Origin of the sequence: Mumia sp. zg.B17, assembly GCF_019550915.1 — a bacterium.
Taxonomy (GTDB): Bacteria; Actinomycetota; Actinomycetes; order Propionibacteriales; family Nocardioidaceae; genus Mumia.
The window spans coordinates 55,661-110,049 of the sequence record NZ_JAHWCI010000003.1 but is presented as its reverse complement, the minus strand read 5'-3'; the positions used below and the strand labels follow the sequence as shown (position 1 = coordinate 110,049).

Below are 54,389 nucleotides of genomic sequence, written 5' to 3'. Positions count from 1 at the left end.
CGACGTGATCCGCCGTACGGGGGTGCCCGAGATCCAGGAGCGCCTCCTGCAGACGGTCGAGACCGAGCTCGCCAAGCACGTCGGTGTCGCCGACGTGGTCGCCGGGGCGTGAGCCGATGAGCGGCTTCACGCACGCGGCGGAGCTCGCCGACGTCCCTGACGGGGGAGTGCTGGCGGTCGAGGTCGAGGGCCTCGACCTCGCTCTCGTCCGTTGCGGTGACGAGGTGTTCGCCGTCCGTGACGAGTGCTCGCACGCCGCGGTGCCGCTGTCGGAGGGGGAGGTGGAGGACTGCACGCTCGAGTGCTGGCTCCACGGCTCGCGCTTCGACGCACGCACCGGCGAGGTGCTCAACCTGCCCGCGACCGAACCCGTGCCGGTCTATCCCTGCAAGGTCACCGAGGACTCGACCGTCCTCGTCGACGTGACCAGCCCCAGCATCTGATCCTCACAAGAAACGACGGAGTCACCACACATGTCCACTCTCGAGATCCGCGACCTCCACGTCTCGGTGGCCACCGAGGACGGCGCCAAGGAGATCCTCAAGGGCGTCAACCTGACCGTGAAGTCGGGCGAGACGCACGCCATCATGGGCCCCAACGGCTCGGGCAAGTCGACCCTCGCGTACTCGATCGCCGGCCACCCCAAGTACGAGATCACCTCCGGCTCGGTGACCCTCGACGGCGTCGACGTCCTCGACATGACCGTCGACGAGCGCGCGCGTGCGGGCCTCTTCCTCGCGATGCAGTACCCCGTCGAGATCCCGGGCGTCTCGGTCGCGAACTTCCTCCGCGCCGCCAAGACCGCCATCGACGGTGAGGCTCCGCCGCTGCGCACGTGGATCAAGGACGTCAACGGCGCTCTCGAGCGGATGACGCTCGACAAGACCTTCTCCCAGCGCTCGGTCAACGAGGGCTTCTCCGGCGGCGAGAAGAAGCGCCACGAGATCGCCCAGCTCGAGCTGCTCAACCCGAAGTTCGCGATCCTCGACGAGACCGACTCCGGCCTCGACATCGACGCTCTGCGCATCGTCTCCGACGGCGTCAACCGCTTCTCGGAGCAGGGTGACCGCGGCGTCCTGCTGATCACGCACTACACACGCATCCTGCGTTACATCAAGCCGGACTACGTGCACGTGTTCGTCAACGGCAAGGTTGCCGAGGTCGGCGGCGCCGACCTCGCCGAGGAGCTCGAGGCCAACGGCTACGACAAGTACACCAAGGCCGCCGTCTGATGAGCGTCCCCGGCGGATACGACGTCGAGAAGGTTCGGGAAGACTTCCCGATCCTCGGTCGGACCATGGCCGGGGACCGCCCGCTCGTCTACCTCGACAGCGCGAACACGTCGCAGAAGCCGACGCAGGTCGTCGACGCGATCACGGAGCACTACCTCCGCCATAACGCCAACGTCGCGCGTGCGATGCACCAGCTGGGCGCGGAGGCGAGCGAGGCGTTCGAGGACGCGCGGACGACGATCGCGAGCTTCGTCAACGCCCCCTCTCGCGAGGAGGTCGTCTTCACCAAGAACGCGTCCGAGGCGCTGAACCTCGTGGCCAACGCGTACCGCAACGCCGAGGGTGACCTCGCGCTGCGGCCCGGTGACGAGATCGTGATCACCGAGCTCGAGCACCACTCCAACATCGTCCCGTGGCAGCTGCTGGCGCAGCGGACGGGCGCGACGCTGCGGTGGTTCGGGCTGACCGACGAGGGGCGCCTCGACCTGTCGACGCTCGATGAGCTGATCAACGAGCGGACGCGGATCGTGTCCGTGTCGTGGGTGTCCAACATGCTGGGCACCGTCAGCCCGCTCGACGTCATCATCGCCCGGGCGCACGCCGTCGGTGCCGTCGTCGTGGTCGACGCGTCGCAGGCCGTCCCGCAGATGCCCGTCGACCTGACCGCGCTCGGTGCCGACTTCGTCGCCTTCACCGGCCACAAGATGGTCGGTCCGACCGGCATCGGCGTGCTCTGGGGCCGCATGCCGCTTCTCGAGGAGCTCCCGCCGTTCCTCGGTGGTGGCGAGATGATCGAGACGGTGACGATGGAGCGTTCGACGTACGCGCGGCCGCCCGCGAAGTTCGAGGCCGGCACGCCGCCGATCGTCCAGGCGGTCGGGCTCGGCGCCGCGGCCGACTACCTGAGCGCGCTCGGCATGGAGAACGTCGCCGCGCACGAGCGCGAGATCACCGCGTATGCGTTGAAGCGGCTCGGCGAGATCGACGGCCTCACCATCGTGGGGCCGACCGAGGCCGTGGAGCGCGGGGGAGCGGTGAGCTTCGTGGTCGACGGGGTGCACCCGCACGACGTGTCGCAGCTGCTCGACTCGTACGGCATCGCCGTACGCGCGGGTCACCACTGCGCCAAGCCGGCCCACCGGCGCTTCGGTGTGCAGTCGACGACCCGCGCGTCGTTCTACCTCTACACGACCCAGGCCGAGATCGATGCCCTGGTCGAGGGAATCGAACGCACCCAGAAGTACTTCAAGGTGGTGTGACGACGATGAACGTGGACGCCCTGTACCAGGAGATCATTCTCGACCACTACAAGAAGCCGCACGGCAGCGGACTGCGCGACCCGTACGAGGCTGAGGTCCACCACGTCAACCCGACCTGCGGCGACGAGATCACGCTGCGCGTGCACCTCGACGGTGACCGGGTCGCCGACGTCTCGTACGACGCCGAGGGCTGCTCGATCAGCCAGGCGTCGGCGTCGGTGCTCAACGACCTCGTCGTCGGCAAGACGGTTGCTGAAGGGCTGGCGGTGCTCGACGAGTTCCAGACCCTGATGCAGGGCCGCGGACAGGTCGAGCCCAACGAGGACGTGCTCGAGGACGGCATCGCCTTCGCGGGGGTGGCGCAGTTCCCCGCCCGGGTGAAGTGTGCGCTGCTGTCGTGGATGGCATGGAAGGACGCGACGGCCCAGGCCGCCGCGCAGGAGAGCCAGGAGATCCGATGAGCGACACCGCACCGAGCCAGACCACCGACGACCTTCCCGAGGTCGATCTCACCCCGGTGGGCAAGAGCGTGACCACGCCCGAGGACGTCAACGAGGCGATGAAGGACGTGGTCGACCCCGAGCTCGGCATCAACGTCGTCGATCTCGGCCTCGTCTACGACGTCGAGGTCGACCCGGCCAACAATGCCGTGATCGACATGACGCTGACCTCGGCGGCGTGCCCGCTGACCGACGTCATCGAGGACCAGACCCGGCAGGCGCTGGAGGGCATCGTCAACGACTTCCGCATCAACTGGGTGTGGATGCCGCCGTGGGGCCCGGACAAGATCACCGACGACGGCCGCGAGATGCTTCGCGCCCTCGGCTTCAACGTCTGAGGGTGACCAGGACCGTCCTCGTCCCGCACGACCGGCTCGCTGGCTGGGTGGAGCGTTTCTCCGCCCGGCACGGCGAGCCGGTCGTCGTGCGTGACGGCACGGGCGTCACGCTGCAGTCGCCCGACGGCGCGGAGGCCGCGTACGACGGGGCGGAGCCTCCCGGCGACTTCGGGATCGTGCTCGTGCGGCGCGGCGGCTATGCCGTCGGCTCTGTCGAGGGCGGGGCGCTCGCGGCTCACAAGACCGGGACGCGCTACGTCCAGGGTCAGACCAAGGCGGGTGGCTGGAGCCAGCAGCGCTACGCGCGGCGGCGCGCCAACCAGGCCGACGCGCTGGTGGAGGCGTGCGCCGAGGTCGTACGCCGGATCGTCCCGGAGGGCAGCCTCGTCTTCGGTGGGGGAGACCGGCCGCTGTTCGCGGCGGTGCTCGAGCAGTGCGACGGCCGTACGCCGCTGGTGCCCGCGCAGCGTTGGCTCGAGGTCGGTGACCCCAAGTTCGTCACGCTCCAGAAGGCCGTCGTCGACGCGCGGGCGTACGAGGTGCGGCTCAACGCGCTCGCCTGAAGGCCTGTGGACGACGTCCGCGGGCCGGGAACGGATCTGGCTAGCGTGGCTCCCGTCGAACGAGCACGGCCGCACGGCCAGGACGGAGTGAGCATGAGCAACCAGATCGTGAACCTCGAGGAGGTCGGGCTGCTGTCCCGGTCGGGGCGGGGCTATCAGGCGACAGCCGAGGACAACGTCGGCACCGCGCGGCAGCACCTCTCTCGGATGGCGGGCGCCCAGGCCGGCTTCAAGGGCGCGGCTGGATCGGCCTTCCAGGATGTCGCGCAGGTCTCTGTGGGCAACCACACGCTGCTGGCGCGTCAGATTGCCGAGCAGGCGCGACGCGCAGTGACCGCCGAGCGCCACGCGGTCGCGGGGGGACGAGCAGGCTTCGGCCCGACAGTCGGTGACCCGGTCCTCGACGGAAGCGTTGGCGTCGGCCTTCGCCCGACCGGTCAACGTGTGAGCGCCGCGATGACCTATCAGCTGCGCGTCGATCACGCGGCCATCGAGCAGGCGGGCGCTGACCTCGGGAGCTACGCCGGGACGATCGAGGACTATCGAGACTCGCTTCGCGCAGAGGCGGCGCGTGCTCTGGGCGTCTTCGGAGGCGGCGTCGGGAGCGAGGAGCACGAGGCGGCGATGCGCGTCGTCGACCGGCTCGTGGAGGAGCACGTTGCCTCGGTACGCGAGCAGCGCACAGGGGTGGGCGAGGCCGGTGACACGTTCGTGTCCGCGGGGGCCCGGATGCGGGCGGTTCTCGGGGCGGGCGGTCCGCGATGACGACGGCTGCATGGGGGATGCGGCCCGACGACCTTCACGGCGCAGGCGCTCGTGTCGCGGCGACCGACGTCGATGCGGCAGCGGCCGCGTCGGCGCTCGTGACCGCCATGGCTGCGGCGCCCCCGGCTGCCCATCACCCCGTACTCCGGGCGGCGCTGGAGCGTTATCAGTCTGTGGTCGCCGGTCCGACGGGGATGCTCCCGAGCGCGGTCACCGCTGCTGGGTCACGCCTCTCGACGGCGGCCGTAGACGCTGCGCAGGCGGACGCCGAGGCGGCGCGTGGCCTTCGGGCGGCGGACCGATAGCACTGCGAGTTGCCGGGACGCCGTGACGGCGCGGTCAACCCCTGTCGGCAGCGGGCGTGCAGACCGTCAAAAAGTCCTGGCCGTTCTGGTCGGCCACGTCAGCGGCGTCCTTCCAGCCCACGTCGTCGAAGAGGTAGGCGTCGGCTGGATGCTCCGGTGAGCCGTCGACGACGTCGGACAGGTCGACCACGGATCCCCAGGCGGGCTCGGCGGCGTCGATGACGAGCGAGGCCTTCTCGGCGTCGCGCCAGTCGAAGTCTGCGGTCGGCTGCTCGTCCACCGTGAACGCGGGATCGGGCCGCGCGACGTCGAGGTGCTCCGCGGTCACACCCGGTGGGGGAGCCGTGAGCACGAGCCGTTGACGCTCACCGTCGGCCGTCGTGAACGTCAGGGCGACGCGAGTCACACCCACGCACGGTGTGCCGGTCCAGATCCTGAGCGTGTCTCCATCGGCGCGGTAGCCGGCCGCACTCGGCAGTGACGGTGCGAACGGAGCGTCCCCGTCGCAGGCGGTCAGGACGGTGGCACCGAGCACGGCGGTGGTGGCCGCGGCGACCCGCCGGCCGGTCGAACCGAGGTGCATCAGTGGTATCCGCCGTCGCGCAGCCCGGCGTCCTGCTCGGTCTCGTTGCCGCCTGTGAGCTGCTCCCGCGCGTACGACCGGATGAAGCCGCCGTATCCCTCCCGCGCCCACTGCTGGGAGTGGCGTTCCTCGTGGTGCAGCAGCCGGTCCAGGTCGAGCTGACCCTGGTAGACGGTTCCGTCGTCGTCGACGTACGACGCGCGCCCCGACTGCGCGACGTCCTTGACGACCTGATCCGGGTCGTCCACGTCATCGATGTTGAGCATGAAGATGTCCCCCCATGCCGTTCCGCCCTTGAGGCTGAACATGCCCTGCAGCCAGTTGCCCCCGAGTCCCATGAGCATCCCGTTGGGCGTGGTGACCATGCGTCCGCCGTTGCCGTGGACGAAGCCGACGTCTTGGTCATAGCTCCAGCCGTTGGCGGACTGCCGGTCGATGATCCGCTGGATCTCGGCGGCGGAGTAAGGGGTCTCGGGGAAGTCGTTGTCCGGACTCGCCGCCCCGTAGTCCGTGCCTGCGTTGAGGATGTAGGTCATCAGGACGGCATGGCGTGCGTCGTCGCCGCTGATCCCCGGCGGGAGGAGGAAGAACGACTTGCCGTCGGGGTCGGTCACGCGCTCCATGCCGTCGAACACCTCGAAGTCCTCCGGGCGGACGTCGTGGGTGCGCGCGATGTCGACGATCGTGTCCACGCTGATCCCTTGGCGTGCGGCGTTGGCGAGCCACTCGCGGTAGTAGCCGTCGGGGGCGGGACCGGTCAGGAGGCCCTCGTTGCGGAGGGTGAGCTCCATGACGGCGACCGCGACGACGGGGTGGTTCTCGAGGAACGTCGCACGCTCGGCTGCCGTCATCGCGGCGAGGTCGAACGGCATCGTACGCAGCGAGACCTTGGTGAGATCCACGAGGTCGGAGTAGATCGCCGCGGCGAACGACGGCAGCGCGCCGGCGGCGTAGAGCGCCCTCACGTGGTCCGGGTCCAACGGGTCCGACAGCTGTTGCTTCGCGGTACGGGCTGCGTGCTCCAGCGCCTGGAGGATGTAGGGGTACTGGAAGCCGAGCTCTGCCTTCTTGGCCTGCTGCTTCTCCTTGGTCGGCTCCGCTCGGATCTGGCTGTTGAGCCGGTCGATCGCCTGGTTGAAGGTCTCGACCGCCTCCGCGAAGTGCCGGATCGCGCCCGCAGCCACCAGGATTCCCTGGATGAGCGACCGAGCCTTGGTCTTGGTGGCGGTGTCGGCGCCTGTCATGGCATCGGCCACGACTCCGGCGACCCCGTCCTTGGCCGTATTGTGCTCACGCTTGAGATCAGCGTTGAAGTTCTCGACGTCACCGGCCGGCTTGGCCACGGCCTCTGCCTGGGAGGTGAGGGTGGCAGGTGACACGTCGTGCCTCTCGAAGCCTTCGATCAGGAGCGTCGCACCGTGGTCTGGACGCATCCGAGCGGGCCTTCCTGGGAGGACTCATCGAGGATCAGCACTGTATCGACGGCCGGTGTCGGGCGCCAAGGCGCACTGTGGGAGCTCGACCGCGGTGACGCCGCACCGAGATCAGCGCGCGGCGTCGTAGGCGGTGATGTTGGCGTCGACGTTGCGGGCGATCGCGAGCACATCCTCCGTCTTGGGGGTTATCGTCCTATCGGGTGTGCGGGCGTGGACCGCGACCTGTCGGTCGTCGAACACGACGATCACGCCAGTCTTGTCACCGAGTTGCTGGTCCGTGAATCGGCAGCTGTATCCCACGGCGTCCGTGAGGTCGGTGCACCCGAGCGAATCTCTGCTCTCGGTGGCCTTCGCGATCGCCGCGGTGCGGTCGGCCTCGTCTTCGAAGTCGCGCAGGGAGATGTCCAGCAAGAGTCGTCCGTTGCGTCCGACCTCGCATTCGCTGCCCTTCTTCCGCTGAGTCGCCGGTACCATCTCGCCATCCGCGGCGACCACGAGATCACCGGTGATGGTCTCCATCGCCGAGCGGTCCAAGATGCCGCAGACAAGGTCGTCCGCGGTGGCTGGCTCGTCATCGGAGCAACCGCTCAGCACAGTGGTCGCGGCGAGGAGCGCTCCGCCGACGAAAGCAACGCCGCTGTGGCGCCTCCCAGCCATCATTTGCCTCCTCGCAGGGTGGGATCGACAAAGCTCTCCAGGAAGGTGGACTGGTAGATGAACTCCTTGATCCGGTGCCGAGGCTGGTTCTGCGGGTCGGACCAGTCGTGCCACGCCTGCTCGACGGCCGCACGGTTCGGCATGTCCTCGGGCAGCACTGCCCCATCCGCACGATCGTAGAGCTCGGGATGCAGCTGCGGATTGTCTCCACCGGTGAAGAGATCGGGTGAGATGCCGTCGAAGTGGACTTTGTGTGCAGAACCCTCGACGCCGACGGTGATGTCCTGGTCATGGAGGAAGCCGTACTTGTAGAGGTCGGCGAGTGCGGCGTTCTCCAGCTTGTCGGGGATCGAGGCAGTCTCGCGGTCGAGGTACCCGTCGGTGTCTGGCGAGTACTTGACGGCATCCTTCAGCTGGGAGAGCGCCTCGCCTTGGATCGCAGAATAGGAGTTCTTGGCAAGCTCGCTCGCCGTCTCGCCAAGTACGGAGCCCGCTCCGGGGAGGAAGCCGGTCCCGATATCGAGCGCCTTCGACATCAGCTCGCGACGGGCAGTCTCGACGTCGTCCCTCTCGGCACTCATCTCGAGGCCCTGGTTGAACAGGTTGCCCATGACCTCGCCGTGCTGCTGCTGGAGTCCGTGGTAGCCGGAGTTGGCGAGGCCGTCGAGCGTCCTGCTGCCTGCGGGGAACTCGTTGAGGAACGCACCGTTCTGGAGGCGCGTCTCCAGCAGCATCGCGGTGGTAAGGGTCTGCAGACCTGTCTTGTCGTCGCCGCGGCCGATCTCTCCGAGAACAGTCTCGAGCTCGGGACCGGTGAGCACTAGCCGCCCGTCCGCGTCGGCGACGGTGCCGCCGGCGAGCAGCCGGTAGACGTCGTCGGTGTGACCGGAGGCGATCGTGCCCAAGCTGTCGGTCATGTCGGGCCACACGTGCCAGGCATTCTCGTACCACGAGTCCGGGCCGCCGTGACCAGACAGGTCGGCGATCCTCTTGAAGACGTCGGTGGCAAGCTCGGCGCCGAACACCGCATCGCCTCCGGCTCCGATCGTGGCAGCCTCGAGCGCCAGACCGAGGCCGTCGCCTTCGTCGCTGCCGTACCTGGCCGAGAACGTGCGAGCATCGACCTCGTCGCCGTCCTTCTTGCCGATGAGGTAGTCGAGCTTGTCCTTGTCGACGTCCCCGGCCTCGGCCGCGAAGAAGTCCTGAGCGGCCTCCGGCGTCTTCGCCATCCCGGCCAGGAGGTTGGCAAGGCCGTCGTACGGGGTCTGGTAGTGAGCCCTGTCGTCGTACGGGTCGCCGGGCTTGCCCAGGTCGTAGTAGGGCTCCTTGACTCTGTAGCCCTGTCCGAGCCGCTCGTTGAGCGGACCCCACACCGGTCTGCCGTCGTGGCTGCGCTCCCAGTCGTAGACCTGGTTGGTCAGGTCGGCGAGGAACGTCGGGTCGTACGACGCGGTCTTGCCACCGTGCTTGATGAGCATGGTCAGGGCGGCGGCGTTCTCAGGATTCGTCTCGTCGGTGATCGCGCGGAACCACTGGTCGCTGAGGTCCTGCGGCGGCGCATGAGTGCCCACGCCCTTCGTGTACGTCGCGAACGCGTGGCCGGCGCCAGCGAGGAACTCGGCGTAGGCCTTCGCCTTCTCGGCGTGGTCGAGCGGAGGAACCGACGAGCTTGGTGAGAATACGTCGTTGCTGAGGTCGAGGATGGCGTCAGCCATCTGGTTGGGTGTGACGGTGGAGTAGAGACGGTGCGCGAATGCAGCGTCGTCCTTCATCAGCGAGAGGGTCGCGACGGTGTCCTCGTCGATCTCCCTTGCGCGGATGGCCTTCGCAACGGCCTCGGCGACAAGACCCCTCACCGCAGGACTGAGGAGGGCGATGAACTGCGCGTCGAGATCCTTTGCGTGGTCGATGACGTACTTCGCCTGGTCCTCGGCCGACAGGTTCGCCACGTCGTAGGGGAGGGTCTTGAGCTTGACCTTGGACAGGTCGACGACGTTGGAGAACATCGCAGACGCGAACGAGGGGAGTGCGCCCGCCGCGTGGAGCGCGCGGACGTGCTTGGGGTCGAGCGGGTCGGTCAGCTGGCCCTTGGCGGTGCGGGCGGCGGACTGGAGCGTCTCGACGGCGCCAGCGTGCTGACCCGAGAGCGCCGCCTTCTTCTTCAGTTGCTCCTCGCGCGTCTTCTCGGAGCGGATCTGGCTGTTGAGTCCGTCGATCGTGTTGTTGAACGTCTCGACGGCAGTGCCGAAGAGGCGGATCGCGTCGGCCCCGATGGTGATGCCCTGGATCAGGTTCCGGCCCATGTTCTTCGTCGGCGTGTCCGCGCCCTCCATCGCCGTGGCGATCACACCGGCCCGCCTTCGCGGGCGGTGTTGTGCTTCTTGGTGAGGTCGGCGTTGAAGTTCTCGACGTCACCGGCCGGTGCCGCGACGGCATCGGCCTGCAAGGTGATCGTGCCTGGGGAGACGTCGTGCCGTTCGAAACCCGCGATGAGCAGAGAGGAGCCTCCGCCGTCGTTGTCCTCGAGGTGCATCCCGAGTCGTCCTTCCTGAGAGGTCACGGACCGTACGGACAGCAGCGAAGTCACAGGTCGCGGTAGACGGGGTCCGGGCCCGTGCACCTGAGCGAGCCGGAGCCGCCGATGGTCGACGGCCGAACTGGGATCGTCGAGCGATTGAGGCGCGTCGCGCGCTTCGCGGAGGGGGTCACCGGGGCGTCGAGGTTTCCCTCGCCGCCAGGTTTCCTCGCGCGTTCTCGATGAGGTCCACGGCAGCCGCTACCACGGCATCGTCGGTGCCGTTCTCCCCGAAGAGCGTCAGATAGACGAAGCGGTCGGGGAGGACGACCCTGGTCTGCGTGCGTCCGTCGGTGCGGCACACGTAACCCGACCCGAGAGCGTCGAGGGTCGGGGAGGTGAAGCAGTGCCCGCCCTGTTCGCCGATCTTCTGCCGGCTGCTGGCCAAGGCGGCAGCCTCGCGTGCCTCCACCCGCGTCTGCTCGGCCTTGTCGGCGATCGGCGACGCAGAGAACCGGACGCGGTGGTCGAAGTCGTCCTCACCCACACCGATGGAGCACTCGATGCGGCCGGAGTCGGGCGCCGAACCGATCTCGGGAACGCCGGTGCCGGAGGCGGTGTAGTCGTCCGACTCGACGACAGCCTCCACGATGTCGACGTCGAACACGCCGCAGACCAAGCCGTCGACCATCTGCACCGCCTCGTCGCCGTCGGCGCGATCGGAGCCGCTGTCGCACCCGGCGAGCGCCAGGGACAGCACCGCGAGGGCAACCACGGCACGGAACCTGCGGCGCATCTCACCCACCGCGCGACTCTTGGTTGCCGTCATCTTCGCGATTCTTGGCGTCCTCAACAGCTTCCTCCTCGGCATTGTTGAACGCCTGGTCCATCGACTCTCTCAAGGTGCCGTAGTTGTTGCCGGCGTCGCTGTCCCACCAGTCGTGCCACGAGGTCGGCGCCGTCCCACCTTCCGCCACGAACTCACGCTTGACGTGGCCGTTGCTGTCGAGGGCATCTCGGGGAAGGTCCTGCCCGTCGTTGCCTGCGGTGTAGCCGTACTGGACGAGCACGTTGGCCAACCCGCCCTGCAGGTTCTCGCGCCACGCGTTGTCCGTGGTGGCGCGGTAGGCGTCCGAGGTCGGTGCCGGAGCGCTCGTGACACCACTCTTGATCGCGTCGAGACCCTGTGACTTCGCGGTGTCGAAGGCCGTCTTGGCGAGCTCGGACGCTCCCTGTCCGAGTACTTCGTTGCCGGGCAGGAAACCGGTCGCGACATCGAACGCCTTCGCCGCCAGCGCCGCCCGGGCCGCCGCTGCCTCTTCGTCATCCATGTCGACGGTGACGGACTGGCCGAGCAGCCGACCGAGCACACGTCCGTTGTCCTCCACCACGTCGGTGAGCTCGCGGTCCGCGCTGTCCTCGGCGAGCACGGACGCGTTCTTGATGTTCTTCATCACCTCGGCAGGGAGCGGCTCGCCCGCGGGATGGTTCGGGTGGGCTGCCCGCCACTCGGCGATCGCCTCGCGCTCGTACTCGGCGATCTCCTCACCCATGCGGTCGTTGCCCTCGATGACGAGCGCCGTGGCAAGCACCTCGATGCCCGACTTGTCGTCGCCCCGACCGATCTCGCCGAGGACCGCGTTGAGGTTGTCGTAGCTGACGGTGAGCTTTCCGTCACCATCGACGCCCTGGCCGTTCGCGAGGGTGCGATAGACGTCCTCGGCGTAACCGGCGCCGATGTTGCCGATGCTGTCGCGCATCTCGCTCCACATGTGCCACTCGTCGCCGATGCCACCGCCCCCGGTGCCCTGCTTCTTGGGATCGAGGAGGTGGTCGGTGTTGCCCGTCCCGCGATTCTCTCCGATCAGGGTGAACACCTTCGACGCCAGTGCGGCAGCACGCTCGTCGGTGTAGTCGCCCAGCGAAGGGGGACCGCTGTTCTCGCCTGAGCGCAGGTGCCCCGTGGTGGCCGCCTCCAGCGCCTCACCCAGGCCGTCTCCCTCGTCGCTCCGCGTCACTCCCTCGGAGGAGAAGGTGCGTTTGAACATGAGGTACTCGAGGCGATCGTCGTCGACGCCGTCTCCGTCGCTGAAGAATCGCTGGGCGCCCTCGGGGGAGCTGCCCATCGCCCCGAGCAGGTTGGCGAGACCGTCCGTCGCGTGGCCACCCTCGAAGGTGTAGTTGGTCTCGTCTTCGTAGCCGTTGTTGAAGGTGTACTCGTTGAGCGTGACACGGTCGGGATCGCGGATCCACTGCCCGCTCGCCTCGGCCAGAGGACCCCAGACAGCATCGTCTTGGTCGCGCTCCCAGTCCAGGACCCTGCTGCTGAGGTCCGAGATGAAGGCCGCGTCGTACTCGCCGCCGGCTTCGCCGCCCTCACGCAGCAGCAGCGTCAGCGCGGCGGCGTTGGTCGGGTTGTCCCGGTCGGTGATCGCGTCGAACCACGTGTCGGTGAGCTTGTCGGCGTCGACCGTGCGACTGTACGTCGCGAGGGTCACGCCGGCGGCGTCGATGAAGTCGTCGTACAGCGCGAGCTTGTCCTTGGCCGTGCCAGGGAAGGTCGCGCCGTTGCGGTCGGGGCCCACGCCGAAGAGGTCCAGGTTGATGTGGGCGATCGCCTTGGAGAACTCGTCGGGGGTAACCGTGCTGTAGAGCGCCTTGGCGAACGCCGGGTCGTTCTTGAGAGAGCTGAGGACATCGACGGTGGCGCGGTCGATCGCCTTGTTCTTGATCGCGGCGCCGACGTCCTGGGCCACCATCTGCTTGGCCGCGGGACCGAACAGCGCGATCAGCGCGGGATCGAGAGTCGCGGCGTTCTGCTTGATGTAGTCGGCCTGCTCGCGATCGGTCATGTTGGCGAGGTCGACCGGAAGCGCCGTGAGCTTGACCTTGGTCAAGTCGGCGACGTTGCTGAACATCGCGGGCGCGAAGGAGGGGAGGGCGCCGGCGGCATACAGAGCACTGACGTGCTTGGGATCGAGCGGGTCGGTCAGCTGGCCCTTGGCGGTGCGGGCGGCGGACTGGAGCGTCTCGACCGCGCCGGCGTGCTGACCGGAGAGCGCCGCCTTCTTCTTCAGCTGATCCTCGCGCGTCTTCTCGGAGCGGATCTGGTTGTTGAGTCCGTCGACCGCACCGTTGAAGGTCTCGACGGCGGTGCCGAAGTGCCGGATCGCGCCGGCCCCGATGGTGATGCCTTGGATCAGAGTGCGTGCCTGGTTCTTGGTCGGCGCGTCCGCACCCTCCATCGCCGTGGCGATCACACCGGCCACGCCTTCGCGGGCGGTGTTGTGCTTCTTGGTGAGGTCGGCGTTGAAGTTCTCGACGTCACCGGCCGGTGTCGCGACGGCATCGGCCTGCGAGGTGATCGTGCCTGGGGAGACGTCGTGCCGTTCGAAACCCGCGATGAGCAGAGATGAGCTGCCGCCGCCGTCCTCAACGCGCATCCCGAGTCGTCCTTCCTAAGAGGTCACGGACCGTACGGACTGTAGCGAAGTCACAGGTCGCGGTAAACGTCTCCGAGGCGCGCCTGCTCGGCCGGTCGGCGATCGGCGATCGGCGAGGCAGAAACCGGACGCGGTGGTCGAAGTCGTCCTCGCCCCTCAGCCGGGTCGTCACTGGTCGGCGTCGTACGCCTCGAGGTTCGCGTCGATGTTCTCGGCAATCGCGAGCACGTCCTGGGTATCGGGCGGCGGCGCATCGCCGTTGCGTGTGCGCGCGATGATGCGAATCCAGCGGTCCGGGAAGAGTGCGGCGAGGTTCGTCTCGTCCGTGCCGTCGATGCCCCCGCAGACGTAGCCCGCAGGATCGCCGGTGAGGGCGGTGCACTCCGGAGCGCCTTCTGTCTCCTCGGCCAGCTGGGCCTTCATCGCGTCCCAGTCGGCCGGGCCGGTGGTGTCACGCAGCGTGATCGTCAGCAGAGTGTCGCTGCCGGTCGCGGTGCTCACCTGGCAGTCGAGCCCATGGCCTTGGCGTCGCGTCGGGTCGAGGTCCTCGCTACCGAACGTCTTGACGTCGAGGTCACCGACGACAGGCTCGGCCACCTCTGGGTCGAGGATGTCGCAGTAGCGGGACGGCCCCTCGGCCTCGGGGGCGGAGCTGTCGTCACACGCGGCCACCATCGCGAGAAGGGCGAGCGCGCAGGCCGCCACGCGCGCGTTCACGGAGTCGTCCGACGGCGAGTCACCCGACATGGTGCTGGGCGTCCGCGCAGGCGTGAGCGCTCACTGGCGCCTCTCGTCGTACGCCTGGACGTTTGCCTCGACGTCACGGGCCAACGCGATCGCTTCCTCGATCTGCGTGGTCCGCTCTTGCGGCTTGACCCCGCCGAACGGCCGAGGTGACCGATGATCCGACGACGCAGCCGTCGGAGGGACCGTCCCCCAACTGCGAGAGACCAGATGCCCTCGCAGGCTGGCGCGGTGCTGTCTGTTGGACTCAGGACCGGATCACCTCGAGGCGTACGGGGGTTTCGTCCCGGCGTTCATCGAGGACGGCACACTCCTGAGCGCGCAGCGCCCGCTCGTCGGCCGGACCGATCCCGTCGCCGAGGGTGTCGAGGTCACCGTGCCCGACGACGGGCTCGATCACGTCACGAGTGAAGAACCCGCAGGCCGTGCCGTCGACGAGGTCGCGGGCCGCCTGCGCGTCGGGATCATCGTCGGTGCTGCAGGCCGCGACGGCCATGGTGCCGGCGAGGACCAGCGCGAGGCCGCCGACCAGGCGCCCGAGCGCACCGCCGATGCGAAGCATAGGCATCATCCGTCCTTGTTCATCCCGGCGTCGGCCGGCCTCGTCGAACGGTTCACTGGTCCGCGTCGGGCGAGAGCGTTTCCCCGACGTCGCGTCGCGTCGAGGTTCCCGCCGCCGAAACCGGTCAGGTCGGCGTCCCCGGTGATCGCCTCTGCGGCCGTGGGGTCAACCGACTCGCACAGGCGGGACGTCGCGTCGGCCTCCCGTTCGTCCTCACATCCGGCCAGGGTGTCGGCGAGCGCGACCGCCACGCCGCCGGCGAAGACCCGTACACCGATCCGCGTCGCACGCGGGTGCTGGGACGACTCGGGCATCTCAGCGGTCGGGGTCATCGCGGCGCGAACGAGGACGCGTTGACGTTCCCCATGAGCTCCCGAACGGCGGTGCGCAGGTCGTCGGCTGCCTCAGCGACCGACGGCGACTTGCCATGCGGCGTCAGACCGAGAGAGGCGTAGTACACGGGGTCGGTGCCCCAGACGGCGCGGGCATAAGGGGCCGTCGTGCCGTCGACGTCAGGGTCGCCGCACAGATAGCCGGTCGCGCCTTCGACCGCCAACGGCTCGCGCTCCTCGCACTGTCTCGCTGCCGCGCCGACAAGGGCCGCGTCGTCGGTCTCGCCGTGCTTGACCAGGAGAGCCAGGGCCGGACGGGACGTGTCGTCCGGAAGGTAGCGGCACTGAGCCCAGTTGCTCTCGAGTCCTCCGTTGTCGACCGACGTCTCCTCCGTGTCGCGCAGAGCGCCGACGAGCTCCTCGACCGTGACCTCCTCGAGGAGACGGCATGCGTCGAGGCTGAACACCTCTTCCTGCGGCGGATCGTCCGTGCAACCTGTGAGCGCCATCGCGGAGAGGAGTCCCGTCGCTACAGCGAGCCTGAGCCTGCGGTTCATCGGAAGCTGGGGAGGTTCGAGGCGTACGAGTTGATGGCCTCCTGCGCCAGACCTGAAGGCGCAGTCGCGAGCCAGCGGTTGAAGTCGTCCTTGAGGTCGGGATCGACGTCTGCCTTCGGGTCGTAGAGATCGGGGTTGATGATGCGGTTGCCCTGAGTGTCGGTCTGAACCACCCCGGGAGGGATACCGCCCTCGCCCACCGGCAGATATCCGGCGTTGAGAAGCGTGTTGTACATCTGGTGCCTGAGGGAGTCCTTGACGCCCTTGTCGGCGTCCTACGCCCAGGACTGCGCAGCGCTGTCGGGTTGGGCGGCCAGTTGATCGCCGACCAGCCCGAGCGCCTGGCCTGTGAGCACGCTGCCGACGGGGTTCGCGACCGGCGGCAGGAACTCGGTCGCCACGCCGAAGGCCTTGGCGAGTGCCTCGCGCTGCTCCTGAGTCGCGGCCTCGCCGTCCTTGCCGCCGAGGAAGCCCTCGTTCATGACCAGGGCCAGGGTGCGGCCCGACTTGGAGGATGCGTCGCCGAGCAGTTCCTCGAAGTTGGACGCACTCAGCTCCTTGAGCGTCGTCGGGTGGGAGCCGTCAGGAAGCACCGCGGTGTCCAGGGCGTTCGCGACCGTCGCGTTGTGATGGGTGAGTGCTGCCGTGGTGACGTACTGCAAGCCGGTCTTGTCGTCGTAACGGCCGACATCTTGGAGCACCTTCGTGAGGTCGTCGACGTTCGCTCGCATGCCGAGGGCGACACCGCCCTTTCCGTCGGAGGCGTCGTACGTCCAACCTCCGTCGAGGGAGTCGCCATTGCCCTCCTGTGCCGCACGGTGCACGTCAGGGATGTACGAGGCGAGCATCTTCCCCACGGAGTCGGTCATGCCCTCCGGGACGTGCCAGCCGTCGTCGCCCGGCCACGGGCCGTCGCCGGTGCCCGACTCCTGACCGATGATGAACACCGTCTGGCTGGCGAGCGTCGCGGCACGGGACTGGGCCGTCTCGCCGCCGAGGTCGCCCTTCGAGACGACGTCGCGCGAGTGCGTCGTGGCGCCCTCGAGCGCCACGCCGAAGCCGTCGCCGTCGTCGGTGGGCCACTTCCGCTCGGTGAACAGGTAGTGGAGCTTCTCGTTGACGTCGCGATCGTGGTAGCGCGTGGTGTCCGGGTCGTCGAAGAACTGCTCGGCGGCCTCGGGAGTCTTTGCCATCCCGGACAGCAGATTGGCGAGGCCGTCGTACGGAACCTGGTAGTGAGCCGTGTCGTCGTACGGGTCGCCGGGCTTGCCCAGGTCGTAGTAGGGCTCCTTGACGCCGTAGCCCGTTCCGAAGCTGTCGTTGATCGGGCCCCACACCGGCATCCCGTCGTGGCTGCGCTCCCAGTCGTACACCTGGTCGGTCAGGTCGGCAAGGAACGTCGGGTCGTACGACGCCGTCTTGCCGCCATGCTTGATGAGCATGGTCAGGGCGGCGGCGTTCTCAGGATTCGTCTCGTCGGTGATGGCCCTGAACCACTGGTCGCTGAGGTCCTGCGGCGGCGCGTGGGCCCCAGTGGCCTTGGTGTAGGTCGCGAACGCATGGCCGGCGCCAGCGAGGAACTCGGCGTAGACCTTGGCTCTCTCGACCTGGTCAGGCGGGCCGAACGTGCCCGGCGGGAACACCTCGTTGCTGAGGTCGAAGATGGCATCGGCCATCTGGTCGGGGGTCACGGTCGAGTAGAGACGGTGCGCGAATGCAGCGTCGTCCTTCATCAGCGCGAGGGTCGCCGCGGTGTCCTCGTCGATCGCCTTGGTGCGGATGTCCTTCGCAACGGCCTCGGCGACGAGACCCCTCACCGCCGGGCTGAGGAGGGCGATGAACTGCGCGTCGAGATCCTTTGCGTGGTCGATGACGTACTTCGCCTGGTCCTCGGCGGACATGTTCGCCACGTCGAACGGAAGGGCGGTCAGCTTCACCGCCTTCAGATCGGCGACGTTTCTGAACATCTCCGGTGCGAAGGACGGGAGCGCGCCCGCGGCGTAGAGCGCCTCGACGTGCGCGGGTTTCAGCGGGTCGCTCAGCTGGCCCTTGGCGGTGCGTGCTGCCGACTGGAGCGTCTGGACCGCCCCGGCGTGCTGGCCGGAGAGCGTCGACTTCCTCTCGATCTGCTCCTCGCGGGTCGCCTCGGACCGGATCTGGCTGTTGAGGCCGTCGATCGTGTTGTTGAACGTCTCGACGGCAGTGCCGAAGAGGCGGATCGCGCCGGCGCCGATGGTGATGCCCTGGATCAGGTTCCGGCCTATGTTCTTCGTCGGCGTGTCGGCACCCTCCATCGCGGTGGCGATCACACCGGCCACGCCTTCGCGGGCGGTGTTGTGCTTCGTGCCTGGTCGGCGTTGAAGTTCTCGACGTCACCGGCTGGTCCAGCGACGGCATCGGCCTGCGCGGTGATCGTGCCTGGGGAGACGTCATGCCGCTCGAAACCCGCGATGAGCAGAGATGAGGCGCCGCCGCCGTCCTCAACACGCATCCCGAGTCGTCCTTCCTCAGAGGTCACGGACCGTACGGACTGTAGCGAAGTCACAGGCCGCGGTAAACGGGGTCCGGGCCCGTGCAACCTGAGCGAGCCGGAGCCGCCGATGGTCGACGGCCGAACAGGGATCTCGAGATTGAGGCGCGTCGCGCGCTTCGCTGATGTACATCCAGTTCATGTGCGAGGAGGGGGGCCACCCGGGCGTCGGGGTTTCCCTCGCCGTCAGGTTTCCTCGCGCGTTCTCGATGAGGTCCACGGCAGTGGCTACCACAGCATCGTCGGTCCCGTCCTTCCCGAAGAGCGTCAAGAAGACGAAGCGGTCGGGGAGGACGACCCTGGTCTGCGTGCGTCCGTCGGTGCGGCGCACGTAGCCCGGCCCCAGAGCGTCGAGGGTAGGGGAGGTGAAGCAGTGCCCGCAGTCCGGTACGAACGAGGACTCATCCACGTTCCTCATCAGGTCCCGGACGCATCACTGCTTCTCGTCGTACGCCTCGAGGTTGGCGTGGACGTTGGCCGCGACCGTGAGCACGGCCTTGGGTTCGGGAGGCTCCGCGTTGGCGCGGGCCGTGGCGTCCACGCGTACCCAGCGACGAGGAAAGAGCACAGCGATCTCGGTGGCGTCTGTGCTCCGACAGACGTACCCGAGCGGCTCGTCCGTGCGCATCGCGCAGGTGTCGCTTCCGGCGATCTCGTCAGTGAGCTGCTTCTGCATCGCCGCCCACTCGGCCTGGTCCGACAGATCCATCGTGGTGACCTGAAGGAGGTCCTCGCCACCAGGACCGTCGACGATGCAGGTGAGAGCGTTCCCCTGACGTCGTGTCGCGTCGAGGTTCCCGCCACCGAAGCCGGTCAGCTCGACGTCCCCGGTAATCCGCTCTGCGGCCTCGGGGTCGAGCATCCCGCACAGGCGCGACGTCGCGTCGGCCTCCGGCTCGTCGTCGCATCCGGCGAGTGAGGCGACCAACGCAGCCGCTGCCACGCCGGCGAGGGCCCGTGCACTGATCCGCGTCCCGGATCTGTGGCGGGTCGCCGATGCGGACCTCCTCCGTGACACCTTCGAGGAGCTCGTGAAGGTCGTCGGTCGAACGGTCACCGGAGGTTGTTCTGGACGTCCTGGGGGGGCGTGAGCGCTCACTGGTGCCTCTCGTCGTACGACTTGATGTTTGCCTCGACGTCACGGGCCAGCGAGACCGTGACATGGACGAGCTCGTCGCGGGTGTCGACCTTGTCGGCGCCCCCTCCCTCGGGAAAGTACGAGACCTCGAGGAGCCGGGCCCCGTTGTCGGGCCACACGGTCGCGCGCATGCTCGAGTCGCTCCAACAGACGCTGCCGGTCCAGTCGGCCAGGTCGTCGAGTCGCACGCAGTTGTCGAGGGGTGCAGCGTCGTGACCGGGTCGTGTCGAGGGGGCATCGTGAACCTGGGCCAAGACAACGGTGCGGTTGCCGTCGACGACGGCGCACTCCTGCTCGCGGTCGGCCCGCTCGTCGGCCGGCACGATCTCGTCACCTGCCGCCGCCGCATCGTCGTGACCGACGATCGACTCGATCAAGGCGGGGCTGAGGTATCCGCAGATCTTGCCATCGACGGACTTCGCGTCGGTGGCGGGCTCGGGATCGTCACACCCCGAGAGGGCGCAGGAGACCAGGGTGGCGAGGCCGAGGCCAACATGACCGAAGTGCATCCCGAGTCGTCCTTCCGGAGAGCCCACGAACCGTCCGGACTGTAGCGAGGCCCGCCTCGCGGCGAAAGGGTTACCGCCGCGCCGACCGCGACGACGACGTTCGCGACGCAACCCGGAGGCGTCAGCCGGGACCAGCGCGCCCAGCGATCTCACGGCGCGATCGGATGGTCAACGCGCAGGGCGGGCAGCTCGCTCCTGGGCGATGGCATCGGCGACAGCGTGCGCGCGGCCCCACGAGATCTCGTAGAGGTAGCTCTCGTCGGCTGTCGCGACGACGAGCCTCCGGCACCACGAACGGTAGAGAACGCCTGTGCGCACCCTCCCGTCGGCGCCTGCGCGAGCGGGAACAACCCTCACATCCATGATCTCCGACCACCGCACACCGGCGGAGGCGCGGCCGGACCAGGTTGTCGGCCCACCGGTCGACTCGAACCAGAGCCCGCCTTCGCCAAGGCGTACGATGCCCGCCACCGTGCCCCGACGCGACGCCGCATCCGGCCGCTCCCGAGTGTCCGGATCCAGGACACGGCCCCCGCGCCAGGATGCGATCGCCCGGCCGAACCATCGCGGCTCAGGAGCGGCGGCCGTCGATCCTGAGCCGAGACGGCCGGCGAGCGAGGAGAACGGGTCGGAAAGAGCGTCCCACCGGCCCTTCGCGGACTGGCTGGTGTACCAGCGCGGGCCCCACAGGCGCTGCGCTGGCCACCAGAGGAGGCCGACGCCGGTGACCAGGAGCCCGAGCACGAGCGACAGCGCCCCGAGGATCGCAAGAACGGAAGAGAGACCGGAGAGCGAGCCGATCTCGGCCAGCCCGGCACCGAGGAGGACGAGCCCGAGCGAGGGGAGGAACGCCAGCACGAGGAGTTCGCCGCCCGTGCGTCGGGTCCACCACCGTGCTGCCCGGGTCCGACCGCGCCAGGACCATCCGGAGAGGACGACCAACGTCAGGCCCACTGCACCGATCACCAAGGAGAACATCGATACCAATCCTGAAACTCAGCGCATCGCCGACGTCGGTGAAGCCCTCGATCAGCGGCGATGAGCTGCCGCCGCCCTCCTGACCGCGCATGCCGAGCCGTCTTCCTGAGAGGTCACGGACTCTAGCCAAATCACAGGTCACGGAAAAAAATGAGGTGCCCCGGCGGCGGCGAGATACGCGGCGCCACATTCCGGGACAGCGGCCGTTTCTCCCTTGCCCCGGTGGCCCCCGTACGTCGTATGGTCTGTACTGACTCGTCGTCTGAGGAGAGGTTTGCCCACCATGGGTGCTAACTACTGGGGTAACGAAGAGCTCGGCTCGTTGTCCAAGGCCGCCAAGAGCGGTCACGGCACCGCGAGCGAGGACGCGTCGTCGTCCGCGACGCGCCACCTTGGCCGTACGCAGGCCACCGAGGGCCTCAACGTCGGCCCGGCCGGCAACGCACAGCGTTCCGCCCACACCGCCCTCGCGTCGGCGAAGCAGGCCAACGCCAACAACGTGGCCACGGTCGGCACCAACATCAACCGTGGCGAGCAGTCGCAGGCGCAGACGACCGAGGAGTCGAGCTCCCTGCAGAAGGTGTCCGCCACCGACGGCGAGTCGACGGCGACGTCGCTGCGCCGAGACATCCAGGCCTGACGGTCCGAGAGCTCGTAGGAAGAGGGAGCACGACGTGAAGATTCGTTACGACAAGTCCGCCAGCGAGGACATCAACGCCTCCGGCAAGGAGTTCGCCGGCGGCGCGCAGACCGACCAGGACTCGGTCGAGACCGCCGCTCGCCAGATCGCGGCCAACCTGTCGGGTGCCGGCAGCGAGGAGGCCCACGCGGTTCACCGCACGGCCTACGAGCGCGCCGACGAGCTGCACCAGGCCTCGCTCAAGTCCAACCAGACCGACCAGAAGACCCAGGACATCAACGACTCCGCGATCCCGCGGATGCAGTCCTTCTTCGGCAACCGCGCCTGACGCAGCCCAGGAGACCCGATGGCCCCGTTCTACGAGGTCGGCGACACGACCGCGACCCACGCTGCAGGTCAGCGTCTCGCGGGCCTGTCCGGCGACGTCCATCAGGCCAAGAGCACGCTGGTGACGGCACTCGAGGCCGTCACGCCCGGATCCCGGCACGGCGTCGGCGATGTGACCGTCGGCGTCGATGCGTTCCAGACCTGGGCCGTGGAGACCGCCAACGCGGTTGCCAACGGCGTCAGCAACCTCGGCAACAACACGTCGAACGGTGCCAAGACGGTCGCCCAGACGAGCAACGAGACCACCGCCCTCCACAATCAGCAGTCGGCTCTGAACCGTGACGTCAACTCGGGATCCCGACAACCGGTCACAGCCGGCTAGCACGAGCCGCACCAGACGACGAGGCCCTCTCCGCCGTGACGGAGGGGGCCTCGTCGTCTCACGAACCCGTCAGGCGTGCTGCTCCGGCACGAGACCGGTCTGGACCTGACCGATGAGGCCGTTGCGGTTGACGTAGAGCGCACGGCCCGTCGGCAGGCGCGTCGGCGCGACGCCCCCGACGAGTCGCCCCTCGAGCCGGTCGCCGGAGAACATGAGGCCTGCGGTCGACACGTCGGTGAGGCGCTGGAGCATCGGCTCGAACTGTGCGCGTGCGAGCCCGTTGACCCGTCGTGACGCGACGAGGTGGAAGCCCAGGTCGTTGCCCTGCGGGATGTACTCCACCAGCGGGTCGAGCGGGTTGCCCGACGACGTGGCGACCAGGTCGTAGTCGTCGACGACCACCAGCAGCTCCAGGCCCTTCCACCAAGAGCGCTCGCGCAGCTGGTCGGAGGTCACGTCGGGCCCTGGGAGCCGCTGGTGCAACGACCCCGCGAGCTCTGTGGCGACCTGCCCGGTCTGCTCGCGGTTGGTGCAGTAGGCGACGAGGTACTCCTCGGGCACGACGTCGAGCAGCGAGCGACGGAAGTCGACGAGGACGATGCCGAGCTGCTCGGGCGGCATCAGCTGGGTGTAGCCCTTCAGCAGCATCTTGAGGAAGTTCGTCTTGCCCGTCTCCGGGTCGCCGTAGACGAGCAGGTGCGGGTTCGAGCCGATCAGGTTGACCGAGACCGCGCGTAGGTTGCGGTCCAGCACGCCGACGGGGACCCCCGGGTACGCCGGGTCGACCGGAGGCAGCTCCTCGAGGTGGACCACCGGCGCAAGGGTCTGAACCCGCTCCACCGCGATGCCCTCCCAGCGCTTCGTGATCGCCGTGAACAGCTCCTTCTGCGCCTCGAAGACGTCCTCGGTCTCGCGGACGCCGTCGATGCGGGGGACTGCTGCCTGGAAGATCCGCTCGCCCTCCATCGCGCCGCGTCCCGAGATCTCCTTCGGGATCTGCTCCATCACCTTGCGGCCGAACTGCGAGTCGTACAGGTCGTTCAGGCGCAGCTCCAGCCGCCCGCCGAACGACGGCTGCATCCGCATCCGGATCTGCATGCTCTGGGTGACGGTCAGGACGACGTGCACCCCGTACGCACCACCTCTCGCCGCGATCTCGTCCACCGCGTAGTCGAGCGCGTCGTACTCCTCGCGGAACGTCGCCCACCCGTCGATCACGAGGAAGACGTCGCCCGGCGTGTCGCGCGGGATGCGTCCCTCCTCGCGGGCCCGCCGGTAGTCCTGCATGCTCTCCAGGTCGTAGCGGCGGAAGAGCTCCTCGCGCTCGTCGAGCACCGCCATGACCTCCTGGACGGTGCGGTTGATGCGCTCGGGGTCGTTGCGGGTCGCGACGGCGGCGACGTGGGGGAGGCTGCGAAGGGCCTGCAGCGTGCCGCCGCCGTAGTCGATGCAGTAGAACGCGACCGTGCCCGGCGCGTAGCGGAGCGCGAGCGAGGCCACCATCGTGCGGAGCAGCGTGCTCTTGCCGGTCTGCGGGGCACCCGCAAGCACGAGGTTGCTCCCGGCACCGGTGAAGTCCCACTCGAGCGCGTACTGCGCCTGCTTGGCCGGCTCGTCGACCAGACCGAGCGTCGCGCGCACCGTCGCAGGAGCGCCCGGCTCGTCGACGGTCTGCACACGGTCGAGGGTGAGGACCGGTGGCAGCGGGTCGAGCCACACCGGGCGCACCCGCGGCGCGCCGGCGGCGGTCATCTGCTCGCAGAGCACGTCGAGGACGGTGGGGCCGCCCTTGCGTGCGGCTGCCTCCGCGGCGGCCTCGCCGAGCGAGGCCTCGCGCTCGGCGGCGGCCCGGTCGGCGATCCAGGCGCCGATGCCGTTCACCGCGACGTACGGCACGACGGGGACCGACGTTTTCGGGCCCTCGGCCGGCGGGACGTACGGGCTCGAGACCAGCGCCGCCTTGAAGCGCTCGAACACCGTCGTGTCGACCTTGAGGTAACCCGAGCCGGGCTCCGGCGGCAGGTGGTAGGCGTCGGGGACGCCGATGGCGTCGCGGCTCTCCGACTCCGAGAACGTGCGGAGGCTGATCCGGTAGGAGAGGTGCGACTCCAGACCGCGGATCTTGCCCATCTCCAGCTTCTGCGTCGCGAGCAGCAGGTGGACGCCGATGGATCGCCCGATGCGCCCGATCGCGACGAACAGCTCGGCGAAGTCGGGCTTGGCCGTCAGCAGCTCGGAGAACTCGTCGACGATCACGAGCAGGTGGGGGAGCGGCTCGAGCGGCTCACCGGCGTCGATCTTCTCCTGGTACGCCGTGACGTTGGGGAGGTTGCCGGCGGACTTCAGGACCTCCTGACGGCGCTGCATCTCGCCGTACAGCGCGTCACGCATGCGGTCGATCAGCGTCAGGTCGTCCTGGAGGTTGGTGATCATGCCGGCGAGGTGCGGGATGTGCTCCATCGCCGCGAACGTCGCGCCACCCTTGAAGTCGACCAGCATCAGCGCGAGCCGGTCGGGGCCGTGACCGACCAGCAGGGAGCTGACGAGCGTACGGAGCATCTCGGACTTGCCGGAGCCGGTGGCGCCCACGACCAGACCGTGAGGTCCCATGCCGCCGTGCGCGGACTCCTTGAGGTCGAGCAGCACGGGCGAGCCCTGCTCGGAGATGCCGATCGGCACCCGGAGCAGGTCACGCAGCGCGCGAGGACGCCAGGTGCGACGGGTGTCGAGGTGTGCGGGGTCGCGGACGCCCAGGATCTCGGCCAGGCCGACCGAGCCCTCGAGCCCGTTCTCCCCGGCCTCGTCGGCGCTGAGCCGCAGGCCGGAGAGCGTGCGAGCGACGGTGCTCTCGGTGCCCTCGTCGAGAAGGTCGGCGCGGAACGGTGACGGGTGGACCGCGGTGACCAGCGAGCCGTCAGGCCCGATCTCGACACGGACGTCGAGCGGTCGCGGCTCGTGGCGAGGCGACGGCAGCAGCGAGACGACGTGGATGCCGAGGGCCTGGAGCGGGATCGCCGGGTCGGGAGACTCCAGGTGACCTCCGCTGCCACCGTCGTGGTCGACGATCACGACGAGGTGCGACCCGACGACACCGGCGCCCCGGCTGCGCTGGTAGCGGTCGAGCCGCTCCTCGAGCTCCGCGCCGAGCAGCTCGGTGAGGGCCGCGACCGACGTCGCCACGCGGCGCGCCGGCACCTCTCCGTCGAACGTCCGGCTGCTCTGCGCGTGCGGGAGCCACTTCACCCAGTCCCACGCGGCAGCGGCGTCCTCGGGACGGACCACCGCCACATCGAGGTCACCGGGGGCGTGCAGCGTGACCAGCTGGGCGAGCATCGTCCGTGCGACCGCCCGGGCGGCCGCCGGGTGACCGATCATCGCGATCTGACCGTACTGGCGCAGCGGGAGGGTGATCGGCTGCTCCGACAAGGTGGCGTAGCGCTGCTGGAGCTCTTCGGCGGCGTTCAGGCACAGCGGGTCGAACTCGTTCAGCGGGCCGGTGTCGACATCGAGAGCGAGCCCGCTCGACAGGGGGACCTCGCCCGTCCCCAGGCGGACCGAGAGGAAGTCACCGTGCGACGGGCGTCGTTCCCACCGGCGTGCACCGTCACCCGCGAGACCGATCAGCTCGTCGGGTCGCGGGAACCGCCAGGCCTGCTCCGTGCGCTGGGTCGCGACCCGCTCGCGGACGGCCAGCCGCATCTCCTCGAGATAGTCGAGGTAGCGCTCCCGGGACTCCCGCATCTGCCGCCGTGCGCCGCCGCGCTGACTGACGATCATCACGACGCCGATGGCGATCGAGCCGATGAGGACGAGGAAGCCGGCCACGACCAGGATCGGCCGGTCCTTCTGGGTGAGCGCCATCGTCAACGACCCGGTGCCGCTCATGATCGGCATCATGAGCATCGTCATCCCGGCGGCCGGTGTCGGCGCCTGCGTGCGGTGCGGCGGCTCGTGGATGCTGAGGGGGGCGTCGTCGACGCGCGGAGGGGCCGTGCGTGGGGGCCGTCTGACCAGCGTCGTACTCATCGCCGTCCTCGTGGTCGGAGCAGAGGCGTTGTCCTCGCAAACGATATGCTCCACGGCGTCCACGCCGAGCGGTGGCCGCGCACGCCGCGACCGCCGCGGACCGAGCCACTCGCACAGGGGAGAGGAGTGCGCCGGTGCTCACCGCTTACAGCAGGGTCACGGTCGTCACCGAGGAGAGACGGGTCGACCTCGCGCTGCCGAGCGCCCTGCCGCTCGCCGACGTCGTCGCGCAGGTGATCCGCTACTGCGGCGGCGGTGAGGCGCCGCAGGCCGGCCTCGCACTCGCGCGCGTCGGAGGCTCTCCGCTCGGGCTGGGCCAGACCCTCGAGGAGGCCGGGGTCCTCGACGGGGACGTGCTCGAGCTGCGTCCCCGTTCGAGCGGCGTCGAGCCCGCGTCGGTCGAAGATGTCCGCGATGCCGTGGAGGACGCCACCGAGTCGGCGGGCGGCGCCTGGACGCCGACGACGACGCTGACCTTCTCCGTCGTCACCACCGCCGTCGCTCTCGGCGTCCTCGCCCTGTGGTGCCTCGGCCTGCTGGAGCGGCTGGTGCCCGGCTGGCAGGTGCCCCCCGCCGGTGCGGTCGCCGCGGGAGGCATCGCCAGCGCGGTCGCCCTGGCCGCTCTCTCCGGGTGGGCCGCACGGGCGGCCGCACCGTGGTCGGTACGGCCCGTCCTGGTCGCCGCGCTCGTGTGGGCGTACGTCGGGAGCACCGCCCTCGGCTCGTGGGCGGACTGGAGCGGGTCGCTGACGGTGGTCGTGGCCTTCGCGATGGCCGCCGCGGTCGCGGGTCTCGGGCGCGCGATGACCCCGCTCGCGACGCCGTACCTCGCCTTCGCCGGAGTCCTCCTCGTCGTCGCCGGTGCGTTCGCGCTGACAGACGCCTTCGCGGTGGAGCCGCTCCAGACGCTCCGCGTGGTGGTCGTCGTGGTGCTCCTGGCCGTCGGTGTCGCGCCGAGGGTCTCGCTGTCGGTCGGTGGCCTGGCCAGCGCCGACTACCGGGTTCGGAACGTCGGCACGATGTCGCGGGAGGCCATCCAGGCGCGATACCGCGAGAGCAACGGGCTGCTCGTCGGGTCGCTCGCGGCGATCGCGGTGGTGGCCGGTGTCGGTGGTGCGGTCCTCACGTTCTCCGACGACCGGTGGGACCGCTGGCTCGCCCTCGCCGTCGGGCTGCTCGCCCTGTCGCGCTCGCGCATCTTCTCGCGCGTCGCGCACATGCTGCCCCTGCGGATCGCCGGTCTCGTCGTGCTCGGGGCCCAGCTGGTCCGCGAGGTCGCCGACGTCGACGCGACCCGCTGGCTCGTCGTCATCGTGCTCGCCCTGGGAGTGGTGGCGGTGGCGGTGGCGTCCGTGCAGATCTCGGGCATCAGCCGCGCCCGCGTCAAGCGGTTGCTCAACCTGGTCGAGCTGCTCCTGGTGATCCAGGCGATCGTGCTGGCCTGCGGGGCGACCGGGCTGTTCGACCGTCTCTCGAGCATGGTCTGAGGAAGGACGCGCGATGACCGACGACCGTCAGCCGCCGGAGGGCGCCGAGCCCCGTCCCGATCGAGGGCGTCGTTCGGAGGCGCAGGGTGCTGCCGCCGACCTGGCTCGCATGGGCATCGACCCGCGAAGCCTCGGGCTCGACACACCGCAGTCGCAGGCGCCCGAGCGTCGCTGGACCCAGGAGTCGGACCACGCCGTGCCCCAGCGTCCGGCCGACGACGCCAACGTGGTGGCCCTGCGCCCCGAGTGGGCGTCGCAGGCGCGCGGGCACGCGCAGCCCGCACCGCCTGCCGTGCCCCCGTCGGCGACCGTGCCTGGCTCGGTCGAGCACCCCCCGACCGTGGCCCACGAGGTCGTCTCGCGCACCGTCTCACCGGCCCCGGAGCGGGTCGGAGGCCCGTCGTGGGTGCGCGCCGCCGCACGCGGCATCGTCACGTTGGACGGAGCCGCGGCCGCCGATGCCGAGCGCGCCTTGGTCGCGGGGGTCCGGCGCCGGCAGTCGGGCCGACGTCTGGTGGCGTTCCTGTCCGCGCAGGGCGGCGTGGGTACGACGACGGTCGCGAGCGGTGTCGGCGCCGTGCTCGCCGCGCTCCGGGACGACCGTACGGTGCTCGTCGACGTCCAGGCGGGCACTCCGCCGCTGAGCACCCTCCAGGGCGTTCACGACCCGCACACCGTCCGGCGCATCCTTGCTGCCTCCGACGCCGCCACACCGCCGACCGCCCCCGGCGGCCTCGCCGTCGTCGACGGCCCCTCGTGGGACCAGCCGCTCGAACGCGGCGAGCTCGGCGGCCTCGTCGACCGCCTCGTCGCGCAGCACGCCTTCCTGCTCGTCGACGCCGGGGACGACCCCACCGACGGGGCGTACGCCGCGGTCGCCCGCTGCGACCGTGCCGTCGTCGTCACCGGGCCGGGGGAGATCGGGCTGCGGGCCCTCGAGGTCGCACTCTCCCGCCTCGACCGGGTCAACCCGGCGGCGGCGCGGTCGGCGGTCGTGGTCGTCGTCTGCCGCGAGGACGGAGACCCCGTCGACGAGGCTCGGCGTGCGGCCGCGGCCGTCGGTGCCGTCGACGGACAGGTGGTCGTCGTCGGGCGCGACGACGCGCTCCGTCACGGCCGCCCCTTCCGGGCCGACCAGGTCACCTCCCAGACCCGGTTCGCCTTGCTGCAGGTGGCCGCGCGGCTCGCAGAGGGACGATGAGCGGCGCCGACCAGGGCGGTACGCCGCCGACGCGCCCGGTCCCGCCGACACCGGGAGCGACGCTCGCCCGGACGCCGAACGCAGAGAAGTACGTCCTCGAGGCCGACGCGCTGCGCCGCAGGCAGCTCCGGTCCGCGCTCCTGCACGGCACACGGCGGACGTGGCGCGAGCACCGCTCCACGTGGCCGGCCGTGCTCGCCGGGGTGATCGTGGTCGCGGTCATCGTCGCCGGGATGGCGGTCACCAGCGCCTACCAGCGCCAGCAGGACATCCAGGAACGTCAGGAGCGCCAGCGCAGCAGTGCTGAGACGCCGTCCGCGTCGGCGCCGACGCCGTCACCGACCGGCAGAGAGCGACCCAGACGGTCGTTAGCGACCCCGAAGACTCCCGAGACCCCCGCCACTGTGGACGGCGAGGGATGACGAACCTCACCGCGTGTAGGTTCATGCCTTGACTTGACGCTCGGACATCCAGCTGGAGGCCCTCCATGTCCAAGTTGCCGACCGCGAGTGAGACGCGCACCGCTGCGCGCCTCCCTTCCACGCGGGAGCGCCGTCCGGCGCTCGCTGCGCTTGCGGTCATCCTGATCGTCGGCGGAGCCCTCCTCTCGGGCTGGATCGCCATGAGCTCCGGTGACCGTGCCGACTTCCTCAAGGTCCAGGGCGAGGTGGCCCAGGGCCAGCGGCTGACCCTCGACGACCTCGGCACCGTCTCGCTGCCCGAGGGTTTCGACGGCGGAGTGCGTGCCGGAGAACGCGACTCGGTCGTCGGACAGTACGCGACCGCCCGGCTCCTCGACGGCACGGTGCTGTCGCCGGCGATGGTCGCGGAGTCGACCGGCGTCGGCAAGGGCAAGGCACAGTTCCCCATCCAGACGCCGGCCACCCGCTCGCTCACCGAGCTCCGCGGAGGCGCACCGATCGGCCTGTACCTCTCCGGTGCCGACGGAGACCCGCGCGGGATCGCCGCCGAGGTCGTCCAGGTCGGTGAGGTCGACGACGGTGCCCTGTCGTCGAGCCAGGACATCACCGTGCTGGTCAGCGTGGACGCGAGCTGTGGCCCGCGCCTGGCCGGCGCACTGGCCGACGACTCCGTCTATCTCGCGACGGTCGGCGAGGGCGCCGACCTCGACGACACGTGCGGAGGCTGACGTGGCGCTGATCGCCCTCGCCTCCGCCAAGGGTGCGCCCGGTGTGACCACGACGTCGTTGCTGCTGGGAGCGCTGTGGCCACGGCCCGTGGTCGTGGCTGAGTGCGACCCGGCGGGTGGCGACGTCGCCACCCGGATGCCCGCCGCCGACGGCAGCGCACTGGACCCCCAGACCGGGCTGACCAGCCTCGCCGCCGCGGGTCGCCGCTCGCTCTACCCCGAGCTCGTCGACGAGCACACCCAGCAGCTGATCGGCGGGCTCGAGGTGCTGCTCGGCCCACCGTTCCCCGAGCAGGCTGGCGGCCTCCAGGCGACCTGGCCCCAGCTCGGCCCCCTCCTGGCGCGCCTTCCGCGCCACGACGTCGTGGCCGACCTCGGCCGCATCGGGGTGCTGACCCCTCAGAACGCTCTCCTGGCCAGTGCCGATGCCGCGGTCCTCGTCGTCGACACGTCGCCGAGCAGCGTCGTGCACCTGCGCCACCGGCTGCGTCCGGTCTCCGACACGGTTGGCGGCGCGTACGGTGTCCCGGTCCACGTCGCCGTCGTCGCACCGCCGAAGCGGACGCAGACCGTCCGCGAGATCCGTGACGCGCTGACCGCGACCGGCGTGGAGCTCGCCGGCGTGCACCACCTCGCGTACGACGAGCGGGGCGCCCACCTCTTCCAGGGGCAGACGACCTCCCGGCCCGACAAGCTCGCGCTCGTGCGGTCAGCCGGCCCGCTCGTCGCCGAGCTGGCCGCGGCCGTGGCTCACGGCTCACCGGTGGCGGCCGGACCCGTCGACGACCAGGAGCCTGCGCCCCCGGACTCGCACGAGCACGAGCACGGACAGCGGACGGGAGCACACCGGTGATCGACCACACACTCGTCCGCACGTTGCGAGGACAGGTCGCCGACCGCCTCAACGAGCAACGCCGACGCGACCAGGCCGCCGGGCTCGCCACGATGTCGCCCGACGACGAGCGCGAGTACGCACGCTCCCTGATCGTCCAGGTGCTGGAGGATCACGCCCGGTACGAGATCGCCGAGGGGCGCACGCCGATCCCGCCCGACGTCGAGGCCGAGGTCGCGGGAGCCATCCACTCGGCGCTGTTCGGCGTGGGCCGCCTGCAGCCGCTCCTCGACGACCCCCAGGTCGAGAACATCGACATCAACGGGTGCGACACCGTCTTCGTCCAGTACGGCGACGGGCGCGAGGAGCGTTATCCGTCGGTGGCCGAGACCGACGAGGAGCTCGTCGAGCTCGTCCAGGTGCTCGGCGCCCACTCCGGCCTGTCCAGCCGGCCGTTCGACTCCGCGAACCCGCAGCTGGACCTCCGGCTGCCCGACGGTTCCCGACTGTCGGCGGTGATGAACGTCTGCTCGCGGCCGGCGGTGTCGATCCGCAAGGCCCGCATGTCGAAGGTCTTCCTCGACGACCTCGTCGCCAACGGGACGATGTCCGCCGACATCGCCGACTTCCTCAAGGCGGCGGTCGCCGCCCGCAAGAACATCATGATCGCCGGCGCCACGAACGCCGGGAAGACGACCATGCTGCGGGCGTTGGCCAACGAGATCCCGCCGCACGAGCGCATCATCACGGTCGAGAGGGCGCTGGAGGTGGGACTGGGTGAGACGCCCGACCTGCATCCCAACGTGGTCGCGTTCGAGGAGCGTCTGCCCAACTCCGAAGGCCTCGGCAGCGTCTCGATGGCGGAGCTCGTCCGACGCTCGCTGCGCATGAACCCCTCACGCGTCATCGTCGGAGAGGTGCTCGGCGACGAGATCGTCACGATGCTCAACGCCATGAGCCAGGGCAACGACGGCTCCCTCTCGACGATCCACGCCAACTCGTCGGTCGAGGTGTTCAACCGCATCGCCACCTACGCGCTCCAGGCCCGTGAACGTCTCCCGATCGAGGCGACCCACCTGCTGGTCGCGGGTGCGCTCGACTTCGTCGTCTTCATGCGCAAGCACAACGACGCCCACCTCGGCGGGGGACAGGCGCGCGTGGTCGAGAGCATCCGCGAGGTCGTGGGCTTCGACAACCAGGTGCTGTCCTCGGAGGTCTTCGCTCCCGACACCGACGGACGGGGTGTCCCGCACGCGCCGATCTCGTGCGCCGAGGAGCTCGCCTCGTACGGATACCAGCCGTTGGTGCACGGAGGCTGGTGATGGAGGAGCTGCGCGTCCCGCTGGCATTGACGGCCGGTGCTCTGGTGGGCGTCGGCGGGCTGATGCTGGCGTACGCGCTGCGCCGTCGTGCCCCGCGACCCACGATGATCCGGCGCAAGTCCTCCGCACACCGTTCCGAGCGCCAGGTGCGGCTCGCCGTGGGCGGGATCATCGCGTTCGCCCTCACGCTGCTCGTGACCCGCTGGGTGGTGCTCGCGGTCGTGATCGGCGGCGTGGTCGCGCTGTGGGACAGGCTGCTGGGTGGCGGGCGCGCCGAGCGTCAGGCGATCGTGCGAGCCGAAGGGCTCGCCGCGTGGATCGAGGCCCTGCGCGACACGATCGCGGGCGCCATCGGTCTGGAGCAGGCGATCCCCGCGACCGCCAAGAACGCCGCGCCCTCCATCCGTCCCGCACTGAACCTCCTGGTCGACCGGCTGCGCGTCCGCGAGCCGCTCCCGGACGCGTTGATGCGCTTCGCCGACGACCTCGACGACCCCTCGGCCGACGTCGCCGTGGCTGCGCTCGTCCTCAACGCACGGTTGCGCGGACCGGGTCTGCGTGAGGTCCTGTCGGCGCTGGCCGAGTCGGCCCGCGCCGAGCTCGACGTACGCCGCCGGGTCGAGTCCAGCCGTCGCAGCACGCGCCGGAGCGTCCAGATCGTGGTCGGCGTGATCGTGGTCGTCGCCGGTTCGCTGGTGATCTTCAACGGCGCCTACGTCGAGCCGTACGGCACCTTCGTGGGCCAGATCGTCCTCGCCGTCGTGCTGGCGATGTTCGGTGCGGCCGTGCTCTGGATGCGGCGCTTGTCCGGGGTCGATCAGCCCGAGCGCTTCCTCATCGCGGCCGAGCCGGCCCGCAGACGCGACGGGCAGGTGGTCGCACGATGATGCTCGCGATGCTCGCCGGGGCCGCGGTCGGCGCCGGCATCCTGATCTTCGTCCGCATGGCCGTACGCCCGGTGCCGGGTGTGGCGGCGACGCTGGCGCGGGTCGACGGCGCCAGACGCCGGAGTCGTCCGCGCCGCACGGTCGAGGACGGCAAGAAGCCCGACCTGATCGACCGCTGGCGCGTATCGGTGGGGGAGAGGTTCGAGGACGAGGCCTCGGCCCGCGGCTGGTCGTTCACGCGGACGCGAGCCGATCTCGCCGTCGTCGACCGGCCGTTCGCGCAGCACCTCGGCACCAAGGTCCTGCTCGCGCTGGCGGCGCTGGTGTGGTTCCCGATGATCTTCACGCTGCTGGGCTACGACCCGCTCGGGGTTCCCGCCGTCGTGTCGCTCGCCCTGGCGGCGGGAGCGTTCTTCCTGCCCGACCTGGAGCTGCGGAGGGACGCCGAGAAGCGACGCCGCGACTTCCGTCACGTCACCGGCTCGTTCCTCGACCTCGTCGCCATGAACCTGGCCGGCGGCCGCGGTCTCCCCGAGGCGCTCCTGGCGGCCTCGACGGTCGGTGACCACTGGGCGATGGTCAGGATCCGCGAGGCGATCACCACCGCACGCCTGTCCGGGCGCACCCCCTGGGAAGGCATCGCCCACCTCGGTCAGGAGCTCGGCGTCGAGGAGCTCCGCGACCTCGCGTCCACGTTGGGGTTGGCCGGTGACGAGGGTGCCAGGATCCGTGAGAGTCTTCTCGCGCGGGCGAACAGCATGCGGCGCCGCGAGCTGGCCGACATCGAAGGCGCTGCCGGCGAGAGCTCGCAGTCCATGCTGGTGGCGCAGCTCCTGATGTGCGTCGCCTTCTTGGTCTTCCTGGCTTATCCCGCGGTGTCGAAGCTCGGGTGACGTCGTGCAGCAAGGAAAGGAAACACATGTACTCACAGGTGCTGGCCGCTCAGGTGATGATCTCGCGAGTCCGTGCGCGTGCCGCGCAGATGCGGCGCGAGGGTCGGTCGGAGATCGGAGCCTCCGCGATCGAGTGGGCGATCATCTCGGCGATCGTCGTCGCCGCTGCGCTGCTGATCGGCGTGGCGATCAACAACGTGGTCGACAGCAACATCGACAAGATCAACGAGGGCGGCTGAGCCGTCCCGTCGGGCACGGGCGCCTGAGGCGTGGTGGCCGTGGGGAGCGGGGCGCGAGCGCGGTCGAGTTCGCGATCGTGGCGCCGGTGCTGCTGCTCCTCGTCTTCGCCACCATCCAGATGGGCCTCTACATGTACGCCCGCAACGTCGCCCAGACCGCGGCGCGCGAGGGAGTCTCGTACCTTCGTCTCGCCGGTGACAACCCCAATGCCGCCTCGTACCTCACGGGTGCCGAAGAGCTGAGCGTCGGCTACGCGGGCAAGCTCGGGCGGCTCGACGCGGTGCAGGCCGACGGCTCGATCGACGAGACGACCGGCCGGGTGACGATGGTCGTCCAGGGGGAGGCGGTCCTGCCGCTGGGGGGCCGGGTCACCGTGGTGCAGTCGGCCGACGCCACCCTCGAGCAGTTCCGTGTCGATCCGCGGAGCGTGGCGCCGTGACGATCCGACGGGGGAGCGGTGGTCGTGGCCGCCTGCGTCGCAGTCGTGACGATGGGGGCGCCTCGAGCCTCGAGCTCGTGATCCTCGCGCCGTTCATGATGATGCTGCTGATGCTCATCGTCGCGTTCGCGCGCTATGCGCAGGCCGAGAACCTCGTCGACCAGGCGGCTCGGGACGCGGCCCGCGCGGCCACGGCTCAGAACGATCGCGGGGCGGTCGCGAGCATCGCCGCCACGACGGTCACCTCGACGATGGACGACGCGCCGCAGAGCTGCCGCGACAGCGCGAGTGCGGGCGCGCCGGTGCTCAACGGCAAGGCGTTCACCGTCCCCGACCCCGACGCCGCCGACGAGGTCGCGTCGGTGACCGTGACGGTCACGTGCACGTTGAGCACGGCCGATCTCAGCTTCTTCCCGTTCTGGGAGATCGAGGTTCAGCGCTCGTTCACCAGCCCGCTCGACCGATACCGGGGATACCGATGACGGGCGTCAAGACCTGGGTACGCCGGGTGGCTGCGCGGCGCGACGAGGCGGGGTCGGTGGCCCCGTTCGTCGTCATCGTGAGCGTGGGGCTGCTGCTCCTGGCCGGGATGGTCATCGACGGCGGACGCCAGCTCAACGCCAAGGGCATCGCGATCGCGTACGCCCAGGAGGCCGCCCGCGCCGGTGCCCAGGCCGTCAACGTGGCCGACCCGTCGCTCAACCTGATCAGCTCGGCCGCTCTCTCGGCCGCCCGCAACTACTGCGAGCAGGCACAGGCCGGGGACTCGACACTCGTACGGTGCAGCGCCGCGATCCGCGACGTCACCATCAACGGCAGCCGGACGAGCGCGGTGGAGGTCGAGACCGAGGTGTCCCGCTCGGCGATCATCATCGGGATGATCGGGCGCGAGACGCTCACCGCGAGCGGTGTCGCGCAGGCGCGTCCGGTCTCCGGGATCGACGCACCCGACGACGCGAAGGTCAGCACGCTCGAACCGCCGAGCGTGGCGCCGCCCGGCGGCCCCGGGGATGATGACGAGGACGAGGACGAGCTGCCGATCTCGTCGTGGTCTCCGCCGTCGCCGTCGCCGATCGACGAGTGCCGCACCCCGGACCCGGACGAGGACGAGGACGAGAACCCGGAGGCCTCGGAGTCGCCGCCGACCTCGACGCCGGAGGATCCGCCCGACGGCACCGACCCCACGGAGACGCCGACACCGACCCGCACGACGCCGACCTCGACGATCCCCACCTGTCCACCGGCCGAGGGCTGACGCCTGGGGGCGAAGGGTTCACGGGTGAGCCTCCAACCCGATACTGTGCGGTCTTGGTGTCGGATCTCCAGAACAGACGCGGAAGGGTCTCGGGCGTGCATCTGCGATGGATCATGACCGCCGCGGCGGCGGTGCTCCTACTGTCCGCGTGCAGCTCCGAAGACGACTCGGCCACGGCCGACCCGACCCCGACACCGAGCGAGACCGCCACGTCTTCGACGCCGTCTCCGACGCCGACAGCAGCCGCGACGACCGCCCCGCCGAACCCGTTCCCGGGGATCGAGATGACCTTCACCGGTGGCCGCGCGGGCGACGCGCGCGTGGAGGTGCTGAAGACGTTCGTCGCCGGGAGCGCGTACTCCCAGCGTGAGCATGTGGTTCCCGCGCAGTTGCGCGCGGTGCTCTCCCGCGATCTGAGTCGCTTCTTCGCCGGTGCTGTGAACGATGCAAAGAAGAACGGCTGGACTGTCCCTTCCAAGCCCGTCGCGCATGTCGGCCGACTCAAGGGTGATGCGAAGGCGTCCACCGTTCGACTGTGCCGATGGTCTCCCTCAATCTCCTGGGTCGATGCCAAGACTCGGAGGTTCATCGACCGCCGCAAGAACGAGTGGGAGGCTCTCGCCATCTCGATGAGGTCGACAGGCGACCGGTGGGTGCTGACGGCGGTGGAGCCGTCTGGACCATGCAAGCTTGGGGCACCGCGATGACCCGCCGCCGGACGCTCGCGTCCATCATCATCCTGATCGGCGCGCTGATCGCACCTCCTTCGAGTGTGTGGGCCGTCGACGGATGGGGCAAGCCGCCCGCAGTGGGGGGTGGTGGTGGCGGAGGGACGCCGACTCACTCTTCGCCGCCGCAGCAGGCGCAGATCGCGGACTGCACCGTGTACGCGAGCGGCACGGGCATGGGGTCCTCCTGTGCGCGCGGCGGCGGCAACGACGAGACGCTGCGCGAACGCTTCGGAGGCGAAGAGTTCGTCCCGTGCCGCTACTCCGATCCACCGCCGTGGATCGAGGTTCCCCCCAACCCCGATCCCGGCGAGGGGAGCTTCCTGCTCAAGCGCTGCATCGAGGACATCAACTGGGACACCTACGCGGGCGGCAGGGACATGCACCTGACGATCTCGCTGGAGTGGGTGCCGAACGGTGCAGACATCACGCCCCCCAACAACGGGCTGATGAGGTTCCTGTGGCAGCGCGTGACCGGCGACGAGACCGCACTCCCCGTGCCGATGATGCGTCCCGAGCCCTCGACGGTGCCCCTCGTCGGATACCCGACCTTCTTCACCTTCGCGTGGGTCGACCCGGAGACCAGCGACCCGGTCGCCGAAGGCGCCTTCGCGGGAAACCCGCTGGGGGCCCCGTACCGGGAGGTCCGCCTCGAGCGCCCCGGTGACGATCTGCACATGGTCGCCGAGGCGACCGAGATCGTTATCGACCCGCACCAGACCGACATGGAGCCGATCACCTGCACCCCTGACGAGCTCGTCTACGAAGAGGGCGCGTCGGTCGCCGACCAGCCGTCCGACTGCAGGATCACGTTCACCCGCTCGTCGGCCACCGCCAGGGCCTACGCGGACGCTGACGCGCCCGAGCTCCCGCAGGTCTATGTCTCCGCCTACCCCGTCACCGTGACGGTGAGGTGGAGGATCACCTTCGGGATCGGGAGCCCGACAGAGGAGCTGGGCAACGGATTCGAGATGACGGCGACGCAGGCTCTGCCCGTCCAGGAGGTCCAGGCGCCCAACGAGCCTCCGATCGTCCTGTACTGACCGCCCCGCAACTGAAGGACTGAAGGCGATGACCGTGACCCAGAGGAGCAACAACCGTCTCCCCGTGGCTCCCCAGCAGGGTGGGCGCGGTGGCGAGGTCGTTCGCGGGCTGGTCGCGCTGATCGCGATCCTCGCCCTCGTCGTGGGCGTGCCCTGGGCCCTCTGGACCGCGTTCGGAGCGCCGTGGCCCGACGCGCTCCCCGACACCGCCTGGATCAAGCAGCCACTGACGACCGACGTCCTGATGAGCGTCCTCGCTGCCATCGTCTGGCTCGCGTGGCTGCACTTCCTCGTCTGCCTCGTCGTCGAGACCGCCGCAGAGGTCCGGCACCGAGGCCTCGCGCCACGCGTCCCCGGCGGCGGGATCGGGACGCAGGCCTTGGCGCGCAAGCTCGTGACGACCCTCGTGCTCCTGGTCGGCACCGCCACCCTCGCTGCACCGGGCGCCAACGCCACCCAGGCCGGCCCCGAGCACCGCCCGGCCGGCGTCGAGCGCGTCGCGTCGCAGGCCCAGACGGTCGAGCGCACCGCCGACGCGGATCGTCCCGCCGCCTCCGACCTCGCGCGAGCGACCAAGGCGGAGCAGCGCGGCGGCGAGGTGACGACGTACTACGACGTCAAGCCGCCCAACAACCGCAATTACGACACCTTGTGGGACATCGCGGAGCGCTACCTGGGAGACGGGTTCCGCTACAAGGAGATCTACGCGATGAACCGCGACGCCGTCCAGCCCGACGGTCGTACGCTCACCAATCCCGACCTCATCCACCCCGGATGGGTCATGAAGATGCCCAACGACGCCCGCGGACCGGGTCTGAAGGTCGTCGAGGCCACCCGGGACGACGTGACGCCGCCCGTGTCGGCGCCCGACGGCACCTCGCAGGCCGAAGGTTCGGGTGCGGACTCCGACGCGGCCCAGGCGGGCGGCGCGGAGGGTGCGGGGGGTGGCGCCGGCAGCGTGGTCGACGACGCCGCGCCGCGGTCGGGCGTGGGGGAGTGGGCCCCGGTCTTCGGGGTCGCCGGCGGTCTCGCGCTGGCGGGTGCGCTGCTGGCCCTGCGGCGCCGCCGCGCCTCGACCCCAGGAGGTGGAGGCGATCGGCCACGCGGGTCGAAACCCGCCGCGGCGACCCCTCAGGTGGACATCGCGTCGCGTGTGGAGGCCGGTCTGAGGCAGGAGGCTGCCCCGAAGGACGGCCAGTGGCTGGCCGGCGCGGTCCGCGGACTGCACGCGACGGCGCTGCCCCCCGTGGCGAAGGCCGCGCTGTCGTCGGACGGGCTCGTCATCGCCTTCCGAACCGAGCCGGAGCGTGCGCTCCCCGCCGGATGGACCACCACCGGCGACGCGCGCACCTGGATGCTCCCTCGCGACGCGGACGTGTCGTCCACGTCGCCCTCGGCCCTGCCCGGCCTCGTGTGTGCCGGTGTCCGCGACGACGGCGCGGTGCTGCTCCTCGACCTCGAGTCGTACGACGGCGTCGTCTCTCTCGGTGGCGACCCCGACGTCGCCCGCGGCGTGGCGATGAGTCTCGCGGTGGAGACAGCCACCCACCCGTGGGCCGACGCCCCGGTGGTGACGCTGGTCGGGTTCGCCGACGACGTCGCGGGGATCGGCAACGTGCGCGCCGTCGGCGACATCGATCGAGCGCTCGACGCACTCGACAATGTCGCCCACGACCAGCGCGCGACCTGCCGTGCGTACGGCGTGGAGTCGGTGCAGGAGGCGCGGCGTGTCGCCGAGCGCCCCGAGGAGGTCCGACTCCAGCTCGTGGTCTGCTCCGGCGTCCCTGACGCCGCGTCCCTCGCGCGCCTGCGTGCGTGGGCGGCCGACCCGATGGTCGCGCTCGCGGCCGTCGTCGTCGGCGACTGCCCCGACGGTGCCGCACGGCTGACCGCGACCGAGGAGGGCCGGCTCGTCAGCGGCCCGCTGGCCGTCGACGTCGCTGCACAGGAGCTCGCGCCAGAGGCCTACCGCGGTCTCGCCACGTTGTTCGAGCTCCCGGCGGAGCCCGCGGCGGTGCGGATCGAGGAGCTCGCCGAGGCGCTCGTGGTGGAGGAGGCCGTGCTCGCCACCGGCGACGACGATCCCGTCGTCGTCTCCGTCGACGTGCTCGGGCCGGTCCACGTCCGCGCCACGGGGCCACTCGAGGAAGAGCGGCGTGAGCTGTTCTCGGAGATCGTCACCTACCTGGCCCTGCACCCCGAGGGCGTCCACGTCAACGTCCTCACCGGTGCGCTCTGGCCCCGCGGCGTCGACCCGACGACCCGTGACGCGACACTCGCGTGCGTCGCGGAGTGGCTCGGGTCGACCGCGGCCGGCGAGCCGGTGCTCGCCGACGACGCCGGCGTGTGGTCGATCCGTCGATCGTCGCTCGCCTGCGACTGGGACCGGTTCCGGGCGGCGCTCAACCGCGCCGTCGCCAGCCGGTCGCGCGTCCCAGCACTGCGCACCGCCATGTCGCTGGTCCGCGGGCCCGCCTTCGAGGACGCCCCTCAAGGCCGCTACGCCTGGCTGGCCCACCTGAGCATCGAGGACGACGTCGCCCTCGCCGTCGAGATGACGTCCGCAGCGCTGGCCACCGAGTGCAGCAACGCCGACGATCCCGACGGTGCGCGGGACGCGCTTCTCGCAGGGCTCGCCGCACTCCCGGCCAGCGAGGCGTTGTGGTGCGCAGCGATGCGGCTCGCCCTGCGGTTCAGCGGTCGCCACGACGCGATGGTCGTGGCCGACCAGATGTACGCGGCGGTCGCCGCCCACGGCTCACCCCTCGGCGTGACGTCACGAACGGAGGCGCTCGTCGACGAGATTCTGCCGGGCTATCGCCGTGGCGTAGCCTGACGTCCGTCTCGTCTCCCGTCTCGTCGTTCGTCACACCAGGAGTCTTCGTCGTGCGTCTTCGTCCGTGGATCGTCGCTGCCCTCACCGTGGTCCTCCTCGCCGGCTGCGGAACCGACGAGAAGGCCGATGACGCCGACGCCTCCTTCTCGGCGGATCAGGCGACGATCAAGACCAACCGCGGCGACATCACCGTGACGCTGTTCGCCGACAAGACGCCCACGACCGTCTCGAACTTCGTCGGGCTCGCGACCGGTGAGAAGGCGTGGACCGACCCGGAGTCGGGGGACGAGAAGACGGGCGAGCCGTTGTACGACGGCACCATCTTCCACCGGGTGATCCCGGGATTCATGATCCAGGGAGGCGACCCGCTCGGTACGGGCACGGGCGGGCCCGGATTCGAGTTCAAGGACGAGATCGTCGACGACCTCACCTTCGACCGCCCGTACCTGCTGGCGATGGCCAACGCAGGCCCCGGCACCAACGGTTCGCAGTTCTTCATCACCACGGTGCCGACGCCCCACCTCGATGGCAGGCACACGATCTTCGGCGAGGTCGCCGACGACGCGAGCAAGGCGGTCGTCGACGAGATCGCCGCGGTTCCGACCGAGTCGGACCTGCCCGTCGAGCCGGTCGTGGTCGAGTCCGTCGTCGTGGCGGACTGACACCACTCCGTACACTGGTCGGTGGCCGGGTTCTCGGCTCCGAGGGCGTCGGTGCCCTCCCCCTCACCTTCTTCCACTCCCAGGAGCAGCTCCGCCATGATCAGCGTCCACGACCTCGAGCTGCGCGTGGGTGCCCGGGTCCTCATGGCGGGTGCGACGTTCCAGGTGACCGACGGAGACAAAGTCGGTCTGGTCGGACGCAACGGCGCCGGCAAGACGACGCTGACCAAGGTCCTCGCCGGTGAGGGCGGCGACCCGACCGCGGGGACGATCACCCGACGAGGCACGATCGGCTACCTCCCGCAGGACCCCCGCACGGGAGACCCCGAGCAGAGTGCACGCGACCGGATCCTGTCGGCTCGCGGTCTCGACGAGGTCTATCGAACGTTGCGCCGGTCGGAGATCGACATGGGCTCCGAGGACGACGCGGTGCGCGACCGCGCGATGAACCGCTACTCGCGTGCCGATGCCGAGCTGCACGCCGGCGGTGGCTACGCCGCGGCGTCGGAGGCGGCCACCATCGCCGCGAGCCTCGGGCTCCCCGACCGGGTCCTCGACCAGCCGCTGAAGACTCTGTCGGGCGGCCAGCGTCGCCGTATCGAGCTCGCGCGCATCCTCTTCCTGGGTGCCGACACGCTCCTTCTCGATGAGCCGACCAACCACCTCGACGCCGACTCGATCGGGTGGCTGCGCTCGTTCCTGATGTCGTACAAGGGCGGTGTGGTCGTCATCAGCCACGACGTGGTGCTCTTGCAGGACGTCGTCAACAAGGTGCTGCACCTCGACGCCAACCGTGCCGAGATCGACGTCTACAACATGGGCTGGCGCAAGTATCTCGAGCAGCGCGAGACCGACGAGCGGCGTCGCAAGCGCGAGCGCTCCAACGCAGAACGCAAGGCCACGACCCTGATGGCACAGGCCGACAAGATGCGGGCGAAGGCGACGAAGGCGACCGCCGCGCAGAACATGGCGCGCCGCGCCGAGAAGATGCTCGCCGGCCTCGAGGGCGAGCGCGCGTCCGACCGGGTCGCCAAGATCGACTTCCCGACCCCGGCGCCCGTCGGCAAGACGCCGCTGATGGCCGAGGGCCTGTCGAAGTCGTACGGCTCGCTGGAGATCTTCACCGACGTCGACCTCGCGATCGACCGGGGGAGCCGCGTGGTCATCCTCGGGCTCAACGGTGCCGGCAAGACGACGCTGCTACGGATCCTCGGTGGTCTCGACACTCCGGACACCGGTGAGATCCGTCCGGGTCACGGACTGAAGATGGGCTACTACGCCCAGGAGCACGAGACCCTGGACCTCGATCGGAGCGTCCTGGAGAACATGCAGTCGTCGGCCCCGAACCTGACCGACACCCAGGCACGCAGCGTGCTCGGAGCGTTCCTCTTCAGCGGTGACGACGCGCACAAGCCGGCGAAGGTCCTCTCGGGCGGCGAGAAGACCCGGCTCGCACTCGCGACCCTGATCGTCTCCCAGGCCAACGTGCTCCTGCTCGACGAGCCCACCAACAACCTGGACCCCGCGTCACGCGAGGAGGTGCTCGGGGCGATCCGCTCGTACGAGGGCGCCATCGTGCTCGTCACCCACGACGAGGGCGCGGTCGAGGCGCTCCAGCCCGACCGGGTGCTCATCCTCCCCGACGGTGTCGAGGATCTCTGGACCGCCGACTACCAGGAGCTCATCAGCCTCGCCTGAGCGGCGACCAGGGCGGGGGATAGCCTCGCCCCATGACGTATCCCTCTCCTGAGACCCTGGCCGAGGCGGGCCTCGAGCTCGCCGTCGACGGCGCCGTCCTCACGGTCACCTTGAACCGTCCTGACGTCCGCAACGCGCAGACTCCGGCCATGTGGCGCGGGCTGGCGGCAGTCGGTGCCGCCGTGGAGCCCGACGTCCGTGTCGTGGTGCTGCGCGGCGCGGGCGCCTCGTTCTCGGCCGGCCTCGACCGGGCCATGCTGTCGCCGAGCGGCATCGAGGGCGAGGCGTCCTTCCCTCAGCTCGCCGCCGCAACCGCGGAGGAGTTCGACGCGACGATCGCGACCTACCAGGAGGGCTTCACCTGGCTCCGGGACCCGCGCTTCATCTCCATCGCCGCGGTGCAGGGACATGCCGTCGGTGCCGGCTTCCAGCTGGCGCTCGCCTGCGACCTGAGGGTGCTGGCCGACGACGCGCAGCTGTGCATGAAGGAGCCCGCGCTCGGCCTGGTGCCCGACCTCACCGGCACCAAGCCGCTGGTGGACGCCGTCGGCTACGCCCGTGCGCTCGAGATCTGCGCAACCGCACGGTGGGTCTCCGCCCAGGAGGCGTACGCGCTCGGGATCGGGCAGGAGATCGTCCCGGTCGAGGGGCTGGACGCCCGCGTGGCCGAGCTGGCCGCCGCGCTGACGGCGGCGCCGCACCACGCCGTCAGCGCCACCAAGGGCTTGCTCCAGAGCGCGGGTGATCACGACCTGGCCGCGCAGACCGCAGCGGAGCGGCGTGCGCAGCGCGAGCGGTTCATCGAGCTGGTGACCGCACGATGAGCACCCCGTACGACCTCACGGGTCGTGTCTTCATCCTCACCGGTGCCAGCCGCGGGCTCGGGTTCGCGACCGCGGAGGCGCTGGTCGGCCTGGGAGCCGACGTCGTCGTCTCCGGGCGCGACGCGGACGCGGTGGAGGCTGCGGTGGACCGTCTCGGTGCGGAGCATGCCGTCGGGGTGGCGGCCGACAACGCCGATCCGGCGACGCCCGGGACGCTCGTCGCGGCAGCCCGCGACCGGTTCGGCAGGCTCGACGGCCTGGTCCTGAGCGTCGGCGGTCCACCGGGCGGCACGGTGATGGACGTGACGGACGACCAGTGGCGCGCGGCGTTCGAGTCGGTCTTCCTCGGCGCCGTCCGGACCGTGCGGGAGGTCGCCCCCGAGCTGGGTGACGGCGGCGCGATCGCGCTCGTGCTCTCGTCGTCGGTCCGGGCGCCGATCGCGGGCCTGGCGATCAGCAACGGGCTGCGCCCGGGTCTCGCGATGCTGGTCAAGGAGCTGGCCGACGAGCTCGGACCTCACGGCGTACGCGTCAACGCTCTGCTCCCGGCGCGGATCGACACCGAGCGGGTGCGCTATCTCGACGGTCGGGCGCAGGACCCGGCGGCAGCACGTGCCGCGCACGAGGAGTCGATCCCCTTGCGGCGATACGGGCGCCCGGAGGAGTTCGGGGCCGCGGCGGCGTTCCTGCTGTCACCCGCCGCTTCGTACGTCACCGGCGTGATGCTGCCGGTCGACGGGGGCGCCATCCGCGCGCTCTGAGGCCGGCGGTGCCGTCGGACGGCTGCCGCCGGCGCGTGCCGCAGCCGCGCGCTCGGCGGCGGCACGCGCCGCGGGCACCGAACGCTGGCCCGGTCTGGCGTGACCGGCCCTGCGCGGGCCACGCGGGTGGGCCTCGGCCCAGGCGAACCACCCGAACCCGCCGAGGGCCAGGGCCGCGAAGAACCACCACTGCACGCCGTAGAAGAAGTGCGGCCCGCTGCCGAGCTCGGGCCCCTCGGGGGCGACGAACCCGTCGGTGGCCGGCTTCTGCTCCTCGAGCGCCAGATAGCCGCCCTCGTACAACGGATAGTCGAGCGCCTGCCCCATCCCGAGAGTCGAGATGGCGCGGACCTGGCCCTCGTCGGGCTGGGTCGCCGACAGGGGCACGTGGTCGTCGGCCCGCCACCAGCCCAGGACGGTCACCTCGCCGGCAGGAGGCTCCGGGATGTCGACCTCGGCGCCCGTCGTGTTGGCCGACGGCACCCACCCGCGCTCGACGAGCAGTGCGCGACCGTCATCGGTCCGCAGCGGGGTGACGACGTCGACGCCGGGCCCGCGCTGCTCGCGGGTGCGGTACTTGACCACGACCTGCGCGTCGGTGTCGTACGTCCCGGTCACCTCGACCCGCCGCCACTCGTGCTGCTGCGACGCGTCGGGGTCGCTGGTCGCCAGCTCGTCGGGCGCGACGGGGGTCGAGACCATGTTGTGCCGGGTCAGCTCGTTGCGGGCCTCACGCAGGTCCCCCCTGCCGAACTGCCAGAATCCCAGCCAGATGCAGACCCCGGAGAGGAGCGCGACGAAGAGCGCGAAGGCGATCCAACGTCGCGTCAGCAGGAACCTGTACACAACACGACGGTAGCGAACTGGTCCACGCGCCCCGGGCGGGAGGGCCGTTGTCCTGCCTAGACTGACGGCATGACCGCCGACTCCGTCGTGCAGCACGCCCCGGACGAGACCCGAGGAGGGCTCGCCGACCGACATGGACGCGTCGCGACCGACCTCCGGGTGTCGCTGACCGATCGCTGCAACCTGCGGTGCCAGTACTGCATGCCGGCCGAGGGCCTCGACTGGATGCCGACGGCGGAGACGCTGACTGACGACGAGGTCGTCCGCCTGGTCACGATCGGCGTGGAGCAGCTCGGCATCACCGACGTCAGGTTCACGGGAGGTGAGCCGCTGCTCCGCCGCGGGTTGGTAGACATCGTCTCGGCGACCAAGGCGCTCTCCCCGTCGCCGACGGTCTCGCTGACGTCGAACGGTCTCGGGCTCAAGCACACGGCGCAGGCGCTGGCGGCCGCCGGGCTCGACCGCGTCAACATCAGCCTCGACACGATCCGGCCGGAGACGTTCGAGCGGATCACCCGGCGCAAGCGGCACGCGGACGTCCTTGCTGGGCTGGCGGCAGCCCAGGCGGCCGGGATGGCTCCGGTCAAGGTCAACGCCGTGCTGCTGCGCGACATCAACGACGGCCAGGCGCCGGAGCTGCTCGCGTGGTGCCTCGAGCGCGGATACCGGCTGCGCTTCATAGAGCAGATGCCGCTCGACGCCCAGCACGGGTGGGACCGCGGCTCGATGGTCACCGCCGACGAGATCTTCGAGCGCCTCGCGCCGCACTTCGAGCTGTCGCCGGCCGACCGCGAGCGCGGCTCCGCTCCCGCCGAGGAGTTCCTCGTCGACGGCGGACCGGCCACGGTCGGCATCATCGCGTCGGTCACGCGACCGTTCTGCGGAGACTGCGACCGCGTACGCCTGACCGCCGACGGTCAGGTCCGCAACTGCCTGTTCGCCCGCGAGGAGTCAGACCTTCGAGCGGCGTTGCGGGGAGGGGCGTCGGACACGGAGATCGCCGACCGTTGGCGTGGCGCGCTGTGGACCAAGCTGCCCGGCCACGGGATCGACGACGTCGACTTCCTGCAGCCCAGCCGCCCGATGTCGGCGATCGGCGGCTAGAGGCCGTCCGAGAGCGGCTGGGTCTCTTTCCAGAACCCACGGGCGGACAAGAACTGACGCAGGGACGCCTCGTGCTCGTCGCACGCCAGCCAGGTCTTGCGCCGGTCGGACGTGTGGATCTTGGGGTTGTTCCACAGCAGTGCATGCTGCGCGGGACTCTCGCAACCCTTCGCCGAGCAGATGAGGGGCGCGTCGGCGGCGGGGTCAGTCTCGGTCATCGCGTCCTGTCTCGGGGGAGGAGTCGTCGGCGGCGGGCTTCGTCACGGGGCCGGTCCCGAGCTCGCCGATCGGCTCCGGGCGGACGACGTCGGCCTGGTCGGTCGGTCTGCGGCGCGCGGTGTTGGCGAAGACGACGGCGACGTAGGGCAGGATCAGGGCTCCGGCGATGAAGACCCACCGAGCCCAGCCGGTGACCACGACGGCCATGATGAAGCAGACCGTACGGATCAGCATCGACACCAGATAGCGGTTCTGCCGGTGGCGAAGCTCCTCGCTGCGTCCGACCTGGGCGGTCGTGATGGCGACCGGGTCGTCGTGACGATCCTCCATCCCCCCACGGTACGCCAGCCGATCAGCGGCATGATGGGCAGCATGACGAACCGCACCTACCGCATCACCGAGATCGTCGGCACCTCGTCCGAGAGCGTGACCGAGGCCATCACCAACGGCATCTCGCGCGCTTCCCGAACCTTGCGCCACCTGGACTGGTTCGAGGTCGAAGGGATCCGCGGCCATATCGAGGGAGACCAGGTCGAGCACTACCAGGTGACTCTCAAGATCGGGTTCCGCCTCGAGGACGACGAGTAGGCGGTGAAGCAGCTCGTCGTGGTCCGGCACGCGAAGGCCGAGGGATCCGCGCCGTCAGACGCCGCTCGGGCGCTGACAACGCGCGGGCGCGCCGACGCGCGCCGACGCGGTGAGCAGCTCGCCGACTTCGTCACCGGGACGACGAGGGCTCTGGTCTCGCCGGCGGTGCGGACGCGGGAGACGTTCGAGGAGCTCAACCGCTCCCTCGGCCTGGGTGAGGACCACGTGACGTACCCGGGTGCGCTCTACGATGCGAGCGCGCACGGGGTCCTCCAGGAGGTCCGGATCCTCGACGACGCGCCGGTCACGGTGATCGTCGTCGGGCACAACCCGGCGATGGGCGATCTCGTGTGGATGCTGCACGACGGGACCCGCAACGCTGCGTGGACGGCCTACGGGGATCGGGGCTTCCCGACCTCGGCCGCGGCAGTGATGACGTACGACGGCGAGTGGGCCGACATCGACCCGCGGACCATGCGGCTCGAGGACTACCTGGCGCCGTCTCCGGGCTGAGGGTCGGTCGCGGCGACCTCGGCGTCGGCGGCCTCGATCTCCTCGCGGGTGATGCCGAGGAGGAAGACGATCGCATCGAGGTAGGGAACCGACAGCGACGCATCGGCCGCGTCCCGCACGGCGGGCTTGGCGTTGAACGCGATGCCGAGCCCGGCCTCGGCGAGCATGTCGAGATCGTTGGCGCCGTCGCCGATCGCGACGGTGTTCGCGACCGTGATGCCCGCCTGCTCGGCGAACCGCCGCAACGCCGCAGCCTTGCCGGCCCGGTCGATCACCGGGCCGGCGACGCGGCCCGTCAGTCGGCCGTCGCGGACCTCGAGGGTGTTGGCAGCCCAGTAGTCGATCCCCAGGTCGGCGGCGAGGGTGTCGATGATCTGCGTGAAGCCGCCGGAGACCAGGGCGAAGCGGTAGCCGAGCCGCTTGAGCGTCCGGATCATCGTCCGGGCGCCGGGCGCCAGCTGGATCGACTCGTAGACGGCTCCGAGCACGGAGACGTCCACGCCTTCGAGGAGGGCAACCCGCTCGCGCAGGGAGTCGGCGAAGTCGAGCTCGCCGCGCATCGCCGCCGCCGTCACCTCGGCGACCTCCTTCTCGCACCCCGCATAGGCGGCGATCATCTCGATCACCTCGCCCTGGATGAGGGTGGAGTCGACGTCCATGACGACGAGCCTTTGGGCGTGCTGGTGGATGCCGAGCGGCTGCACCGCCACGTCGACCCCCTGACGCGCCGCCTCCAGGGCGAGGGCACGGCGCAGGGCCTCGGGTGCGGCGCCGGAGACGTCGAGGTCGATCGCGGTCACCGGGTAGCGCGCCATCCGGACGATCCGGTCGATGTTGCCGCCCGCGGCGGCGATCTGAGCCGTCACCGCGGAGAACTGGCTGGGAAGCAGAGGGGCGCCGAGGACGGTGACGTGGCTACGGCCCCGGCGGCGCCCGCGGTTGTCACCCTGCCCGTACGACACGTCGTGGTCCATGTCGAGCTCGGACGCGACGTCGGCCACCGACCGCTCGAACGCCTCGCGGTCCGCGGGCTCGGTGAGCAGCACCGCGAGCACGAGCCGGCCCCGCAGCACGATCTGCTCCACGTCGATGACCTCGACGTCGTACGGCGCGACGACCTCGAAGAGACGAGCGGTGACGCCGGCGTGGTCACGGCCCAGCAGCGTCACGGAGACCGTGGGAGCGTCGAGCGGCGCGGTCGGCGTGGGGACAGGCGCGTTCACGGCACGAGATTAGGCCATCGTGCGTGCGGTCAGCGGGGTCGACCCGCGCTGCACGCCACCACCAGCGCGTGCCGCGCGGCCCGCGCGAGCGCCCGCAGGTGGACCGCGCGGGTGTCGGACTCCCAGGCGGTGACCGCCGCGGAGTCGGTGTCCTCGGCGAGCTCGGCGATCGCCAGGCACCGCAGGGCGGTCGCGGTCAGCTGCGCTGCTCGCGGGTCGTACCCCGGCGCCAGGGAGGGCGCGGCCACGTCCCTGATGTCGGAGAGGGCCTCACGCACCTCGGGGCGCCATCGGGCGACGTCGAGTGACAGCAGCTCGTCGGCGGCCGTCGCGAGCTCGGTCCGCAGCTCGCGCGAGGCCTCGGCGACCCCCGCAGTGGGGGAGACGGGACGGGCCTCGTACAAGTGCCAGAAGACGCCGCTCCCGACGACCTCCGGCACGAGGCCGACACCGGCGCCCTCCACGACCACGGCCTCGCCGGCATCGGTGGCGGCTGCGGTGAACGCCGCCGGCCCGGCCAGTCCGTACGGGTCTCCCGGCGCGGGGAGCGCGAGGCTGGCGCCCGTGGCCCCGGCACGGCGCAAGGCGCCCCACGCGAGCAGCAAGGTCTCCGCCACCGGGGTGGCGTCGCCCCCGGGGGAGACGGGTCCGTCGGTGTCCGCGAGCACGTGGTGGGCGGCGTCCTCGGCGCGCACGGAGTCGACCGCGGTCTCGAGCGGCGCGGCGCCGGCGAGCCAGGAGTTGAACCAGCACACCCAGCGCGCGGAGCGGGTCAGAGGAGGCACGACGACGAGCCTAGGACGTCAGGTGGTAACCCGCGTCAGGCACTGCGACGACGGGTGCCGTAGGTTTGGGACGCCCACCCCAGAACGGCCAGGAGTAGTGCATGGCGCCCGTGCTCGAGCTCGCCGACGTCTCCGTACGACGCGGCACCGCCACGTTGCTCGACGACGTCAGCTGGACCGTCCGTGAGGGCGAACGCTGGGTGGTCATCGGACCCAACGGCGCCGGCAAGACGACCATGCTTCAGATCGCCTCGACGCAGATCCATCCGTCGTCCGGCGTGGCGACGGTGCTGGAGGAGGTCCTCGGCGCGGTCGACGTCTTCGAGCTGCGTCACCGCATCGGCTACACGAGCGCGGCGGTCGCCGAACGCATCCCCCGTGGTGAGCGTGTCCTCGACGCCGTGCTGACCGCTTCGTACGGCATGACCGGTCGTTGGCGGGAGGAGTACGAGGAGTTCGACGAGGCCCAGGCCATGCTGCTGCTGCGGCTGATGGGTGTGGACGGACTGGCGGGACGCACCTTCGGCACGCTGAGCGAGGGCGAGCGCAAGCGTGTCCTGATCGCCCGCGCGCTGATGACCGATCCCGAGCTGCTCCTGCTCGACGAGCCTGCTGCCGGTCTCGACCTCGGCGGACGCGAGGATCTGGTCTCCAACCTCGGCAAGCTCGCGCGCGACCCCGAGGCGCCGGTGCTCGTCCTCGTGTCGCACCACGTCGAGGAGATCCCGCCGGGCTTCACGCACGTCCTCATGCTGCGCGACGGCAAGGTCACCGCGAAGGGGCCGATCGAGGAGACGCTGACCGCGCAGAACTTGACGATCACCTTCCAGATGCCGCTGATCCTCGAGGTCCGCGACGGTCGGTACGCCGCTCGTCGCGCGCCTCGCTGACCGTCGTCTTGCCCTCAGGTCGCGGGAACCGCCGGAATCACCCGCGCGCCCGATAGAGTCCTGTTATGGACGCGTTCTGGAACTGGCTGGCCGACAACGGATGGGCCGGCTGGCTGGGCGCCGGTCTTCTGCTGGCGACGGCCGAGCTGCTGAGCCTCGACCTCGTGCTGCTGATGCTCGCGGTGGGCGCGTTCTCCGGTGCTTTCGCCGCTGCCGTCGGGGCGCCGTTCGCGGTCTCCGCCCTGGTGGCCACGGCCGTCTCGCTCGCGATGCTGCTGCTGGCGCGGCCTTCGATCGTCAGGCACCTCCACCGCGGGCCGGAGCTCGCCACCGGCACCAAGGCCCTCATCGGCACCAGCGCGGTCGCGCTGACGCCTGTCGACGCCGCCACCGGGCAGGTCAAGATCGGGGGAGAGACGTGGTCTGCGCGGTCCTACGACCCTGCGGTCGTCATCGAGGAGGGCGCACGCGTCGCCGTCTTCGAGATCGACGGCGCGACCGCCGTCGTCTACCCCGAGGCGTAGCCAGGAGCCGGCTTCGGTTGTGTTCGGGTCTGCGCTAGTCTCCGGGTCACGGGTCCTCGAAGAGCAAGGAACGAAACAGCATGGCAGCCCTGATCGTCCTGGCACTGCTCGTGATCGCCGTCGTCGTGGCGCTCGCGAAGTCCATCCAGATCGTGCCGCAGGCCCGGGCAGGGATCGTGGAGCGGTTCGGCAAGTACAAGACGACGCTCAATGCGGGGCTCAACGTCATCACGCCGTTCGTCGACAAGGTGTCGTTCAAGATCGACCTTCGCGAGCAGGTCGTGTCGTTCCCGCCGCAGCCGGTGATCACCGAGGACAACCTGGTCGTCTCGATCGACACGGTCATCTACTTCCAGGTCACCAACCCCATCGCCGCGACGTACGAGATCGCCAACTACATCCAGGCGATCGAGCAGCTGACCATGACCACGCTGCGCAACATCATCGGCGGCATGACGCTCGAGCAGACCCTCACCAGCCGCGACGAGATCAACACCAAGCTCCGTGGCGTCCTCGACGAAGCGACCGGCAAGTGGGGCATCCGGGTCAACCGTGTCGAGCTCAAGGGAGTCGATCCGCCGCCGTCCATCAAGGACTCGATGGAGAAGCAGATGCGGGCCGACCGCGACAAGCGCGCCGCGATCCTCCAGGCCGAGGGCAGCCGGCAGGCCGCGATCCTCACGGCCGAGGGCGAGAAGCAGTCGCAGATCCTGCGCGCCGAGGGCGACCGCGAGGGTCAGATCCTCAGCGCCCAGGCCAAGCGGGAGTCGCAGATCTTGACCGCGCAGGGCGAGGCCCAGGCGATCGCCACCGTCTTCCAGGCGATCCACGACGGCCAGCCCGACCAGTCGCTGCTCGCCTACCAGTACCTCCAGATGCTGCCCGCGATCGCTCAGGGCGACGCCAACAAGCTGTGGATCATCCCCAGCGAGGTCGGTGACGCCCTCAAGGGGCTCGGAGCAGCAGTCGGTCAGATCCCGACGGCCGTCGACGGACCCAAGACCCGCGTGTCCTACGACGAGCCGGTCACCGACGCCAGTGCTCGGCCCAACCTCTCGGAGGCCCACCGCGCCGTCAGCGAGGCGCTCGAGGCCGCCAAGGAAGCCTCCGCTCCGGATGTCCCGCCACGGGTGCTCTCCGACGGACCCGAGGCGCCGGCCCAGGACGTGACGGCTCCCGAGGCGCCGGCCCAGGACGCGCCGACTCCGGACGCCGTGCAGGGTGAGAGCGCTGCCGGCTGGGAGGACGACACCACCAAGATCTGGGAAGACGGGTCCACGGGACGACAGTGAGCGCGGCTCAGCAGTAGCGCCACCGGGTGATCAGGCGCACACTGGGACAAAGTCCCGTTCAGCTCCTCCCCAGGAGGCCGCCATGAGGTCCAGCAGCGTCCCCGAGCTCGTCCCGGTCCTGTCACCGGGGAAGCACCGGAACCCCCGAAAAGGGGCGTGCTTCATGGAGTTCGCGTCGTACCTGGCCGGTGAGAAGTGGAGCGACCAACCGGCCTGCACCCACCCGCTCCTGGCCGGGCTCGCCCGGCTCGTCAACGACAACGTCACCGACGACACTCGTACGTCGATGGTCGAGCTGGTGCCCAAGGTGGTCGGGCTGAACAGTCCAGATCCGAGGATCCACGCGGCGATCTGCGTCCGGGCCGCGGCGATCGCGCTGCCGCTGTCACCACGGGCGCATCAGCGGGCGCTCGCAGTGGGCCTGCTCGCGGTGGAGCGCTATCTCGAGGACATCGACATGGTGCTTCCCGAGGAGCTCGACGGGCTGACGGCCGAGGCGTTCGCGCAGGCGCCGGCAGCCGAGCAGTGGGCGCGCGGGTTCCGTCGCGGGCTCACCACGCACCCGAAGCATTTCTCGAGGCGTGCCGCGCCGCGGATCGTGCTCAACAGCGTCGACGGCGTCGTACGGTCGGTCAGCACCGACTCCGACACTGTCCTCCGACGGCTGCTCTCCGACGCCATCGACGACTGCGAGCAGCTGATCAGTGCTGGAACGTCCCGAGAAGTGTCGCCCGCGCCAGTGTCTTGAACGCGAGGTTGAACGAGACGACGGCCGGCGTGGCGTTCTCGTCCACGCCGAGGCGCTCCTCGCCGATCGCGTGGACGACGAAGTAGTAGCGGTGCGGCATGTCGCCCTGCGGGGGCGCCGCTCCCGCGTAGTCGGACGTCCCGAAGTCGTTGCGGACGTGGAACGCTCCGGCGGGGAGGATCCCGCCGGAGCCGGCTCCGGTCTCCAGCGACCGTACGTCGCCCGGGACGTCGACGAGCACCCAGTGCCAGAACCCTGACGGCGTCGGTGCGTCGGGATCGAAGCAGGTGACCACGAAGCCCTTGGTGGTGTCCGGGAATCCCTCCCACGACAGCTGCGGCGAACGGTTGCCCGCGTCGTAGACCTGCGCCTCGTCGAGTGCGTCTCCGTCGGAGATCTCGGTGCTCGTGACGGTGAAGGACGGGACGGGCGGAAGGTAGTCGTACGGGTTCGGCGCCACCGGTCGGTCGAGGATCATCGGCACTCCTTCGAGTAGGGGATCTCCACCGGACGGTATCGCGAAGGGACCTGGTTAGCATCGAGCTGTGAGCCACGGACCCGGACTGCCGCACCCGCCATACCCCTCAGGGCTGATCCTCGCCGGTCGGCGGGTGGTCGTGGTCGGGGGTGGCCACGTCGCCGCGCGCCGTCTGCCCGCGTTCCTCGACGCGGGGGCCGCCGTGACGGTCGTGTCGCCCAAGGTCGACCCGGTCGTCCGCGAGGCGGCGTCACGGGGCGAGATCGCCCTCGTGGAGCGGGAGTACGAGACGGGGGATCTGGCCGGCGCGTGGTACGCGATGGCCTCGACGGACCGGCCGGCGGTGAACGCCGCCGTCGTCGACGAGGCGACCGAGGCGCGGATCTTCTGCGTGCGCGCGGACGACGCCCCCCTCGGCACCGCGTGGACTCCCGCGGTCGGGCACGTGCACCAGACGACGGTCGCGGTCCTCTCCAACCGTGACCCGGCTCGGTCGGCGCGGACGCGCGACCGGCTGCTCGACTCCCTGCGAGACGGCGCCGATGGCTGAGGTCGTCGCCGTCGACGACCCGGCAGACGCTCGGCTGAGGGACTACGTCG

At 70.2% G+C, this 54,389-nt stretch carries 65 protein-coding genes (2 of these 65 running past the window's edge); 40 read left to right on the top strand and 25 right to left on the bottom strand.

Annotated elements, in window-relative coordinates; genetic code table 11:
* The 9 genes from sufD to KV097_RS04515 all read left to right on the top strand — a co-directional run.
* On the top strand, positions 1–112 hold the 3' end of the coding sequence (gene sufD / locus KV097_RS04555; protein ID WP_308289339.1) for a Fe-S cluster assembly protein SufD. 1,100 nt of this gene lie to the left of the window's left edge; the window shows 112 of its 1,212 coding nt (coding positions 1,101–1,212); the start codon falls outside the window, past its left edge; its stop codon occupies positions 110–112.
* 4 nt (positions 113–116) lie between these two features.
* Positions 117–443 carry a non-heme iron oxygenase ferredoxin subunit gene (locus tag KV097_RS04550; RefSeq protein WP_220365196.1) on the top strand — a complete coding sequence of 109 codons (327 nt, stop codon included), beginning with the start codon at positions 117–119 and terminating at the stop codon, positions 441–443.
* A 30-nt stretch (positions 444–473) separates the two neighbouring features.
* Entirely contained in the window at positions 474–1,232 is a 759-nt protein-coding gene (gene sufC, locus KV097_RS04545) for a Fe-S cluster assembly ATPase SufC (RefSeq protein WP_220365195.1), read from the top strand.
* On the top strand, positions 1,232–2,491 hold the full coding sequence (locus KV097_RS04540) for a cysteine desulfurase (RefSeq protein ID WP_220365194.1): 1,260 nt from the start codon (positions 1,232–1,234) through the stop codon (positions 2,489–2,491). The genes sufC and KV097_RS04540 overlap by 1 nt, the downstream gene beginning before the upstream one ends.
* A gap of 5 nt (positions 2,492–2,496) precedes the next feature.
* The gene (sufU, locus tag KV097_RS04535) at positions 2,497–2,952 is read left to right on the top strand and encodes a Fe-S cluster assembly sulfur transfer protein SufU (protein WP_220365193.1); all 456 of its coding nucleotides are present in this window, start codon (positions 2,497–2,499) and stop codon (positions 2,950–2,952) included.
* Positions 2,949–3,329 carry a metal-sulfur cluster assembly factor gene (locus KV097_RS04530; protein WP_220341587.1) on the top strand — a complete coding sequence of 127 codons (381 nt, stop codon included), beginning with the start codon at positions 2,949–2,951 and terminating at the stop codon, positions 3,327–3,329. The genes sufU and KV097_RS04530 overlap by 4 nt, the downstream gene beginning before the upstream one ends.
* Before the next feature lie 2 nt (positions 3,330–3,331).
* Complete coding sequence (locus tag KV097_RS04525) at positions 3,332–3,892, top strand: acVLRF1 family peptidyl-tRNA hydrolase (RefSeq protein ID WP_220345035.1); 561 nt, start codon at positions 3,332–3,334, stop codon at positions 3,890–3,892.
* 93 nt (positions 3,893–3,985) lie between these two features.
* Positions 3,986–4,657, top strand: a complete 672-nt coding sequence (locus tag KV097_RS04520; protein WP_220365192.1) for a WXG100 family type VII secretion target — start codon at positions 3,986–3,988, stop codon at positions 4,655–4,657.
* Positions 4,654–4,962, top strand: coding sequence for a hypothetical protein (locus KV097_RS04515; protein ID WP_220345038.1), 309 nt, complete (start codon positions 4,654–4,656; stop codon positions 4,960–4,962). The genes KV097_RS04520 and KV097_RS04515 overlap by 4 nt, the downstream gene beginning before the upstream one ends.
* A 34-nt stretch (positions 4,963–4,996) precedes the next feature.
* Here the strand turns inward: KV097_RS04515 and KV097_RS04510 are convergent, their stop codons facing one another.
* The 18 genes from KV097_RS04510 to KV097_RS04425 all read right to left on the bottom strand — a co-directional run bounded on the left by KV097_RS04510 (position 4,997) and on the right by KV097_RS04425 (position 20,946).
* Positions 4,997–5,545 (bottom strand): hypothetical protein, encoded by a 549-nt coding sequence (locus KV097_RS04510; protein ID WP_220365191.1) that lies wholly within the window; start codon positions 5,543–5,545, stop codon positions 4,997–4,999.
* Positions 5,545–6,924 carry a hypothetical protein gene (locus tag KV097_RS04505; RefSeq protein WP_220365190.1) on the bottom strand — a complete coding sequence of 460 codons (1,380 nt, stop codon included), beginning with the start codon at positions 6,922–6,924 and terminating at the stop codon, positions 5,545–5,547. The genes KV097_RS04510 and KV097_RS04505 overlap by 1 nt, the downstream gene beginning before the upstream one ends.
* A 165-nt stretch (positions 6,925–7,089) precedes the next feature.
* Positions 7,090–7,638 carry a hypothetical protein gene (locus KV097_RS04500; protein ID WP_220341594.1) on the bottom strand — a complete coding sequence of 183 codons (549 nt, stop codon included), beginning with the start codon at positions 7,636–7,638 and terminating at the stop codon, positions 7,090–7,092.
* Positions 7,638–9,986 (bottom strand): hypothetical protein, encoded by a 2,349-nt coding sequence (locus KV097_RS04495; RefSeq protein WP_220365189.1) that lies wholly within the window; start codon positions 9,984–9,986, stop codon positions 7,638–7,640. The genes KV097_RS04500 and KV097_RS04495 overlap by 1 nt, the downstream gene beginning before the upstream one ends.
* Positions 9,983–10,198, bottom strand: coding sequence for a hypothetical protein (locus KV097_RS04490; protein WP_220365188.1), 216 nt, complete (start codon positions 10,196–10,198; stop codon positions 9,983–9,985). Before KV097_RS04490 ends, KV097_RS04495 begins: the two co-directional genes overlap by 4 nt.
* 145 nt (positions 10,199–10,343) lie before the next feature.
* Positions 10,344–10,982 (bottom strand): hypothetical protein, encoded by a 639-nt coding sequence (locus KV097_RS04485; RefSeq protein WP_220341597.1) that lies wholly within the window; start codon positions 10,980–10,982, stop codon positions 10,344–10,346.
* Positions 10,951–13,596, bottom strand: a complete 2,646-nt coding sequence (locus KV097_RS04480) for a hypothetical protein (RefSeq protein ID WP_220365187.1) — start codon at positions 13,594–13,596, stop codon at positions 10,951–10,953. Before KV097_RS04480 ends, KV097_RS04485 begins: the two co-directional genes overlap by 32 nt.
* Positions 13,597–13,764: 168 nt before the next feature.
* A complete protein-coding gene (locus KV097_RS04475; protein WP_220365186.1) occupies positions 13,765–14,313 on the bottom strand; it encodes a hypothetical protein in 549 nt (182 codons plus the stop codon).
* A 274-nt stretch (positions 14,314–14,587) separates the two neighbouring features.
* Positions 14,588–14,908, bottom strand: a complete 321-nt coding sequence (locus KV097_RS04470; RefSeq protein WP_220341600.1) for a hypothetical protein — start codon at positions 14,906–14,908, stop codon at positions 14,588–14,590.
* Positions 14,908–15,234: a hypothetical protein gene (locus KV097_RS04465; RefSeq protein WP_220341601.1), complete on the bottom strand. Its 327-nt coding sequence runs from the start codon at positions 15,232–15,234 to the stop codon at positions 14,908–14,910. The genes KV097_RS04470 and KV097_RS04465 overlap by 1 nt, the downstream gene beginning before the upstream one ends.
* Positions 15,231–15,701 (bottom strand): hypothetical protein, encoded by a 471-nt coding sequence (locus tag KV097_RS04460; RefSeq protein ID WP_220365185.1) that lies wholly within the window; start codon positions 15,699–15,701, stop codon positions 15,231–15,233. The genes KV097_RS04465 and KV097_RS04460 overlap by 4 nt, the downstream gene beginning before the upstream one ends.
* An 86-nt stretch (positions 15,702–15,787) precedes the next feature.
* Positions 15,788–16,027: a hypothetical protein gene (locus tag KV097_RS04455; protein WP_220365184.1), complete on the bottom strand. Its 240-nt coding sequence runs from the start codon at positions 16,025–16,027 to the stop codon at positions 15,788–15,790.
* Positions 16,028–16,066: 39 nt separating this feature from the next.
* Positions 16,067–18,100, bottom strand: a complete 2,034-nt coding sequence (locus KV097_RS04450; RefSeq protein WP_220365183.1) for a DUF6571 family protein — start codon at positions 18,098–18,100, stop codon at positions 16,067–16,069.
* Positions 18,097–18,282: a hypothetical protein gene (locus KV097_RS04445; RefSeq protein ID WP_220365182.1), complete on the bottom strand. Its 186-nt coding sequence runs from the start codon at positions 18,280–18,282 to the stop codon at positions 18,097–18,099. Before KV097_RS04445 ends, KV097_RS04450 begins: the two co-directional genes overlap by 4 nt.
* Before the next feature lie 16 nt (positions 18,283–18,298).
* A complete protein-coding gene (locus KV097_RS04440; protein ID WP_220341604.1) occupies positions 18,299–18,730 on the bottom strand; it encodes a hypothetical protein in 432 nt (143 codons plus the stop codon).
* A 24-nt stretch (positions 18,731–18,754) separates the two neighbouring features.
* The gene (locus tag KV097_RS04435) at positions 18,755–19,264 is read right to left on the bottom strand and encodes a hypothetical protein (protein WP_220365181.1); all 510 of its coding nucleotides are present in this window, start codon (positions 19,262–19,264) and stop codon (positions 18,755–18,757) included.
* 152 nt (positions 19,265–19,416) lie between these two features.
* Positions 19,417–19,968: a hypothetical protein gene (locus tag KV097_RS04430; RefSeq protein WP_220365180.1), complete on the bottom strand. Its 552-nt coding sequence runs from the start codon at positions 19,966–19,968 to the stop codon at positions 19,417–19,419.
* Between the two features lie 168 nt (positions 19,969–20,136).
* Entirely contained in the window at positions 20,137–20,946 is an 810-nt protein-coding gene (locus KV097_RS04425) for a hypothetical protein (protein ID WP_220365179.1), read from the bottom strand.
* Between the two features lie 283 nt (positions 20,947–21,229).
* On the opposite strand from KV097_RS04425, the gene KV097_RS04420 reads away from it, so the two are divergent.
* Genes KV097_RS04420 through KV097_RS04410 form a run of 3 tightly spaced genes read left to right on the top strand, consistent with a single transcriptional unit; the run spans position 21,230 to position 22,295 of the window.
* On the top strand, positions 21,230–21,586 hold the full coding sequence (locus KV097_RS04420; protein WP_220341608.1) for a hypothetical protein: 357 nt from the start codon (positions 21,230–21,232) through the stop codon (positions 21,584–21,586).
* Positions 21,587–21,620: 34 nt separating this feature from the next.
* A complete protein-coding gene (locus KV097_RS04415; protein ID WP_220341609.1) occupies positions 21,621–21,914 on the top strand; it encodes a hypothetical protein in 294 nt (97 codons plus the stop codon).
* An 18-nt stretch (positions 21,915–21,932) separates the two neighbouring features.
* Positions 21,933–22,295, top strand: a complete 363-nt coding sequence (locus tag KV097_RS04410; RefSeq protein ID WP_220345045.1) for a hypothetical protein — start codon at positions 21,933–21,935, stop codon at positions 22,293–22,295.
* 69 nt (positions 22,296–22,364) lie between these two features.
* Here the strand turns inward: KV097_RS04410 and eccCa are convergent, their stop codons facing one another.
* The gene (gene eccCa / locus KV097_RS04405) at positions 22,365–26,321 is read right to left on the bottom strand and encodes a type VII secretion protein EccCa (RefSeq protein WP_220365178.1); all 3,957 of its coding nucleotides are present in this window, start codon (positions 26,319–26,321) and stop codon (positions 22,365–22,367) included.
* Positions 26,322–26,455: 134 nt separating this feature from the next.
* Here eccCa and eccD point away from each other — a divergent pair, with 134 nt between their 5' ends.
* The 19 genes from eccD to KV097_RS04310 all read left to right on the top strand — a co-directional run bounded on the left by eccD (position 26,456) and on the right by KV097_RS04310 (position 44,579).
* Positions 26,456–27,808, top strand: a complete 1,353-nt coding sequence (gene eccD / locus KV097_RS04400) for a type VII secretion integral membrane protein EccD (RefSeq protein ID WP_220365177.1) — start codon at positions 26,456–26,458, stop codon at positions 27,806–27,808.
* A gap of 13 nt (positions 27,809–27,821) precedes the next feature.
* Entirely contained in the window at positions 27,822–29,009 is a 1,188-nt protein-coding gene (locus KV097_RS04395) for a hypothetical protein (protein WP_220365176.1), read from the top strand.
* Positions 29,006–29,431 carry a hypothetical protein gene (locus tag KV097_RS04390; protein WP_220365175.1) on the top strand — a complete coding sequence of 142 codons (426 nt, stop codon included), beginning with the start codon at positions 29,006–29,008 and terminating at the stop codon, positions 29,429–29,431. The genes KV097_RS04395 and KV097_RS04390 overlap by 4 nt, the downstream gene beginning before the upstream one ends.
* A gap of 65 nt (positions 29,432–29,496) precedes the next feature.
* Positions 29,497–30,159, top strand: a complete 663-nt coding sequence (locus tag KV097_RS04385) for an SAF domain-containing protein (RefSeq protein WP_220365174.1) — start codon at positions 29,497–29,499, stop codon at positions 30,157–30,159.
* A 1-nt stretch (position 30,160) separates the two neighbouring features.
* Positions 30,161–31,012, top strand: coding sequence for a hypothetical protein (locus KV097_RS04380; protein ID WP_220365173.1), 852 nt, complete (start codon positions 30,161–30,163; stop codon positions 31,010–31,012).
* Entirely contained in the window at positions 31,009–32,313 is a 1,305-nt protein-coding gene (locus tag KV097_RS04375; RefSeq protein WP_308289337.1) for an ATPase, T2SS/T4P/T4SS family, read from the top strand. Before KV097_RS04380 ends, KV097_RS04375 begins: the two co-directional genes overlap by 4 nt.
* Positions 32,313–33,200, top strand: a complete 888-nt coding sequence (locus KV097_RS04370) for a type II secretion system F family protein (protein ID WP_220365172.1) — start codon at positions 32,313–32,315, stop codon at positions 33,198–33,200. The genes KV097_RS04375 and KV097_RS04370 overlap by 1 nt, the downstream gene beginning before the upstream one ends.
* Positions 33,197–34,093 (top strand): type II secretion system F family protein, encoded by an 897-nt coding sequence (locus tag KV097_RS04365; RefSeq protein WP_220341618.1) that lies wholly within the window; start codon positions 33,197–33,199, stop codon positions 34,091–34,093. The genes KV097_RS04370 and KV097_RS04365 overlap by 4 nt, the downstream gene beginning before the upstream one ends.
* 26 nt (positions 34,094–34,119) lie before the next feature.
* Positions 34,120–34,332, top strand: a complete 213-nt coding sequence (locus tag KV097_RS04360) for a hypothetical protein (RefSeq protein WP_220341619.1) — start codon at positions 34,120–34,122, stop codon at positions 34,330–34,332.
* Entirely contained in the window at positions 34,329–34,772 is a 444-nt protein-coding gene (locus tag KV097_RS04355) for a TadE family protein (RefSeq protein ID WP_301022383.1), read from the top strand. Before KV097_RS04360 ends, KV097_RS04355 begins: the two co-directional genes overlap by 4 nt.
* Complete coding sequence (locus tag KV097_RS04350; protein ID WP_220345053.1) at positions 34,769–35,254, top strand: TadE family protein; 486 nt, start codon at positions 34,769–34,771, stop codon at positions 35,252–35,254. Before KV097_RS04355 ends, KV097_RS04350 begins: the two co-directional genes overlap by 4 nt.
* Positions 35,251–36,027, top strand: a complete 777-nt coding sequence (locus KV097_RS04345; protein WP_220341622.1) for a TadE/TadG family type IV pilus assembly protein — start codon at positions 35,251–35,253, stop codon at positions 36,025–36,027. Before KV097_RS04350 ends, KV097_RS04345 begins: the two co-directional genes overlap by 4 nt.
* 53 nt (positions 36,028–36,080) lie before the next feature.
* Positions 36,081–36,734: a hypothetical protein gene (locus KV097_RS04340; protein ID WP_220341623.1), complete on the top strand. Its 654-nt coding sequence runs from the start codon at positions 36,081–36,083 to the stop codon at positions 36,732–36,734.
* A complete protein-coding gene (locus tag KV097_RS04335) occupies positions 36,731–37,798 on the top strand; it encodes a hypothetical protein (RefSeq protein ID WP_220341624.1) in 1,068 nt (355 codons plus the stop codon). Before KV097_RS04340 ends, KV097_RS04335 begins: the two co-directional genes overlap by 4 nt.
* Positions 37,799–37,826: 28 nt before the next feature.
* Entirely contained in the window at positions 37,827–40,634 is a 2,808-nt protein-coding gene (locus KV097_RS04330; RefSeq protein ID WP_220341625.1) for a LysM peptidoglycan-binding domain-containing protein, read from the top strand.
* 164 nt (positions 40,635–40,798) lie between these two features.
* Complete coding sequence (locus KV097_RS04325) at positions 40,799–41,296, top strand: peptidylprolyl isomerase (RefSeq protein ID WP_308289349.1); 498 nt, start codon at positions 40,799–40,801, stop codon at positions 41,294–41,296.
* 96 nt (positions 41,297–41,392) lie between these two features.
* The gene (gene abc-f / locus KV097_RS04320) at positions 41,393–42,994 is read left to right on the top strand and encodes a ribosomal protection-like ABC-F family protein (RefSeq protein ID WP_220341626.1); all 1,602 of its coding nucleotides are present in this window, start codon (positions 41,393–41,395) and stop codon (positions 42,992–42,994) included.
* A 32-nt stretch (positions 42,995–43,026) separates the two neighbouring features.
* Positions 43,027–43,818, top strand: coding sequence for an enoyl-CoA hydratase/isomerase family protein (locus tag KV097_RS04315; protein ID WP_220345059.1), 792 nt, complete (start codon positions 43,027–43,029; stop codon positions 43,816–43,818).
* Entirely contained in the window at positions 43,815–44,579 is a 765-nt protein-coding gene (locus KV097_RS04310) for an SDR family oxidoreductase (protein ID WP_220341628.1), read from the top strand. Before KV097_RS04315 ends, KV097_RS04310 begins: the two co-directional genes overlap by 4 nt.
* Here the strand turns inward: KV097_RS04310 and KV097_RS04305 are convergent.
* On the bottom strand, positions 44,511–45,425 hold the full coding sequence (locus KV097_RS04305) for an SURF1 family protein (protein ID WP_220365171.1): 915 nt from the start codon (positions 45,423–45,425) through the stop codon (positions 44,511–44,513). The two genes, KV097_RS04310 and KV097_RS04305, sit on opposite strands and share 69 nt — an antisense overlap.
* Before the next feature lie 69 nt (positions 45,426–45,494).
* Between KV097_RS04305 and moaA the strand changes: the two genes are divergently transcribed.
* Positions 45,495–46,529, top strand: coding sequence for a GTP 3',8-cyclase MoaA (gene moaA / locus KV097_RS04300; RefSeq protein ID WP_220365170.1), 1,035 nt, complete (start codon positions 45,495–45,497; stop codon positions 46,527–46,529).
* Here moaA and KV097_RS04295 read toward each other — a convergent pair.
* Entirely contained in the window at positions 46,526–46,747 is a 222-nt protein-coding gene (locus tag KV097_RS04295; protein ID WP_220341631.1) for an acetone carboxylase, read from the bottom strand. The genes moaA and KV097_RS04295 overlap by 4 nt on opposite strands.
* On the bottom strand, positions 46,734–47,078 hold the full coding sequence (locus KV097_RS04290; RefSeq protein ID WP_220341632.1) for a DUF3099 domain-containing protein: 345 nt from the start codon (positions 47,076–47,078) through the stop codon (positions 46,734–46,736). Before KV097_RS04290 ends, KV097_RS04295 begins: the two co-directional genes overlap by 14 nt.
* Positions 47,079–47,120: 42 nt before the next feature.
* Here KV097_RS04290 and KV097_RS04285 point away from each other — a divergent pair, with 42 nt between their 5' ends.
* Both KV097_RS04285 and KV097_RS04280 read left to right on the top strand, forming a co-directional pair.
* Positions 47,121–47,336 (top strand): dodecin, encoded by a 216-nt coding sequence (locus KV097_RS04285; protein ID WP_220341633.1) that lies wholly within the window; start codon positions 47,121–47,123, stop codon positions 47,334–47,336.
* 3 nt (positions 47,337–47,339) lie between these two features.
* Complete coding sequence (locus KV097_RS04280) at positions 47,340–47,849, top strand: histidine phosphatase family protein (protein ID WP_220365169.1); 510 nt, start codon at positions 47,340–47,342, stop codon at positions 47,847–47,849.
* On the opposite strand, the gene serB is transcribed toward KV097_RS04280, so the two are convergent.
* Both serB and KV097_RS04270 read right to left on the bottom strand, forming a co-directional pair.
* Complete coding sequence (gene serB / locus KV097_RS04275; protein ID WP_220365168.1) at positions 47,825–49,072, bottom strand: phosphoserine phosphatase SerB; 1,248 nt, start codon at positions 49,070–49,072, stop codon at positions 47,825–47,827. The two genes, KV097_RS04280 and serB, sit on opposite strands and share 25 nt — an antisense overlap.
* Before the next feature lie 29 nt (positions 49,073–49,101).
* Positions 49,102–49,857, bottom strand: coding sequence for a hypothetical protein (locus KV097_RS04270; RefSeq protein ID WP_220345065.1), 756 nt, complete (start codon positions 49,855–49,857; stop codon positions 49,102–49,104).
* A gap of 101 nt (positions 49,858–49,958) precedes the next feature.
* Here KV097_RS04270 and KV097_RS04265 point away from each other — a divergent pair, with 101 nt between their 5' ends.
* From KV097_RS04265 to KV097_RS04250, 4 genes are all read left to right on the top strand, one after another.
* The gene (locus tag KV097_RS04265) at positions 49,959–50,747 is read left to right on the top strand and encodes an ABC transporter ATP-binding protein (protein ID WP_220341637.1); all 789 of its coding nucleotides are present in this window, start codon (positions 49,959–49,961) and stop codon (positions 50,745–50,747) included.
* 65 nt (positions 50,748–50,812) lie between these two features.
* Positions 50,813–51,271, top strand: coding sequence for an NfeD family protein (locus KV097_RS04260; RefSeq protein ID WP_220341638.1), 459 nt, complete (start codon positions 50,813–50,815; stop codon positions 51,269–51,271).
* Between the two features lie 80 nt (positions 51,272–51,351).
* Positions 51,352–52,563 (top strand): SPFH domain-containing protein, encoded by a 1,212-nt coding sequence (locus KV097_RS04255; RefSeq protein ID WP_220365167.1) that lies wholly within the window; start codon positions 51,352–51,354, stop codon positions 52,561–52,563.
* Between the two features lie 82 nt (positions 52,564–52,645).
* A complete protein-coding gene (locus tag KV097_RS04250; protein WP_220365166.1) occupies positions 52,646–53,311 on the top strand; it encodes a hypothetical protein in 666 nt (221 codons plus the stop codon).
* On the opposite strand, the gene KV097_RS04245 is transcribed toward KV097_RS04250, so the two are convergent.
* On the bottom strand, positions 53,265–53,789 hold the full coding sequence (locus tag KV097_RS04245; protein ID WP_220341641.1) for a YbhB/YbcL family Raf kinase inhibitor-like protein: 525 nt from the start codon (positions 53,787–53,789) through the stop codon (positions 53,265–53,267). The two genes, KV097_RS04250 and KV097_RS04245, sit on opposite strands and share 47 nt — an antisense overlap.
* 67 nt (positions 53,790–53,856) lie before the next feature.
* Between KV097_RS04245 and KV097_RS04240 the strand changes: the two genes are divergently transcribed.
* Positions 53,857–54,339, top strand: coding sequence for a bifunctional precorrin-2 dehydrogenase/sirohydrochlorin ferrochelatase (locus tag KV097_RS04240; RefSeq protein ID WP_220365165.1), 483 nt, complete (start codon positions 53,857–53,859; stop codon positions 54,337–54,339).
* On the top strand, positions 54,332–54,389 hold the 5' portion of the coding sequence (locus tag KV097_RS04235) for an RNA methyltransferase (protein WP_220341643.1). It continues 761 nt past the right edge of the window; the window shows 58 of its 819 coding nt (coding positions 1–58); its start codon is at positions 54,332–54,334; its stop codon lies beyond the right edge, outside the window. Before KV097_RS04240 ends, KV097_RS04235 begins: the two co-directional genes overlap by 8 nt.

What these genes read in the sequence shown, in the direction of transcription:
- sufC (WP_220365195.1), top strand. Translation starts at nt 474, where the DNA reads ATGTCCACTCTCGAGATCCGCGACCTCCACGTCTCGGTGGCCACCGAG.
- KV097_RS04245 (WP_220341641.1), bottom strand. Translation starts at nt 53,789, where the DNA reads ATGATCCTCGACCGACCGGTGGCGCCGAACCCGTACGACTACCTTCCG.
- eccCa (WP_220365178.1), bottom strand. Translation starts at nt 26,321, where the DNA reads ATGAGTACGACGCTGGTCAGACGGCCCCCACGCACGGCCCCTCCGCGC.
- KV097_RS04455 (WP_220365184.1), bottom strand. Translation starts at nt 16,027, where the DNA reads ATGTACAACACGCTTCTCAACGCCGGATATCTGCCGGTGGGCGAGGGC.
- KV097_RS04285 (WP_220341633.1), top strand. Translation starts at nt 47,121, where the DNA reads ATGACGAACCGCACCTACCGCATCACCGAGATCGTCGGCACCTCGTCC.
- KV097_RS04295 (WP_220341631.1), bottom strand. Translation starts at nt 46,747, where the DNA reads ATGACCGAGACTGACCCCGCCGCCGACGCGCCCCTCATCTGCTCGGCG.
- KV097_RS04385 (WP_220365174.1), top strand. Translation starts at nt 29,497, where the DNA reads ATGTCCAAGTTGCCGACCGCGAGTGAGACGCGCACCGCTGCGCGCCTC.
- sufU (WP_220365193.1), top strand. Translation starts at nt 2,497, where the DNA reads ATGAACGTGGACGCCCTGTACCAGGAGATCATTCTCGACCACTACAAG.
- KV097_RS04260 (WP_220341638.1), top strand. Translation starts at nt 50,813, where the DNA reads ATGGACGCGTTCTGGAACTGGCTGGCCGACAACGGATGGGCCGGCTGG.
- KV097_RS04500 (WP_220341594.1), bottom strand. Translation starts at nt 7,638, where the DNA reads ATGGCTGGGAGGCGCCACAGCGGCGTTGCTTTCGTCGGCGGAGCGCTC.
- KV097_RS04425 (WP_220365179.1), bottom strand. Translation starts at nt 20,946, where the DNA reads ATGTTCTCCTTGGTGATCGGTGCAGTGGGCCTGACGTTGGTCGTCCTC.
- KV097_RS04310 (WP_220341628.1), top strand. Translation starts at nt 43,815, where the DNA reads ATGAGCACCCCGTACGACCTCACGGGTCGTGTCTTCATCCTCACCGGT.
- KV097_RS04290 (WP_220341632.1), bottom strand. Translation starts at nt 47,078, where the DNA reads ATGGAGGATCGTCACGACGACCCGGTCGCCATCACGACCGCCCAGGTC.
- KV097_RS04520 (WP_220365192.1), top strand. Translation starts at nt 3,986, where the DNA reads ATGAGCAACCAGATCGTGAACCTCGAGGAGGTCGGGCTGCTGTCCCGG.
- KV097_RS04315 (WP_220345059.1), top strand. Translation starts at nt 43,027, where the DNA reads ATGACGTATCCCTCTCCTGAGACCCTGGCCGAGGCGGGCCTCGAGCTC.
- KV097_RS04515 (WP_220345038.1), top strand. Translation starts at nt 4,654, where the DNA reads ATGACGACGGCTGCATGGGGGATGCGGCCCGACGACCTTCACGGCGCA.
- KV097_RS04335 (WP_220341624.1), top strand. Translation starts at nt 36,731, where the DNA reads ATGACCCGCCGCCGGACGCTCGCGTCCATCATCATCCTGATCGGCGCG.
- KV097_RS04550 (WP_220365196.1), top strand. Translation starts at nt 117, where the DNA reads ATGAGCGGCTTCACGCACGCGGCGGAGCTCGCCGACGTCCCTGACGGG.
- KV097_RS04445 (WP_220365182.1), bottom strand. Translation starts at nt 18,282, where the DNA reads ATGCGTGTTGAGGACGGCGGCGGCGCCTCATCTCTGCTCATCGCGGGT.
- KV097_RS04540 (WP_220365194.1), top strand. Translation starts at nt 1,232, where the DNA reads ATGAGCGTCCCCGGCGGATACGACGTCGAGAAGGTTCGGGAAGACTTC.
- KV097_RS04345 (WP_220341622.1), top strand. Translation starts at nt 35,251, where the DNA reads ATGACGGGCGTCAAGACCTGGGTACGCCGGGTGGCTGCGCGGCGCGAC.
- KV097_RS04265 (WP_220341637.1), top strand. Translation starts at nt 49,959, where the DNA reads ATGGCGCCCGTGCTCGAGCTCGCCGACGTCTCCGTACGACGCGGCACC.
- KV097_RS04390 (WP_220365175.1), top strand. Translation starts at nt 29,006, where the DNA reads ATGAGCGGCGCCGACCAGGGCGGTACGCCGCCGACGCGCCCGGTCCCG.
- KV097_RS04395 (WP_220365176.1), top strand. Translation starts at nt 27,822, where the DNA reads ATGACCGACGACCGTCAGCCGCCGGAGGGCGCCGAGCCCCGTCCCGAT.
- KV097_RS04485 (WP_220341597.1), bottom strand. Translation starts at nt 10,982, where the DNA reads ATGACGGCAACCAAGAGTCGCGCGGTGGGTGAGATGCGCCGCAGGTTC.
- KV097_RS04250 (WP_220365166.1), top strand. Translation starts at nt 52,646, where the DNA reads ATGAGGTCCAGCAGCGTCCCCGAGCTCGTCCCGGTCCTGTCACCGGGG.
- KV097_RS04420 (WP_220341608.1), top strand. Translation starts at nt 21,230, where the DNA reads ATGGGTGCTAACTACTGGGGTAACGAAGAGCTCGGCTCGTTGTCCAAG.
- KV097_RS04510 (WP_220365191.1), bottom strand. Translation starts at nt 5,545, where the DNA reads ATGCACCTCGGTTCGACCGGCCGGCGGGTCGCCGCGGCCACCACCGCC.
- KV097_RS04410 (WP_220345045.1), top strand. Translation starts at nt 21,933, where the DNA reads ATGGCCCCGTTCTACGAGGTCGGCGACACGACCGCGACCCACGCTGCA.
- KV097_RS04430 (WP_220365180.1), bottom strand. Translation starts at nt 19,968, where the DNA reads ATGCACTTCGGTCATGTTGGCCTCGGCCTCGCCACCCTGGTCTCCTGC.
- KV097_RS04365 (WP_220341618.1), top strand. Translation starts at nt 33,197, where the DNA reads ATGATGCTCGCGATGCTCGCCGGGGCCGCGGTCGGCGCCGGCATCCTG.
- moaA (WP_220365170.1), top strand. Translation starts at nt 45,495, where the DNA reads ATGACCGCCGACTCCGTCGTGCAGCACGCCCCGGACGAGACCCGAGGA.
- KV097_RS04360 (WP_220341619.1), top strand. Translation starts at nt 34,120, where the DNA reads ATGTACTCACAGGTGCTGGCCGCTCAGGTGATGATCTCGCGAGTCCGT.
- KV097_RS04470 (WP_220341600.1), bottom strand. Translation starts at nt 14,908, where the DNA reads ATGCCTATGCTTCGCATCGGCGGTGCGCTCGGGCGCCTGGTCGGCGGC.
- KV097_RS04330 (WP_220341625.1), top strand. Translation starts at nt 37,827, where the DNA reads ATGACCGTGACCCAGAGGAGCAACAACCGTCTCCCCGTGGCTCCCCAG.
- KV097_RS04530 (WP_220341587.1), top strand. Translation starts at nt 2,949, where the DNA reads ATGAGCGACACCGCACCGAGCCAGACCACCGACGACCTTCCCGAGGTC.
- abc-f (WP_220341626.1), top strand. Translation starts at nt 41,393, where the DNA reads ATGATCAGCGTCCACGACCTCGAGCTGCGCGTGGGTGCCCGGGTCCTC.
- KV097_RS04480 (WP_220365187.1), bottom strand. Translation starts at nt 13,596, where the DNA reads ATGCGCGTTGAGGACGGCGGCGGCAGCTCATCTCTGCTCATCGCGGGT.
- KV097_RS04255 (WP_220365167.1), top strand. Translation starts at nt 51,352, where the DNA reads ATGGCAGCCCTGATCGTCCTGGCACTGCTCGTGATCGCCGTCGTCGTG.
- KV097_RS04465 (WP_220341601.1), bottom strand. Translation starts at nt 15,234, where the DNA reads ATGACCCCGACCGCTGAGATGCCCGAGTCGTCCCAGCACCCGCGTGCG.
- KV097_RS04370 (WP_220365172.1), top strand. Translation starts at nt 32,313, where the DNA reads ATGGAGGAGCTGCGCGTCCCGCTGGCATTGACGGCCGGTGCTCTGGTG.